Annotated in this window: 57 protein-coding genes and 1 tRNA gene; 23 read left to right on the top strand and 35 right to left on the bottom strand. The window is 66.7% G+C overall.

Annotated features, from left to right (window positions below; genetic code table 11):
- Nucleotides 1–55: 55 nt before the first annotated feature.
- The 10 genes from QMZ16_RS04305 to QMZ16_RS04260 all read right to left on the bottom strand — a co-directional run bounded on the left by QMZ16_RS04305 (nucleotide 56) and on the right by QMZ16_RS04260 (nucleotide 7290).
- A tRNA-Pro gene (locus QMZ16_RS04305) sits at nucleotides 56–133 on the bottom strand.
- Nucleotides 134–212: 79 nt separating this feature from the next.
- Nucleotides 213–680, bottom strand: coding sequence for a MerR family transcriptional regulator (locus tag QMZ16_RS04300; RefSeq protein WP_282602275.1), 468 nt, complete (start codon nucleotides 678–680; stop codon nucleotides 213–215).
- Between the two features lie 15 nt (nucleotides 681–695).
- On the bottom strand, nucleotides 696–998 hold the full coding sequence (gene ihfA, locus QMZ16_RS04295) for an integration host factor subunit alpha (protein WP_022707177.1): 303 nt from the start codon (nucleotides 996–998) through the stop codon (nucleotides 696–698).
- A 110-nt stretch (nucleotides 999–1108) separates the two neighbouring features.
- Nucleotides 1109–2194 carry a TRAP transporter substrate-binding protein DctP gene (dctP, locus tag QMZ16_RS04290; protein WP_282602274.1) on the bottom strand — a complete coding sequence of 362 codons (1086 nt, stop codon included), beginning with the start codon at nucleotides 2192–2194 and terminating at the stop codon, nucleotides 1109–1111.
- A 25-nt stretch (nucleotides 2195–2219) separates the two neighbouring features.
- Nucleotides 2220–3542 carry a TRAP transporter large permease subunit gene (locus QMZ16_RS04285; RefSeq protein ID WP_282602273.1) on the bottom strand — a complete coding sequence of 441 codons (1323 nt, stop codon included), beginning with the start codon at nucleotides 3540–3542 and terminating at the stop codon, nucleotides 2220–2222.
- The gene (locus tag QMZ16_RS04280) at nucleotides 3532–4053 is read right to left on the bottom strand and encodes a TRAP transporter small permease subunit (protein WP_282602272.1); all 522 of its coding nucleotides are present in this window, start codon (nucleotides 4051–4053) and stop codon (nucleotides 3532–3534) included. Before QMZ16_RS04280 ends, QMZ16_RS04285 begins: the two co-directional genes overlap by 11 nt.
- Nucleotides 4054–4184: 131 nt before the next feature.
- Nucleotides 4185–5156, bottom strand: coding sequence for a beta-ketoacyl-ACP synthase III (locus QMZ16_RS04275; RefSeq protein WP_282602400.1), 972 nt, complete (start codon nucleotides 5154–5156; stop codon nucleotides 4185–4187).
- Nucleotides 5156–6253, bottom strand: a complete 1098-nt coding sequence (gene plsX, locus QMZ16_RS04270) for a phosphate acyltransferase PlsX (protein ID WP_022707172.1) — start codon at nucleotides 6251–6253, stop codon at nucleotides 5156–5158. The genes QMZ16_RS04275 and plsX overlap by 1 nt, the downstream gene beginning before the upstream one ends.
- A 22-nt stretch (nucleotides 6254–6275) precedes the next feature.
- Nucleotides 6276–6482: a 50S ribosomal protein L32 gene (gene rpmF / locus QMZ16_RS04265; protein WP_022707171.1), complete on the bottom strand. Its 207-nt coding sequence runs from the start codon at nucleotides 6480–6482 to the stop codon at nucleotides 6276–6278.
- Nucleotides 6483–6753: 271 nt separating this feature from the next.
- Nucleotides 6754–7290: a DUF177 domain-containing protein gene (locus tag QMZ16_RS04260; protein ID WP_282602271.1), complete on the bottom strand. Its 537-nt coding sequence runs from the start codon at nucleotides 7288–7290 to the stop codon at nucleotides 6754–6756.
- 129 nt (nucleotides 7291–7419) lie between these two features.
- Between QMZ16_RS04260 and QMZ16_RS04255 the strand changes: the two genes are divergently transcribed.
- On the top strand, nucleotides 7420–7869 hold the full coding sequence (locus QMZ16_RS04255; protein WP_022707169.1) for an outer membrane protein assembly factor BamE: 450 nt from the start codon (nucleotides 7420–7422) through the stop codon (nucleotides 7867–7869).
- On the opposite strand, the gene QMZ16_RS04250 is transcribed toward QMZ16_RS04255, so the two are convergent.
- Nucleotides 7859–8884, bottom strand: a complete 1026-nt coding sequence (locus tag QMZ16_RS04250; RefSeq protein WP_282602270.1) for a serine hydrolase — start codon at nucleotides 8882–8884, stop codon at nucleotides 7859–7861. The genes QMZ16_RS04255 and QMZ16_RS04250 overlap by 11 nt on opposite strands.
- A 102-nt stretch (nucleotides 8885–8986) precedes the next feature.
- Here QMZ16_RS04250 and QMZ16_RS04245 point away from each other — a divergent pair, with 102 nt between their 5' ends.
- Nucleotides 8987–9727, top strand: coding sequence for an SseB family protein (locus tag QMZ16_RS04245; protein WP_022707167.1), 741 nt, complete (start codon nucleotides 8987–8989; stop codon nucleotides 9725–9727).
- Between the two features lie 40 nt (nucleotides 9728–9767).
- Nucleotides 9768–10460 (top strand): CDP-alcohol phosphatidyltransferase family protein, encoded by a 693-nt coding sequence (locus tag QMZ16_RS04240; protein WP_282602269.1) that lies wholly within the window; start codon nucleotides 9768–9770, stop codon nucleotides 10458–10460.
- Between the two features lie 16 nt (nucleotides 10461–10476).
- Here QMZ16_RS04240 and QMZ16_RS04235 read toward each other — a convergent pair whose 3' ends face one another.
- The 4 genes from QMZ16_RS04235 to QMZ16_RS04220 form a co-directional block, all read right to left on the bottom strand.
- Nucleotides 10477–10665 (bottom strand): hypothetical protein, encoded by a 189-nt coding sequence (locus tag QMZ16_RS04235; RefSeq protein WP_022707165.1) that lies wholly within the window; start codon nucleotides 10663–10665, stop codon nucleotides 10477–10479.
- Between the two features lie 116 nt (nucleotides 10666–10781).
- Nucleotides 10782–12056 carry an L-fucose:H+ symporter permease gene (gene fucP / locus QMZ16_RS04230; RefSeq protein WP_282602268.1) on the bottom strand — a complete coding sequence of 425 codons (1275 nt, stop codon included), beginning with the start codon at nucleotides 12054–12056 and terminating at the stop codon, nucleotides 10782–10784.
- Nucleotides 12057–12191: 135 nt separating this feature from the next.
- Nucleotides 12192–13736, bottom strand: a complete 1545-nt coding sequence (locus tag QMZ16_RS04225; RefSeq protein ID WP_282602267.1) for an alanine/glycine:cation symporter family protein — start codon at nucleotides 13734–13736, stop codon at nucleotides 12192–12194.
- A 37-nt stretch (nucleotides 13737–13773) separates the two neighbouring features.
- Entirely contained in the window at nucleotides 13774–14208 is a 435-nt protein-coding gene (locus tag QMZ16_RS04220) for a universal stress protein (RefSeq protein ID WP_022707162.1), read from the bottom strand.
- Between the two features lie 384 nt (nucleotides 14209–14592).
- On the opposite strand from QMZ16_RS04220, the gene QMZ16_RS04215 reads away from it, so the two are divergent.
- The 6 genes from QMZ16_RS04215 to rodA all read left to right on the top strand — a co-directional run bounded on the left by QMZ16_RS04215 (nucleotide 14593) and on the right by rodA (nucleotide 21977).
- Nucleotides 14593–16149, top strand: coding sequence for a 2-isopropylmalate synthase (locus QMZ16_RS04215; RefSeq protein WP_282602266.1), 1557 nt, complete (start codon nucleotides 14593–14595; stop codon nucleotides 16147–16149).
- Nucleotides 16150–16354: 205 nt separating this feature from the next.
- Nucleotides 16355–17389 carry a rod shape-determining protein gene (locus tag QMZ16_RS04210; protein ID WP_022707159.1) on the top strand — a complete coding sequence of 345 codons (1035 nt, stop codon included), beginning with the start codon at nucleotides 16355–16357 and terminating at the stop codon, nucleotides 17387–17389.
- Nucleotides 17390–17411: 22 nt separating this feature from the next.
- Nucleotides 17412–18353, top strand: coding sequence for a rod shape-determining protein MreC (gene mreC, locus QMZ16_RS04205; protein WP_282602265.1), 942 nt, complete (start codon nucleotides 17412–17414; stop codon nucleotides 18351–18353).
- The gene (locus QMZ16_RS04200) at nucleotides 18350–18871 is read left to right on the top strand and encodes a rod shape-determining protein MreD (protein ID WP_282602264.1); all 522 of its coding nucleotides are present in this window, start codon (nucleotides 18350–18352) and stop codon (nucleotides 18869–18871) included. The genes mreC and QMZ16_RS04200 overlap by 4 nt, the downstream gene beginning before the upstream one ends.
- A 15-nt stretch (nucleotides 18872–18886) precedes the next feature.
- Nucleotides 18887–20833, top strand: a complete 1947-nt coding sequence (gene mrdA, locus QMZ16_RS04195; RefSeq protein ID WP_282602263.1) for a penicillin-binding protein 2 — start codon at nucleotides 18887–18889, stop codon at nucleotides 20831–20833.
- A gap of 4 nt (nucleotides 20834–20837) precedes the next feature.
- Nucleotides 20838–21977 carry a rod shape-determining protein RodA gene (gene rodA, locus QMZ16_RS04190; RefSeq protein ID WP_022707155.1) on the top strand — a complete coding sequence of 380 codons (1140 nt, stop codon included), beginning with the start codon at nucleotides 20838–20840 and terminating at the stop codon, nucleotides 21975–21977.
- 21 nt (nucleotides 21978–21998) lie between these two features.
- Here the strand turns inward: rodA and QMZ16_RS04185 are convergent, their stop codons facing one another.
- The 5 genes from QMZ16_RS04185 to folK all read right to left on the bottom strand — a co-directional run bounded on the left by QMZ16_RS04185 (nucleotide 21999) and on the right by folK (nucleotide 27199).
- Complete coding sequence (locus QMZ16_RS04185; RefSeq protein WP_282602262.1) at nucleotides 21999–23192, bottom strand: Hint domain-containing protein; 1194 nt, start codon at nucleotides 23190–23192, stop codon at nucleotides 21999–22001.
- A gap of 131 nt (nucleotides 23193–23323) precedes the next feature.
- Complete coding sequence (locus QMZ16_RS04180) at nucleotides 23324–23968, bottom strand: DUF2062 domain-containing protein (protein WP_022707153.1); 645 nt, start codon at nucleotides 23966–23968, stop codon at nucleotides 23324–23326.
- A gap of 49 nt (nucleotides 23969–24017) precedes the next feature.
- On the bottom strand, nucleotides 24018–26132 hold the full coding sequence (locus QMZ16_RS04175; protein WP_282602261.1) for a bifunctional (p)ppGpp synthetase/guanosine-3',5'-bis(diphosphate) 3'-pyrophosphohydrolase: 2115 nt from the start codon (nucleotides 26130–26132) through the stop codon (nucleotides 24018–24020).
- Between the two features lie 39 nt (nucleotides 26133–26171).
- Entirely contained in the window at nucleotides 26172–26528 is a 357-nt protein-coding gene (gene rpoZ / locus QMZ16_RS04170; protein ID WP_022707151.1) for a DNA-directed RNA polymerase subunit omega, read from the bottom strand.
- Nucleotides 26529–26599: 71 nt separating this feature from the next.
- The gene (gene folK / locus QMZ16_RS04165; RefSeq protein WP_282602260.1) at nucleotides 26600–27199 is read right to left on the bottom strand and encodes a 2-amino-4-hydroxy-6-hydroxymethyldihydropteridine diphosphokinase; all 600 of its coding nucleotides are present in this window, start codon (nucleotides 27197–27199) and stop codon (nucleotides 26600–26602) included.
- A gap of 112 nt (nucleotides 27200–27311) precedes the next feature.
- On the opposite strand from folK, the gene QMZ16_RS04160 reads away from it, so the two are divergent.
- The 3 genes from QMZ16_RS04160 to QMZ16_RS04150 all read left to right on the top strand — a co-directional run bounded on the left by QMZ16_RS04160 (nucleotide 27312) and on the right by QMZ16_RS04150 (nucleotide 31558).
- Nucleotides 27312–27863 (top strand): NYN domain-containing protein, encoded by a 552-nt coding sequence (locus tag QMZ16_RS04160; RefSeq protein WP_022707149.1) that lies wholly within the window; start codon nucleotides 27312–27314, stop codon nucleotides 27861–27863.
- Entirely contained in the window at nucleotides 27863–29077 is a 1215-nt protein-coding gene (locus tag QMZ16_RS04155) for an MFS transporter (RefSeq protein ID WP_282602259.1), read from the top strand. Before QMZ16_RS04160 ends, QMZ16_RS04155 begins: the two co-directional genes overlap by 1 nt.
- Nucleotides 29078–29533: 456 nt before the next feature.
- Nucleotides 29534–31558 (top strand): catalase, encoded by a 2025-nt coding sequence (locus QMZ16_RS04150; RefSeq protein ID WP_282602258.1) that lies wholly within the window; start codon nucleotides 29534–29536, stop codon nucleotides 31556–31558.
- A 31-nt stretch (nucleotides 31559–31589) separates the two neighbouring features.
- Here the strand turns inward: QMZ16_RS04150 and rocF are convergent, their stop codons facing one another.
- Entirely contained in the window at nucleotides 31590–32513 is a 924-nt protein-coding gene (rocF, locus tag QMZ16_RS04145) for an arginase (protein ID WP_282602257.1), read from the bottom strand.
- A 165-nt stretch (nucleotides 32514–32678) separates the two neighbouring features.
- Nucleotides 32679–34397, bottom strand: a complete 1719-nt coding sequence (gene metG / locus QMZ16_RS04140; RefSeq protein WP_282602256.1) for a methionine--tRNA ligase — start codon at nucleotides 34395–34397, stop codon at nucleotides 32679–32681.
- Nucleotides 34398–34565: 168 nt separating this feature from the next.
- Here metG and QMZ16_RS04135 point away from each other — a divergent pair, with 168 nt between their 5' ends.
- On the top strand, nucleotides 34566–35201 hold the full coding sequence (locus QMZ16_RS04135) for a hypothetical protein (RefSeq protein ID WP_282602255.1): 636 nt from the start codon (nucleotides 34566–34568) through the stop codon (nucleotides 35199–35201).
- A gap of 79 nt (nucleotides 35202–35280) precedes the next feature.
- Here the strand turns inward: QMZ16_RS04135 and QMZ16_RS04130 are convergent, their stop codons facing one another.
- Nucleotides 35281–35865: a GcrA family cell cycle regulator gene (locus QMZ16_RS04130; RefSeq protein ID WP_282602254.1), complete on the bottom strand. Its 585-nt coding sequence runs from the start codon at nucleotides 35863–35865 to the stop codon at nucleotides 35281–35283.
- 117 nt (nucleotides 35866–35982) lie between these two features.
- Here QMZ16_RS04130 and QMZ16_RS04125 point away from each other — a divergent pair, with 117 nt between their 5' ends.
- The 3 genes from QMZ16_RS04125 to argF all read left to right on the top strand — a co-directional run bounded on the left by QMZ16_RS04125 (nucleotide 35983) and on the right by argF (nucleotide 39160).
- A complete protein-coding gene (locus tag QMZ16_RS04125) occupies nucleotides 35983–36801 on the top strand; it encodes an ABC transporter permease (protein ID WP_282602253.1) in 819 nt (272 codons plus the stop codon).
- A gap of 157 nt (nucleotides 36802–36958) precedes the next feature.
- Nucleotides 36959–38131 carry an aspartate aminotransferase family protein gene (locus QMZ16_RS04120; protein ID WP_282602252.1) on the top strand — a complete coding sequence of 391 codons (1173 nt, stop codon included), beginning with the start codon at nucleotides 36959–36961 and terminating at the stop codon, nucleotides 38129–38131.
- Between the two features lie 102 nt (nucleotides 38132–38233).
- The gene (gene argF, locus QMZ16_RS04115) at nucleotides 38234–39160 is read left to right on the top strand and encodes an ornithine carbamoyltransferase (RefSeq protein ID WP_282602251.1); all 927 of its coding nucleotides are present in this window, start codon (nucleotides 38234–38236) and stop codon (nucleotides 39158–39160) included.
- Nucleotides 39161–39248: 88 nt separating this feature from the next.
- On the opposite strand, the gene QMZ16_RS04110 is transcribed toward argF, so the two are convergent.
- Nucleotides 39249–40844, bottom strand: a complete 1596-nt coding sequence (locus QMZ16_RS04110; protein ID WP_282602250.1) for a phosphoenolpyruvate carboxykinase — start codon at nucleotides 40842–40844, stop codon at nucleotides 39249–39251.
- Between the two features lie 218 nt (nucleotides 40845–41062).
- On the opposite strand from QMZ16_RS04110, the gene QMZ16_RS04105 reads away from it, so the two are divergent.
- From QMZ16_RS04105 to QMZ16_RS04080, 6 genes are all read left to right on the top strand, one after another.
- Nucleotides 41063–41473: an HPr kinase/phosphatase C-terminal domain-containing protein gene (locus QMZ16_RS04105; RefSeq protein WP_282602249.1), complete on the top strand. Its 411-nt coding sequence runs from the start codon at nucleotides 41063–41065 to the stop codon at nucleotides 41471–41473.
- A gap of 22 nt (nucleotides 41474–41495) precedes the next feature.
- The gene (gene rapZ, locus QMZ16_RS04100) at nucleotides 41496–42446 is read left to right on the top strand and encodes an RNase adapter RapZ (RefSeq protein ID WP_282602248.1); all 951 of its coding nucleotides are present in this window, start codon (nucleotides 41496–41498) and stop codon (nucleotides 42444–42446) included.
- 25 nt (nucleotides 42447–42471) lie between these two features.
- On the top strand, nucleotides 42472–42897 hold the full coding sequence (locus QMZ16_RS04095; RefSeq protein ID WP_022707136.1) for a PTS fructose transporter subunit IIA: 426 nt from the start codon (nucleotides 42472–42474) through the stop codon (nucleotides 42895–42897).
- Nucleotides 42894–43172, top strand: a complete 279-nt coding sequence (locus tag QMZ16_RS04090) for an HPr family phosphocarrier protein (RefSeq protein ID WP_022707135.1) — start codon at nucleotides 42894–42896, stop codon at nucleotides 43170–43172. The genes QMZ16_RS04095 and QMZ16_RS04090 overlap by 4 nt, the downstream gene beginning before the upstream one ends.
- Nucleotides 43173–43182: 10 nt before the next feature.
- Nucleotides 43183–43797 (top strand): TetR/AcrR family transcriptional regulator, encoded by a 615-nt coding sequence (locus QMZ16_RS04085; RefSeq protein ID WP_282602247.1) that lies wholly within the window; start codon nucleotides 43183–43185, stop codon nucleotides 43795–43797.
- Nucleotides 43798–43879: 82 nt separating this feature from the next.
- Nucleotides 43880–44287: a DUF2852 domain-containing protein gene (locus QMZ16_RS04080; RefSeq protein WP_282602246.1), complete on the top strand. Its 408-nt coding sequence runs from the start codon at nucleotides 43880–43882 to the stop codon at nucleotides 44285–44287.
- 37 nt (nucleotides 44288–44324) lie between these two features.
- On the opposite strand, the gene QMZ16_RS04075 is transcribed toward QMZ16_RS04080, so the two are convergent.
- The 7 genes from QMZ16_RS04075 to QMZ16_RS04045 form a co-directional block, all read right to left on the bottom strand.
- Complete coding sequence (locus QMZ16_RS04075) at nucleotides 44325–45200, bottom strand: 3-hydroxybutyryl-CoA dehydrogenase (RefSeq protein WP_282602245.1); 876 nt, start codon at nucleotides 45198–45200, stop codon at nucleotides 44325–44327.
- A 108-nt stretch (nucleotides 45201–45308) separates the two neighbouring features.
- Complete coding sequence (locus QMZ16_RS04070; protein WP_282602244.1) at nucleotides 45309–46235, bottom strand: electron transfer flavoprotein subunit alpha/FixB family protein; 927 nt, start codon at nucleotides 46233–46235, stop codon at nucleotides 45309–45311.
- A complete protein-coding gene (locus QMZ16_RS04065) occupies nucleotides 46235–46993 on the bottom strand; it encodes an electron transfer flavoprotein subunit beta/FixA family protein (RefSeq protein ID WP_282602243.1) in 759 nt (252 codons plus the stop codon). Before QMZ16_RS04065 ends, QMZ16_RS04070 begins: the two co-directional genes overlap by 1 nt.
- 107 nt (nucleotides 46994–47100) lie before the next feature.
- Complete coding sequence (locus QMZ16_RS04060) at nucleotides 47101–47673, bottom strand: cob(I)yrinic acid a,c-diamide adenosyltransferase (RefSeq protein WP_282602242.1); 573 nt, start codon at nucleotides 47671–47673, stop codon at nucleotides 47101–47103.
- The gene (locus QMZ16_RS04055; protein ID WP_022707129.1) at nucleotides 47673–47873 is read right to left on the bottom strand and encodes a twin transmembrane helix small protein; all 201 of its coding nucleotides are present in this window, start codon (nucleotides 47871–47873) and stop codon (nucleotides 47673–47675) included. The genes QMZ16_RS04060 and QMZ16_RS04055 overlap by 1 nt, the downstream gene beginning before the upstream one ends.
- Nucleotides 47874–47897: 24 nt before the next feature.
- The gene (locus QMZ16_RS04050; RefSeq protein WP_282602399.1) at nucleotides 47898–48716 is read right to left on the bottom strand and encodes an SDR family NAD(P)-dependent oxidoreductase; all 819 of its coding nucleotides are present in this window, start codon (nucleotides 48714–48716) and stop codon (nucleotides 47898–47900) included.
- Nucleotides 48713–49267, bottom strand: a complete 555-nt coding sequence (locus QMZ16_RS04045; RefSeq protein WP_282602241.1) for an SH3 domain-containing protein — start codon at nucleotides 49265–49267, stop codon at nucleotides 48713–48715. The genes QMZ16_RS04050 and QMZ16_RS04045 overlap by 4 nt, the downstream gene beginning before the upstream one ends.
- A 138-nt stretch (nucleotides 49268–49405) precedes the next feature.
- Between QMZ16_RS04045 and parC the strand changes: the two genes are divergently transcribed.
- A complete protein-coding gene (parC, locus tag QMZ16_RS04040; protein ID WP_282602240.1) occupies nucleotides 49406–51646 on the top strand; it encodes a DNA topoisomerase IV subunit A in 2241 nt (746 codons plus the stop codon).
- Nucleotides 51647–51699: 53 nt separating this feature from the next.
- On the opposite strand, the gene QMZ16_RS04035 is transcribed toward parC, so the two are convergent.
- The 4 genes from QMZ16_RS04035 to QMZ16_RS04020 form a co-directional block, all read right to left on the bottom strand.
- Nucleotides 51700–52608, bottom strand: a complete 909-nt coding sequence (locus QMZ16_RS04035) for an SDR family oxidoreductase (RefSeq protein WP_282602239.1) — start codon at nucleotides 52606–52608, stop codon at nucleotides 51700–51702.
- Nucleotides 52609–52671: 63 nt separating this feature from the next.
- On the bottom strand, nucleotides 52672–53262 hold the full coding sequence (locus QMZ16_RS04030) for a cytochrome b/b6 domain-containing protein (RefSeq protein ID WP_282602238.1): 591 nt from the start codon (nucleotides 53260–53262) through the stop codon (nucleotides 52672–52674).
- Entirely contained in the window at nucleotides 53262–53708 is a 447-nt protein-coding gene (locus QMZ16_RS04025; RefSeq protein ID WP_282602237.1) for a cytochrome c, read from the bottom strand. The genes QMZ16_RS04030 and QMZ16_RS04025 overlap by 1 nt, the downstream gene beginning before the upstream one ends.
- Before the next feature lie 102 nt (nucleotides 53709–53810).
- Nucleotides 53811–54590, bottom strand: coding sequence for a tellurite resistance TerB family protein (locus tag QMZ16_RS04020; protein ID WP_282602236.1), 780 nt, complete (start codon nucleotides 54588–54590; stop codon nucleotides 53811–53813).
- Between the last annotated feature and the right edge of the window lie 308 nt (nucleotides 54591–54898).

Below are 54898 nucleotides of genomic sequence, written 5' to 3'. Positions count from 1 at the left end.
TTGCAGGCGGAAACGAAAAACGCCCATCCCCGCAAAGGGATGGGCGTTTTCGGAATGGTCGGGCCGGCGAGATTCGAACTCGCGGCCTTCCGCCCCCCAGACGGACGCGCTAACCAGGCTGCGCCACGGCCCGACGCGCTCCGTATAGTGCGATCCGGCGGGGATGCACAAGACCTGCAGAGCGGAAATCTTCATGAAAACGACGAACTTGTTCAGCCGAGACGCGTCAGCGCGTCATGGGCCTGTCCCAGCAGGGGAAAAACGCCGCGACGGCGCGCATCCGCAGGGGTGATGTCGCGCAGAAGGCGGGTCAGATGTCCGAGGCGGGCAAGCCATGCGGGGGTTGCGTCATGCGCGACGGGTTCAGGTGCGGGCGCTTCGGTCGCGGCGGGCGCGGGTTCGGCGATGCGACCCAGGCCCAGCTTGCGGACAGCCTCGCCACGGTCGGCGCCGATCTGCTTCTTCGCGCCGCGAATGGTCAGCCCGTCATCGCGCAGCAACACGCAGATGCCCGCGGCCAGCGCCACATCCGCAGGGCGATAATAGCGCCGCCCGTCGGGGCGCTTCATCGGTCTCAGCTGGGCGAATTGCGTTTCCCAATAGCGCAGGACATGGGGCGCAACGCCGATCAGGCTTGCGACCTCGCCGATCGAACGGAATGCCTCTGCGCCTTTCTGCATCGGGGCTTGCGGTTCCTATCGCTTGTTGCCGGCGGCAACGCGGTCCTTCATCAGATGCGAGGGCCGGAAGGACAGCACCCGCCGCGGCGTGATCGGCACCTCTTCCCCGGTCTTGGGGTTCCGGCCGATGCGTTCGTTCTTGTCGCGCACCGAGAAGGTGCCGAAGGACGAGATCTTGACCTGTTCGCCACGAACCAGTGCATCCGAGACATGGTTCAGCACGCTTTCGACAAGCTGTGCGGATTCGTGACGCGACAGGCCCACTTCGCGGAATACCGCTTCGGCAAGATCCATCCGGGTCAGCGTCTTGTCGCCCATGATCAGTCCTCTTGAATAGGGGGAAGGATGGTGCTGTTTGACCTGCCTGTCAACGAGAAGGGCGGGGAAATCGTTCCCCGCCCGATACTTGTCGCTCTATCCGAGGGCAATCAGTTTGCGCAAGCCTCGATCGCCGCAAGGTCCGGACCGTTCGGCGTGCGGCCCAGGTTGAACGGGGCCGAGGCGTCGCGCCAGCTGCCATAGTCCTGCAGGTAGGACAGCTGGCTGGCATAGACCTTGGCCGAGAGCGGGTTCTCGCAGGCGACCTCGGTGATGGTCTCGTTGGCCATCTGCTGCACCTGCTCCAGCGCGGCATCGTCGAGGCGCGTGATCTCGATCCCGGCCTCCTGGAACTGGGCATAGGCTTCGGTGGCGCGCTTCTCGGTGAAGGCCAGCGACCACAGGAGCGTGGCATCGGCCGCGATTTCCAGCCGCTCGCGCGTCTCGTCGTCCAGCGCGTCCCATGCGGCCTTGTTGATCATCACGCCGAAGATCGAGGACGACTGGTGCCAGCCCGGCGTCGACCAGTATTTCGTGACCTGCTGGAAACCGCCCGAGAAATCGACGTTCGGGGTCGAGAATTCCGACCCGTCGATCACGCCGCGCTCCAGCGACTGATAGATTTCGCCGCCGGCCATGCTGACCTGGTTGCCGCCCAGCTTCTCCAGCAGCTTGCCCTGTTCCAGGCCCGACAGGCGCAGGCGCAGGCCCTGCAGGTCGTCCAGCGTGCGGATCGGCTTGTCCACGGTGCGGAAGCCCGATTCGTTGTTCGTCACACCATAGGGCAGGTAGACCATGCCGAACTTGCCATAGACCTCGTTATAGAGATCCGCGCCGCCCCATTCCTGGATCCAGTTCACGTAATCGACCGCGTTGAACAGGCTGGCGGTCGTGGCCAGCGGCGAGAACGCGCTGTCGCGGCCCGCCCAGTAGCCCGGCCAGTCGGCGCCCGCCTGGATCGTGCCCGATTCGACCGCGCCGAAGACCTCGCCCGCGGGGACCAGGCTGCCGCCCTCGTAGAACTCGATCGTCAGCTTGTCGTCGTCGACCAGCTTGTTGGCCAGATCGACCCAGTGCTTGTCCAGCTCGATCAGTTCGAGGCTGGACGGCCAGGTCGTGGTCATCGTCCAGTTTTCCGACAGGGCGGGCGTGGCGGCTGCCAGCGCGATGCCCGCGGCGGTCATCAGGTGTTTCATCTCTCTCTCCTCCGTTGGTATGTCGTCAGCCGTAGATCGCGGCGGGAAGCCAGGTGACCAGGGCCGGGAACAGGATCATCAGCACGCACATCAGGATCACGAGGCCGATGAAGGGCAGGACGCCCATGATGATGTCGCCGGTGCGCACCTCGGGGGGCGCGATGGCCCGCATGTAGAACAGCGCATAGCCGAAGGGCGGCGACAGGAAGCTGGTCTGCAGCACGACGGCCATCAGGACGACGAACCACAGGGGATCGATCCCCATCTCGCCCACCAGCGGCAGGAAGATCGGGAAGGACAGCAGAACGATGCCCGTCCAGTCGAGGAACATGCCCAGGATGAACACGACCAGCAGCATCACCGCGACCAGGGTATAGGGATCCTCGGCCAGGCCGCGGATCAGGTCCTGGCTGGCGCGCAGGCCGCCCGTGATGTTGAAGACGCCCGTGAAGGCGGTCGCGCCGACCACGATGAACAGGATCATGGCGCTGGTGCGCCCGGTCTCCAGCAGGGCCGAGTAGAAGGTCGCCCATTGGAAGCGGCCGCGGAAGATCACGATCAGCAGCGCCAGGACCGCGCCGATTGCACTGGCCTCGGTCGCGGTGGCGACGCCGGCCAGAAGCGAGCCAAGGATGCCCAGGATCAGGATCAGCGGGGGAACGGCCTCGACCAGCAGCATGCGCCACATGGCGCCGCGGCTGATGCGTTCGTCATCGGCGACCTTGGGGGCCCAGTCGGGTTTGAACCAGGCGATGGCCGCGACATAGACCGCATACATCAGTCCCAGAAGCAGCCCCGGCACCATCGCGCCCGCGAAGAGCTGCCCCACCGACAGGCCCGGCGCATAGGATGCCATCAGGATCAGCATGATCGAGGGCGGGATCAGGATGCCAAGGCACCCCGACGCGCCGATCAGGCCCGTCGCCAGCCGCTTGTCGTATCCGTATTGCAGCATGGGGCGCAGCGCCATCATCCCCATCACGGTGATGGATGCGCCGATGATGCCCGTGGTCGCCGCCAGCAGGATCGAGATGAACACCACCGCAAGGCCGAGGCCGCCGGTGACGCGGCTCATCAGGTGGCGCAGTGCCTCGAACATGCGGTCGGTCACGCCGCTGTCGGACAGGAAGCGCGCCATCAGCACGAAGAGCGGAATGGCGATCAGGACGTAATTGTCCAGCACGTCCCCGAAGATGCGGTTGATGACGATGCCCAGCACCATCGGCTTGCCCGCGATGAACGCGCCCAGGACGGCGGTGCCGCCCAGCACGAAGGCCAGCGGGTGGCCCAGGAACAGGCCCAGCAGAAGCAGGCCGGACATGACCAGGGCGATGGTTTCACCGGACATCGAGCACCTCGGAATCGGGGATGTGGGTCGCGCGGTTCAGGATCAGCTTCAGCACCTCGGAGACGCCCTGGATCAGCAGGAGCACCGCGGCGACGAACATCGCCATCTTCAGCGGATAGACGGGCAGCTGGACCGCGCCATAGGTCAGTTCGCCCTGGTTCCACGAGGTCATCGCGAAATCCCAGCTGCGACGTGCGAAGATCCAGGCGAAGGGGAAGAAGAAGATCACGTAGCCCACGACCTCGGTCCAGCGGCGCAGGGTCGGCCCCATCCGCGAGGTCAGCAGGTCCACGCGCACATGCGACTGGTGCCGCAGCGCATAGCCGCCCAGCATGATGAAGTAGAAACCATAGAGCTGCTTGGTCACGTCGAACGCCCACCGGGTCGGCTGACCCAGCACATAGCGCATGAAGACGTCATAGATGATGATGACGGCGAAGAGCAGCGCAACGACGGACACGACGCGCCCGACAAGCTCGTTCACGCCGTCGATCAGACGGACAATCGGCAATGTAAGGACCCTCCCCAGAGTCTGTGGCGCGATGCTGCACCTGCATTGTCTGCAGTCTTGAGGAAGGGTTCCCTTGTGTCAACCGCCCGCTGGACGGAAAATCATTCCGGGATGTGGAACGGTGCCGCGCCTTACCAGCGCAGCACGACCGAGCCCCAGCTGAGGCCGCCGCCGATGGCCTCGGTCGCGATGACCTGGCCCTGCTGCAGGCGGCCTTCGCGATCCGCGATGGACATGGCCAGCGGGATCGAGGCGGCCGAGGTGTTGCCGTGATCGGCGACGGTCAGGACGACCTTCTCCATCGGCAGGCCCATCTTCTGGGCGGTCGCGGTGATGATGCGCAGGTTCGCCTGGTGCGGGATCATCCAGTCGACATCGGCATCGGTCAGGCCGGCCTTGGTCAGCGAGGTCGTCGTCGTCTTGGCCAGCTTGTCGACCGCGTGGCGGAAGACCAGGTTGCCCTGCATGCGCAGCTGACCCGCGGTGCCGGTGCTGGACACGCCGCCATCGACATACAGAAGTTCGCGATAGGACCCGTCGCTGTTCAGGTCCGAGGACAGGATGCCGCGATCGTCGCTGTCGCCGTGACCCTCCTGCGCCTCGAGGATCAGCGCGCCCGCGCCGTCGCCGAACAGCACGCAGGTCGAACGGTCCGTCCAGTCCATGATGCGGGAAAACGTCTCGGCGCCGACGACCAGCACGCGTTCGGCAAGGCCCGCGCGAATCATCGCGTCGGCATTGGCCAGCGCGAAGACGAAGCCCGCGCAGACGGCCTGCACGTCATAGGCGAAGCCGCGTTTGATCCCCAGCCCGGACTGCACCATCGTCGCCACGGCGGGGAAGGTGAAATCGGGGGTCGAGGTCGCAAGCACGATGCCGTCGATATCCTGTGCGGTCAGGCCCGCGCGTTCCAGCGCGGCCTTCGAGGCCCGGATCGCGAGGTCGCTGGTGGTCTGACCCTCGGCCGCGAAGTGGCGGCGTTCGATGCCGGACCGCGAGCGGATCCATTCATCGGTGGTGTCCAGCCGTTCCTCGAACCAGCTGTTCTCGACAACGCGTTCGGGAAGATAATGTCCGGTGCCACGGACGACTGAGCGTCGAATCACGAAGATGCTCCCGTTTCGCCGGTCCCGGTGGCCTGCGCCACACGTGCGGCGAGACGGTCCTGGAACCCGGATTTCGCCAGCGTGAATGCCAGCTTGATCGCGGCGGATACGCCCGTCGCATCGGCCGAGCCGTGCGATTTCACGACCGTGCCGTTCAGCCCCAGGAAGATGCCGCCGTTAACGCGCCGCGGGTCGATCCGCTTCTGCAGGCGCCTGAGCGAGGTCATCGCCAGAAGCGCCGCGAATTTCGACATGAGCGATTTCGCGAAGGCGTCCTTCAGGAACTCTCCCACCAGCTTGGCGGTGCCTTCGCCCGTCTTCAAGGCGATATTGCCCGTGAAGCCGTCCGTCACGATGACATCCACGCGAGACGAGGGCAGGTCGCCCCCCTCGACAAAGCCGACATATTCGTAATGGGCATCGGCTGCGGCGTCGCGGATCATCTCGTCCGCCTGCTTCAGCTCGGTCCGGCCCTTGTGTTCCTCGGTGCCCACGTTCAGCAGGCCGATGCGGGGCATTTCCAGCCCCAGCCCGTTGCGGGCATAGGACGTGCCCATCAGCGCGTATTGAAGAAGGTCGTGGGCATCCGCACGGATGTCGGCGCCGACATCCAGCATGATGTTGAAGCCCTGCGGATTGCGCGAGGGCCAGAGGCACGCGATCGCGGGCCTGTTCACGCCCGGCAGCTTGCGCAGGCGCAGCATCGACATCGCCATCAGCGCGCCGGTATTGCCGCAGCTGACCGCGACCATCGCCTCGCCCTCGCGGACGGATTCGAGGGTGGACCACATCGAGGTGTCCCGACCCTTGCGCACGACCTGCGAAGGCTTGTCGTCCATCGTCACGACGCCATCCGCGTGGCGGATATCGCAGCGGCCCGCAAGCGATTTGCGCCGCCCGATCAGGCGGCGCAGCTCGGCCTCGTCGCCATGGACGATGAAGCTGATCTCGGGGTTCTTCTCGGCACTGGCCGCCATGCCCGCGACGACTGCGGCGGGACCGCGGTCGCCACCCATCGCATCGATCGATATCACCACGCTGCCCGGCTGTTCCGGGCTGCGCGACATATTGGATGACGCGTTGTCGACGGTCATGAGGATGCGCCGCTAACCCGGATCAGGCTGCGTCGTCGTCCAGGTCGATCTCGTTCGCCTGCGCAACGACCTCGCGGTCGGCATAGTGGCCGCAGGACGGGCAGACGTGATGCGGACGCTTCAGTTCGCCGCAGTTCGAGCATTCGTTCGGGTTGCCCGCAACCAGCGAATCATGCGCACGACGCATGCCACGCTTGGACCGGGTTACGCGATTCTGAGGGACAGCCATGTCACCACCTCGGTTGTCAGGGTGCAGCGCCGCAACGCCTTCGCACCGGTAGATTTGAATTCGTAAATGAACCGCGCAGATACGCCATGACGGCCCCGCCCGCAAGCCCTCGTGGCCGGGCAGGCGTCGCATTTGCGCAAGGTTTGTCGTCGAATCCCCTCATTCCAGCTTCCGTGGAGGGATGCAAGCCGCCATTTGGCGTCCTTCTGTTGCATCCGCGACACGGGGCAGCGGCCGGGGGATTCGCGCGACGGGCCGCGAATCCCCCCGCTCAGGACTCCTGGTCCTTGCCCCCCAGCAGCTTGTCGAGATCGGCGAAGGGGCGGCGGGTATCGACCGGGGCCGTGTCCTCGTCGGATGCGGGGGCGTCCAGTTCGGCATCGGGCGCGCGCGGATATTCGGGCAGCGCAAGGCTCAGCGCCTCGGTCATGATGGCGGTCAGGTCGATGAACTGCCCGAGCGGCTCCAGATCCTCGTCGGGCATCTCGATCTCCTCGCCCTCGGGAATGTGAAGATCGGGCGAGAAGCGCAGCGAGACAGGGCTTTCGACATCGCTGCGCACGGGCTTCAGCGTGACGACGCAGGGCTGGGTGACGCGGGCCTTCAGGGTGCCGGTCAGCTTCCAGCCCTCGCGGCCCTCGGCGCGGACATTGCCCTGGAAATCCAGACGGGACAGCTGTTCCAAGCCCAGTTCGCCGGCGATGGCCTGGCGCGCATCGGCATCGGGACGCAGGTGGAAGGGGTTCGCGGCATTGGGGTTCAGATGCGCCACGCGCAGGCGCTGCGGATGCGATGCGGGATCGGTCATGGGGCCTCGGGGGTTGGCTCGGGGACGGGTGCGATGCGCGATCACGTCCGGATTGACATTCTTGAGCGCGGGTGCCGAGTTTGCTAGGCAAGGCAAGCCGCGTCAACCGCCCCAAGGAGAGACCACATCATGCACGCCATCAGAAGCCTGATGACATTGGCATTTCTGGCGCTTCTGGGCGTCGCGGCCTGTTCGCCGACCTATCGCAACCACGGCTATGTCCCGCCCGAGATCGACCTGGCGCAGGTCCAGGTGGGCCAGACCACCCGCGAGGATCTACCCGCGCTGATCGGCCGTCCCTCGGCCCAGGGGCTTCTGACGGGGTCGGGCTGGTACTATGTCGGGTCGCGCTGGCGCCGCATCGGCCCCGCCGCTCCGCAGGAAATCGAGCGTCAGGTCGTCGCCGTGTCCTTCGCGGAATCGGGCGTCGTCAGCAATGTCGAGCGTTTCGGCCTGGAACGCGGGCGCATCGTGTCGCTGTCGCGCCGCGTGACGGATGGCAGCGTGACCGAGATCTCGCTGATCGGTCAGCTTCTGGGCAACCTGGGCAACTTCCAGGCCGCCGACTTCATCGAGTGATGCCGTCGGCCGAGGCGACCAGCTCGCGCGCCAGCGCGTGCAGGTCGTCGCGGTACCCGGTCCGTGCCGAAGGGCTGTCGGGGTCCGAGGTGATGGCGATGGCCATCGCGGCCCTGTCGCCCATCCGCGGCAGGACATAGATCATCTGCCCGCCATATCCCCAGCCGAACCGCACGGGCCGCCCGGCCATCGAGCCGATGAACCAGCCATAGCCGTATCCCTGGCCGCTGAAGACCGACCGGGTCCGCCTGCGCCAGCTGTCCTCGATCCAGGTTTCGGGAATCACCTGCCTGCCGCCCGCCATGCCGTGACGGGCATAGGCCGCGCCGAAGGCCAGCAGCGACCGCGTGCTCATCGCCATCTGGTTCCCGCCCAGATAGATGCCCTGCGGATCGCGGTCCCATCCGGTGATCCGGAAGCCGGGGATCTGTCCCAGCCAGTCGCGCGCGGTTTCCAGCAGCGGGCGTTCCGTGATGCGCGTCAGGATCGCCGCGACAAGATGGGTCGAGGCGGTGGAATACTGCATCCGCTGGCCGGGATCCTGCACGAAAGGCGCGGCCAGCGCGGCGCGGACCCAGTTGTCGCTGGCGACCCACCGCCCGTAATTCGGCCCCGATTGCCGTTCCAGCCCCGCCTGCATCGACAGAAGCTGGCCCAGGGTGATTTCCTGCAGGCGCGGATCGGGGTCGGCGGGCAGGTCGCGGCGCAACAGTGGCGCGATGCGCTGGTCCGGCCCCTCCAGCAGGCCCTTGCCGATGGCGATGCCCGCCAGCGCCGAGATGACCGATTTCGAGGCCGACTTGATGTTCGTCGGATCGTCCGGGGTGAACGCGCCATAGCCCTGGGCCGCGACCTCCTTGCCGCCAGTGCCGTCATCGCACCAGACGGCGACGGCCCGCAGGCGGTCCAGCCTGCGCGCATCGACAAGGATGTCGCCCAGCCCGGCATGCGCGATGCGCGGGGTGGCAAGGCATGACGCCGCAGCGGCGCCGAGGATCAGGCTGCGTCGATTCATGGCGCGGATATTGCGACCATTCCGCACCGGGTTGCAATCGCGGCTTGCCCTGCAAGGGCCGCAGGGACTAGGGCAGGGCGATAAAAGGAAGGTGAGGGGCCCATGACCGCGCTCGATGATCTTGCAACCGTGTCGTTTCACGATGCGCCCTCGGCGCTGCGCGCCAGGATGCTGTCGCGGCTGGCCGATACCGAGCTGTTCGTGGCCCTGACCCGCGACCCCGAGGGCGACGAGATCGAGCTGCGGACCTTTCCGCTGGACGAGACCCCCGTGGCGCTGGCCTGCGACGCCGAGGATCGGCTGGCGGGCTTCATGGGCGGCCCGGTCGCCTATGCCGCGCTGCCGGGGCGGGTGCTGGCGGACCTTCTGCGCCGGCAGGGCACGGGGCTGCTGGTCAATCCGGGCCACCCGTCCGAGATGCTGCTGGATGCGGGTCTGCTGGACTGGCTGGCCGGGGCGCTGTCCTCCGCGCCGACCGCGGACGAGGCGCGGCTGCGCCTGACCGCGCCCGCGCCCGTCACCGTCAAGGCGCTGGTCCAGCCGCTGTCCGAACGGCTGGCCGACATGCGCGGCCTGATCGCGGGCGCCGCGCTGGTCGGCGTCGGAGGAGAGGCCGACGGACCGGCCTCGCATCTGCTGCTGATCGCGGGCGCCCCCGACGACCGCCAGCCCGCCATCGCCAAGGCCCTGTCCGAGACGCTGGCCTTCCTGCCCGAACAGCCGGGCGGGGTCGATATCAGCTTCTCGGATGCGGATGTTCCCGTCTCGGCGCTGCGCTTCGATCTGAGCCTGCCCGAACAGCCCGAGCCGCCGAAGCCGAAAGGCCCGCCGATCCTGCGCTGATCCGGTTGCGCAGCCAGCCGCAAGCTGCGACAACATCGCGATGCAGATCCGTCACAAAGCACTTGCCGTCCATCTTCTGACCGCCACCGGGGCGGTCCTGTCCATGCTGGCGATGCTGGCGGCCGCGAACGGCGAATGGGCGCTGATGTTCCTGTGGCTGGTCTTCGCCTTCGTCGTGGACGGGATCGACGGTCCGCTTGCGCGCCGCTATGACGTCAAGCGCAACTTCGCCGCCTATGACGGCGTGCTGATGGACCTGATCATCGACTATCTGACCTATGTGTTCATCCCGGCCTTCGCGCTGTTCCAGTCGGGCCTGCTGTCGGGCTGGACGGGCTGGCTGGCAATGATCGCCATCGTCTATGGCAGCGTCGTTTATTTCGCCGACAGCCGGATGAAGACGCTGGACAACAGCTTCGCGGGCTTTCCGGGCTGCTGGAACATGGTGGTGCTGGTGCTGTTCGCCGTCAGGCCGCACTGGGTCGTCATCCTGGCGATCGTCATCGCGCTGACGGTCGCGATGTTCACCAACATCAAGTTCATCCACCCCGTTCGGACCGAGCGCTGGCGCGCCATTTCCCTGCCGATGGCGGTCCTGTGGGTCGTCTTCGCGGCGCGCGCGGCCTGGGTGGATTTCCACCCCTCCAGCTGGGCGATCTGGGGCCTGGTGATCACCTCGGCCTGGCTGCTGGTGGCGGGCGCCGCGCAGCAGCTGATCCCCGCCCGTCGCTGAGGGCCCCGCGAAGGGCTCAGGCGGGCAGGCCGGCCACGCGGCGCAGCATCCGCAGCCAGCCCATCGGGCGACGGCCCCGCGCATGGCGCGCGTTCAACGCGGCGATCTGGTGGGGCAGCATGAACAGCCCCTCGGTCGGGCGGGCGGTGCCCTTCATCATGCGGCGGCCTTCTTCCGTGCCATAGATCCCGAAATGTCCAAGCATGTTGCGATCCTTCTGTCGTTCACATGCCCTATGTTTGCGCAAACACGGAATTGGACAAGCCCGGTTCGCCGCAATGCCGCATTGCGGCAGGCACATGGCGAACCGGAGGATCGGCGTCAGCCCCGCGCGGGGTGACGCAGGTCGAACAGGCCGAAGCCCGCCACCACGAGGAAGCACAGCCCCGGCACGACATAGCTGACGGCCGCGCCATAGGCATCCAGCGTCGCGCCCTGGATCAGCGGCATCAGCGCCCCGCCCAGGATTGCCATGACAAGCCCCGCCGCGCCGAACTTCGTGTCGTCGCCCAGCCCGTGCAGCGCGATGCCGTAGATGGTCGGGAACATCAGCGACAGGCATGCCGACAGCATGACGACCGCCCAGACCCCGATCAGGCCGGGATCGGAGGCGGCGAAGAAGCACAGCGCGGTTCCCGCCAGCGCCATCACCGTCAGCAGCAGCGCGGGGCGGATCACCCCCATGATGCCCACCATCACGAATCGCGAGATGAGGAACACGATCAGGCTGGCCTGAAGGTACCAGCCGGCCTGTGCCTCGGTCCCGCCGACGGTGCCGATCACGTACTGGATCGTGAAGGTCCAGGCACAGGTCTGCGCCGCGACGTTGAAGAACTGCGCCAGCACCCCGAAGACGTAATGGCGGTTGCCCATCAGCCGCTTCAGCGTGCCGCCGACCTGGACGTCGGCCGCGCTGGAGGCGACGGCCTCGCGTTCGGCGGGCATGCGCATCATGGCCATCAGCACCCAGATGGCCAGCAGCACGAAGGCGAAGCCGACATAGGGGGTCATGACGGCCGACAGCTCGGCCTGCTGGATCGTGCGCAGGGCCTCGGGGGCCATCTGCGCGCGTTCCGCATCGGTGGCGGGGTTCAGCTGCGGCAGGATCAGCGTGGCCGCAAGGAACACGCCGATATTCGTGCCGACGGGGTTGAATGCCTGCGCCAGGTTCAGGCGGCGCGTGGCGTTGCCCTCGGGGCCCATCGCGATGACGAAGGGATTGGCCGAGGTCTCAAGGATCGACAGGCCACCCGCCAGCAGGAACAGCGCCGCCAGGAAGAAGCCGAAGGTCATCGCCTGCGCCGCCGGATAGAACAGGAACGCCCCCGCGATCGCGCAGCCCAGGCCCGTCAGCACGCCGGTCTTGTACGAGAAGCGGCGGTTGATGAAGGCGGCGGGCAGTGCCAGCAGGAAATACGCCCCGTAATAGGCGAACTGCACGAAGGACGCCTGAAGCGTGGACATCGAGAAGATTCGCGAGAAGACCTGCACCAGCGGGTCGGTCATGTTCGCGGCGATGCCCCATGCGGCAAAGCAGGTCATCAGCAGAATGAAGGGCATACGCATGCCCGGATGCACGAAACGCGGCTGGCTCATGGCCCTGGTCCTCCTTGGCGGTCCCCGACGGGTGGCGCCTCTTGGCACAGTTGGGCGCTAACGGCCATCCGCGATGCATGAAAAAAGGCGGGCATCCGCTTGGATGCCCGCCCGTTCAGCTTCGTGACGCAAGCGTCAGTCGAACTTGCGGATCGCCCCGCTGCGCAGACGCGAGAGATAGCTGTTCATCTCGGACTTCACGATCGGCATCAGCGCATAGAGCGCGATGATGTTGACCACGGCCATCGCGAAAATCGCGGCGTCCGAGAAGTCGATGACCGGACCCAGGTTCGCAGCCGCGCCGATGACGACGAAGAAGCAGAAGATGACCTTGAAGATCAGCTCCTTGGTCTGGCCCTCGCCGAAGAGGAAGGTCCATGCCTTGAGGCCGTAATAGCTCCAGGAGATCATGGTCGAGAAGGCGAACAGGACCACCGCCACGGCCAGGATGTAGCGGAACCAGCCGAAGGTCTGGCTGAAGGCCGCCGACGTCAGCGCAACGCCGCTGTTGCCCGATTCGGTGGCGATCGCGGTGCCGGCCTCGTTCAGGACGAACATGCCGGTTTCGGGGTCGGTGATCAGCTGGCCGGTGATGATGATGACCAGCGCCGTCATGGTGCAGATGACCACGGTGTCGATGAAGGGCTCCAGAAGCGAGACGATGCCCTCGGTCACGGGTTCCTTCGTGCGCACCGCGCTGTGGGCGATGGCGGCCGAGCCGACGCCCGCCTCGTTCGAGAAGGCCGCGCGGCGGAAGCCCTGGATCAGCGCGCCGATCGCACCGCCGACCGCACCGTCCCAGGTGAAGGCGCCGCGGAAGATCTGGCCGAATGCCGTGCCGATCATGTCATAGTTCATGGCGATGATGATCAGCGCCGTGCCGACATAGATGACGGCCATGAAGGGCACGACCTTCTCGGTCACGCTGGCGATGGATTTCAGACCGCCCACGATGACCAGGAATACGATGACCGCCATGACGACGCCCGTGATCCAGCCCGGATAGTCGCCGACCACGTTGATCAGCTGCGCATGCGCCTGGTTCGACTGGAACATGTTCCCTCCGCCGAAGCTGCCCAGGATGCAGAAGATCGCAAACAGGATCGCAAGGATTTTGCCGCCCGGCAGGCCGCGTTCGGCAAAGCCCTTGGTCATGTAGTACATCGGACCGCCCGAGACGTGGCCGTCCGCGAACTCGTTGCGGTATTTGACGCCCAGGGTGCATTCGGTGAACTTGGTCGCCATCCCCAGAAGACCCGCGAGGATCATCCAGAAGGTCGCGCCCGGACCGCCGATGCCGATCGCCACGGCGACGCCCGCGATGTTGCCCAGGCCCACGGTGCCCGACAGGGCGGTGGTCAGCGCCTGGAAGTGGCTGACCTCGCCCGCGTCGTTCGGGTCGCTGTAGCTGCCGCGCACCAGCGCAAGGGCATGGCCGAAGGCGCGGACCTGGATCAGGCCGAAATAGATGGTGAAGATGGTCGCCGCGATCACCAGCCAGCACACGATCCAGGGCACGTTGGTGCCGGGGAAGCTGCTGAAGATCAGGTTCACGAACCACCCGGTCGAGCTGGCGAAGATCTGGTTCACCGTCTCGTCGATGCCCTGCGCGGCTGCGGGCATCGCGCCGGATGCGCCCAGAAGGCCCGCCATGGCCAGGGTCTTGGTGAATGGTGTCATTGTTGTTTTCATCCCTGTTATTCCTTCACCACGCCGCTCAGGGCACGATGGTCACCGGCACGGGCGAAACCTGTGCCAGCGTTGCCGCGACCGAACCGAACAGCCGTGCGGCGATGCCCGATTCGCCCATGCGACCGATGAAGATCAGCGCCGCGCCCTCGTCATTGGCGATTCGGCACAGCGTCTCGGCGATGTGGCCATAGCGCATGGCCGTCGCGACGGGGACGCCCGCGGCCTGCACGCGCTTCAGCTCGGGGGCGAGGATCGCGGTCTCGGCGCGCTGCAGTTCCTCCTTGCGGCGGCGGTGGCGTTCCTCCAGCTCGGTCGGCGAGAGGAAGCTGTAGGGCGACCATTCCAGCACATGGGCGATGACGATGCTGTCGCCCTGTGCCTGCGCCCGCGTTATTGCGAAGTCCAGCGCACGCCGCGACGCGTCGCTGCCGTCAAAACCGACGACGATCTTGCGTGACATTGTTCCCTCATCTGTTGGTTATCGTTCTTGTTGGTGCGTTCAGGATAACGTGAGGGCAGGGATTGTATCCAGACAAAATGTGACGTTTCGATGATAACAATCGCCGCCCCGCGAAACCTCGCCACTGCCGGATCGGGGGATTTTTCGGCTTTTCAAACCGGGACATGGGCGGCATAGTCGCGCCCATGACACGGATGCGCCACATCGCCTCTGCCAGGAACGCCGCACGCGGCGTCCGTCCGGCCGTGAACCTCCGCGGTCTGCTGCTTCTTACGCTGCGCTGAGCGGGCTGCCCGGGCCACCGCTCAGCAAGGTCAGTGCCCGGGGTGACCCGAACAGACCAGACCTGACCCCGAAGGACGGGGCCGTAAGAAAGACGCCGATATGACCGACCAGAACCGCGTGATGATCTTCGACACGACGCTTCGCGATGGCGAACAGTCGCCGGGTGCGACCATGTCCCATGCCGAGAAGCTGGAAATCGCCCAGATGCTGAACGAGATGGGCGTGGACGTGATCGAGGCGGGCTTCCCCATCGCCTCCGAGGGCGATTTCGCCGCCGTCTCCGAGATCGCCAAGGTCAGCGACCACAGCATCATCTGCGGCCTGTCCCGCGCGCAGCTGCCCGATATCGACCGCTGCTGGGAGGCCGTGAAGCACGCCCGCCGCCCGCGCATCCACACCTTCATCGGCACCTCGCCGCTGCATCGCGCGATCCCGAACCTGGACATGGACCAGATGGCCGAGCGGATCGAGCAGACCGTGACCCATGCCCGCAACCTGTGCGACGACGTGCAGTGGTCGGCCATGGACGCCACCCGTACCGAACATGATTACCTGTGCCGCGTGGTGGAAATCGCGATCAAGGCCGGTGCCAGCACGATCAACATCCCCGATACCGTCGGCTATACCGCCCCGCGCGAAAGCGCCGACCTGATCCGCATGTTGCTGGAGCGTGTGCCGGGCGCGGACGGGATCATCTTCGCGACCCATTGCCACAACGACCTGGGCATGGCGACGGCCAACAGCCTTGCCGCGGTCGAGGCCGGCGCCCGCCAGATCGAATGCACGATCAACGGCCTGGGCGAACGCGCGGGCAACACCGCCCTGGAAGAGGTCGTGATGGCCATGCGGGTCCGCAACGACATCATGCCCTTCCAGACGGGCATCGACACGACCAAGATCATGGGCATCTCGCGCCGCGTGGCGGCCGTGTCGGGTTTCCCGGTGCAGTTCAACAAGGCCATCGTCGGCAAGAACGCCTTCCTGCACGAATCGGGCATCCACCAGGACGGCGTGCTGAAGAACGTCGAGACCTTCGAGATCATGCGCCCCGCCGATATCGGTCTGAACGAGACAAACATCGCCATGGGCAAGCATTCGGGCCGCGCCGCGCTGCGCGCCAAGCTGAAGGATCTGGGCTACGAGGTCGGTGACAACCAGCTCAAGGACATCTTCGTGCGGTTCAAGGCGCTGGCCGACCGCAAGAAGGAGGTCTATGACGAGGATATCGTGGCCCTGGTCCAGGATGCCGCAGCCAATACCGGCGACGACCACCTGCAGGTCAAGCATCTGCGCGTCGTCTGCGGCAGCGACGGCCAGACCGCCGACCTGACCATGATCGTCGACGGCGAGGAAAAGACCGTCCACGCCACGGGCGACGGGCCGGTCGATGCCTGCTTCAACGCCGTGCGCCAGATCTTCCCGCATGACGCGCAGCTGAAGCTGTACCAGGTCCATGCCGTGACCGAGGGCACCGATGCGCAGGCCACCGTCAGCGTCCGCATGGAGGAGGACGGCCGCATCGTGAACGGCCAGGCCGCCGATACCGACACGATCCTTGCCAGCACCAAGGCCTATGTCGGGGCGCTGAACCACCTGATCATGCGCCGTGCCCAGTCGGGCCGCGACGGCAAGCAGATCAGCATGTACTCGCACTGATGCGGTGCCGGGGGCGGGCCAGGTGCCCGCCCCCGACGCGCGATATCCCGCCATTCTGCCCCTCAGGGGTCATCGGGGCTTTTCCGGTGCCGCCGACCGCTCTATACGGGGCCACGCCCATTTCAGGGCGATGCAGGGCCAAGGCCCTCAGCCGAACATCAGAATCAGGGGCAGGCCGGGCCAACCGGCGCGAAAGGATACGGGCATGGCATTCGGTGGTCTGTTTTCGACCGACATTGCGATCGACCTCGGGACGGCGAACACGCTGATCTACGTCAAGGGCAAGGGCATCATCCTGAACGAGCCTTCGGTCGTGGCCTACCACGTCAAGGACGGCAAGCGTCAGGTCCTTGCGGTGGGCGAGGACGCCAAGCTGATGCTGGGCCGCACGCCCGGCAGCATCGAGGCCATCCGCCCCATGCGCGAAGGCGTCATCGCCGATTTCGACAGCGCCGAGCAGATGATCAAGCACTTCATCAAGAAGGTGTTCAAGCGCACGACCTTCTCGAAGCCGAAGATCATCGTCTGCGTGCCCCATGGCGCGACCCCGGTCGAGAAGCGCGCGATCCGCCAGTCGGTCCTGTCCGCAGGCGCCCGCAAGGCCGGCCTGATCGCCGAACCCATCGCGGCGGCCATCGGTGCGGGCATGCCCATCACCGAACCCACCGGCAGCATGGTCGTCGATATCGGTGGCGGCACCACCGAGGTCGCGGTCCTGTCGCTGGGCGATGTCGTCTATGCCCGTTCGGTCCGCATCGGCGGCGACCGCATGGACGAGGCGATCGTGAACTATCTCCGCCGCAACCAGAACATGCTGATCGGCGATTCCACCGCTGAACGCATCAAGACCAGCATCGGCACCGCCCGCATGCCCGATGACGGGCGCGGCGCCACGCTGATGGTGCGCGGTCGCGACCTGCTGAACGGCATCCCGAAGGAAATCGAGATCAGCCAGGCCATGGTCGCCGAGGCCCTGACTGAGCCGGTCCAGGCCATCTGCGAGGCCGTGATGGTCGCGCTGGAGGCCACGCCCCCGGATCTGGCCGCCGATATCGTGGATCGCGGCGTGATGCTGACCGGCGGCGGCGCGATGCTGGGCGAACTGGACTTGGCCCTGCGCGAGCAGACCGGCCTGTCGATCAGCCTTGCCGATCAGCCCATGAGCTGTGTCGCGCTGGGCACGGGCAAGGCGCTGGAGTTCGAGAAGCAGCTGCGCCACGTCATCGACTACGACAGCTGATACCGGAACCGGGGGACCCGCCATGTCGCGGACCAAGGGGCCTGATTTCGCAACGCCCGTTCGCCGCATCCTGATCGCGGTGATGGTGCTGTTGCTGGCCGCGCTGTTCCTTTTCTGGCGCATCGACAGCCCGCGTGCGGAACGCATGCGGGTCGCGATGATCGACGCCATCGTGCCGCGCATGGAATGGGCGCTGGTGCCCGTCACCCGCGTCAGCGAGATGGTGGCCGGCTTCCAGAGCTATGCGCGCCTGCACCAGCAGAACCAGGAACTGCGCCGCGAATTGCAGCGCATGTCCGCATGGAAGGAAGCCGCCGTCCAGCTCGAGCAGGAAAACTCGAAGCTGCTGGCGCTGAACAATGTCCGCATCGACCCCGCCCTGACCAGCGTGACGGGCATGGTGATGGTCGACAGCGGGTCGGCCTTCCGCCAGTCGGTGCTGCTGAATGTCGGATCGCGCGATGGCGTGATCGAGGGCTGGGCCGTGATGGACGGGCTTGGCCTTGCCGGGCGGATCGCGGGGGTCGGACGCTCGACCAGCCGGGTGGTGCTGCTGACGGACCCGTCATCTAGGCTGCCGGTCGTCGTGCAGCCGACGGGCGAACGCGCGCTGCTGACGGGTGACAATACCGCGCTGCCGCTGCTGGAATTCATCGAAAGCTCGGACAATGTGCGGCCGGGCGACCGGGTCGTGACATCGGGGGATGGCGGGGTCTTTCCCGCCGGTCTGCTGGTCGGACAGGTCGCGCAGGGCAGCGACGGGCGGATGCGCCTGCTGATGGCTGCCGATTACGGGCGGCTGGAATTCCTGCGCGTGCTGCGCTCGCACCCCGCCGAGGCCGTGGCCGACAGCGCCGCCGTGGTTCGTGGCGGGCAGGCCGGTCCCATCGGTCCGCAGCTGCCCGACAGCCCCGTCGAGGCCGCGCGCGGCACCGACCCGCTGGATACCGGAACCCTGCAATGATCGCGCTGCCGCCCCGCAGCATCGTCACGGGCATGGTGCTGTTCTGTGCGGCCTATGCGGCGCTGCTGTTCCTGCGGCTGCTGCCCCTTGCGCCGGGCATGATGGGCTGGCCCGGTCCCGACATGGGGCTGGCGCTGGTCCTGGCCTGGGTGCTGCGCCGCCCCGACCAGCTGCCCGCCATCCTGATCGTTCTGGTCGTCCTGCTCGAGGATGTGCTGCTGATGCGGCCGCCGGGCCTGTGGGCGATCTTCGTCCTTCTGGGCGCCGAGGCCGCACGTCAGCGCGAGCAGCGTTGGCGCGACAACGGTTTCATGGTTGAATGGCTGCGCGTGGCCGTGCTTGTCGGGCTGATGATGCTGGCCTATCGCGTGGTCCTGATCCTGTTCCTGCTTCCGGTCGCGAATCTGGGGCAGGTGATCCTGCAATACCTGGCGACGGTCCTGGCCTATCCGGTCGCGGTCTTCGCCGCGCGCTGGCTTCTGGGCCTGCGTCGCATCCGTCATGGCGAAGGCGCCTGAGCTTCGGGGGCACCGATGAAGAAATCGCAACGCGAAATCATGGACAGCAGCCGCCAGATCACCCGGCGCGGGCTGATGCTGGCGGGGGTGCAGGTCGCCACGGTGACCACGCTTGCCCTGAAGATGCGGTCGATGCAGCTGGACCACGCCGAGGAATACCGGATGCTGGCCGATGGCAACTCGATCAAGATGCGGCTTCTGCCGCCCGCGCGCGGCCTGATCCTGGACCGCAACGGGCTGGTCATCGCGAACAACGAACAGAACTATCGCGTCACGCTGACCCGCGAGGAGGCCGGCGGCGATGTCGAACCCGTGCTGCGCCGGCTTGCGCAGCTGATCCCCATGAGCGACGCGCGCATGGAGGAACTGCGCGACGAGTTCTCGAAGCGCAGCGCGGTGACGCCCATCGTGCTGGCCGACCGCCTGTCCTGGGAACAGTTCAGCGCGATCGCGGTCAACGCGCCCTCGCTTCCCGGCGTGATGCCCGAAAGCGCGCTGTCGCGGGCCTATGTGCGGGGCGGCGATTTCGCGCATGTCGTGGGCTATGTCGGGCCGGTCAGCGATTACGACCTGTCGCGGATCGAGGATCCCGATCCCGTCCTGCGCCTGCCCGATTTCCAGCTGGGCAAGATCGGCGTCGAGGGCCGGATGGAAGAGGTCCTGCGCGGCAAGGCGGGCGCCCGCCGGGTCGAGGTGAACAGCACCGGCCGCGAGATGCGCCAGCTGTCCCGCCAGGAGGGCGAGCAGGGCGCGACGGTCCAGCTGACCGTCGATGCCGCGCTTCAGAACTATGCCGCGCAGCGCATGGGCGAGGAAAGCGCGGCCGCCGTCGTCATGGATTGCGCCACGGGCGAGCTGGTCTCGATCTGTTCGTCGCCCAGCTTCGATCCGAACAAGTTCGTGCGCGGGATCTCCAGCAAGGATTACCGCGCGCTGATGGATCACGACCATCGCCCGCTGGCCGACAAGACGGTGCAGGGCGTCTATCCGCCGGGATCGACCTTCAAGATGGTCACGCTTCTGGCGGGGCTGGAGGCCGGCGTCATCGACGGCGGGTCGCGATATTACTGCCCCGGCTATACCGAGCTGGGCAGCCGCCGCTTCCACTGCTGGCGGCGTGGCGGGCACGGGTCCGTCGATGCCATCACCAGCCTCGAACAAAGCTGCGACGTCTATTACTATGAACTGGCGCAGCGGGTGGGGATCGACCGGATCGCCGCGATGGCGCGCAAGCTGGGGCTGGGCCAGCGCCATGACCTGCCCATGTCCGCCGTGTCCGAGGGGATCGCCCCCGACCGCGCCTGGAAGAAGGCGCGCTATGACCAGGCATGGCAGATCGGCGACAGCCTGAACGCCTCGATCGGGCAGGGTTACGTCCTGGCCTCGCCGCTGCAACTGGCGGTGATGACGGCGCGGATCGCGACGGGGCGGGCGGTCTCGCCCTCGTTGATCCGCTCGGTCGACGGGGTGCGGCAGGACATCGCCGAGGCCCCGGCGCTGGACATCTCGGACAGTTCGCTGCGCATCGCCCGGATGGGGATGGAGGCCGTGATGAATTCCAGCCGCGGCACCGCCCGTTCCTCGCGCATCATCCGCGAGGATTGGCACATGGCCGGCAAGACCGGCACCAGCCAGGTCCGCAACATCACCGCGGCCGAACGTGCGCGGGGCGTCGTGTCGAACGACCAGTTGCCCTGGAACCGCCGCGACCACGCGCTGTTCGTCTGCTATGCCCCCTACGAGGCGCCGCGATACGCGGTCTCGGTCGTGGTGGAACATGGCGGGGGCGGCTCGACCGTGGCCGCGCCCATCGCGCGCGACATCCTGCTGTTCGCGCTGAACGGGGGGCTGCCGCCCTTGGACGCCGTGCCCTCGGACCAGCGCGCCGCCATGCAGGCCCGCCACGAGGCGATGAGCCTCTATACCCCCGAGGCCCCGCGGCCTGGACGCAGCAGGGCCTGAGCCGATGTCCTATCTCGATTACAAGGTCGCGCAGGTCCCGACCGGATTCCGCAAGGTACTGTACATCAACTGGCCGCTGGTCCTGCTGATCACGGCCGTCTGCTGCATCGGGTTCCTGATGCTGTATTCGGTCGCCGGTGGCAGGCTGGACACTTGGGCCGAGCCGCAGATGTACCGCTTTGCCGTCGGCATGGTGATCATGCTGACGCTGGCCTTCGTGCCGATGTGGTTCTGGCGGGGGATCTCGGTCGCGGCCTATGTCGCCTGCTTCCTGATGCTGATCGCGGTGGACCTGTTCGGGGTGATCGGGATGGGCGCGCAGCGCTGGATCGATATCGGCCCCATCCGCATCCAGCCGTCCGAGCTGATGAAGATCGCCCTCGTGCTGCTTCTGGCGGCCTATTACGACTGGCTGGACCTGTCCAAGGTGTCGCGGCCCTTCTGGGTGCTGCTGCCGGTGATGATGATCCTTGCGCCCACGGCGCTGGTGCTGATGCAGCCGGACCTGGGGACCTCGATCATGCTGATCACGGGGGGCGGGATCGTGATGTTCGCGGCCGGCGTGTCGCTGTGGTATTTCGGCGCGGTGATCGGGGCGGCGGTCGGGCTGGTCTACGCGGTGATGGTCAGCCGCGGGACCGACTGGCAATTGCTGAAGGATTACCAGTTCCGCCGCATCGACACCTTCCTCGATCCGGGCGCGGACCCGCTTGGCGCGGGCTACAACATCATCCAGAGCCAGATCGCCCTGGGGTCGGGGGGCTGGTCCGGTCGCGGCTTCATGCAGGGGACCCAGTCGCGGCTGAACTTCCTGCCCGAGAAGCATACCGACTTCATCTTCACCGTCCTGGCCGAAGAGTTCGGCTTCATCGGCGCCTCGTCGCTGCTGATCCTCTACATGCTGATCCTGGGCTTCTGCCTGTATTCGGCGCTGTCGAACCGCGACCGTTTCGCAAGCCTGATCACCATCGGGATCAGTGCGACCTTCTTCCTGTATTTCTCGATCAACATGGCGACGGTCATGGGGCTGCTGCCCGCCAAGGGCTCGCCCCTGCCGCTGGTCAGCTATGGCGGCACGTCGCTGATGATCCTGATGCTGGGCTTCGGGCTGGTGCAATCCGCCCATGTCCACAGGCCGAGGTGACCCCGGCCCGCCAGGCAGGGTTCAGGCGGTGCGGGCCAAGTCGTCCGCCCGCGACATGAACGTCTGGTCCAGCGCGGCATCCGCAAGATCGCGCGCCTCGGAGACGCGCAGGACGCGGTAGGGGGCAGCCCCTGCGTCATGCCGCGCGACGGCGCCGATGAAGCCCGGGCCCGACTTGCGGGCGATCTGGCCGTGCAGGAAGGATTCGGTCCAGGCACCGTCCGACCGGATCACCACATGTCCGTCAAACAGCAGGTGCACGTAGCGGACCGAACGGCAGCCCGTCATCCTGCGCACAAAGGGGCGGTCCTCCAGCCCCTTCGCGGGGGCAAGCGCGATGCTGCCATCCTGTTGCGTGACGGCGATGCGGTGCTGCGGGGACAGGATCAGGCTGCGTTCGGGAATCCCCGCCCCAAGCGAGCCCGGCTTGAACTCGACCGGTTTCTGCTTCGGGTCCGCGCCCGCCGCAAAGTCCAGGTTCCGCCAGAGGATCGCGCGGATCGGCTGCAATCCGTGATCCAGCGTTTCCACCAGGTCACCGACCTTCAGGCTCTCGACGCTGCGGTCGCCCTGCGCCGTCGCGATCATCGCGCCGGGCGTGAAGCAGGGCACGAACACGCCCAGATACAGATATGTATCCGTCGCGGCATCGTACTGATAGGAAGACCCCGCGTTCTGGTCGGCCTGGACCGGGCTTGCCTCGACCGTGCCGACCAGGTTCGTGCCGGGGAACCCCGTCAGGGTGGCGGCGTCGAAGGGGGCCGTCGACATGTTGAAGACGATGTAATCCCCGCTCGAGGGGTCCAGAAGGACGATGGCCTCGCTCTGGGTGCCCGAATTGCCTTCGGTCAGAAGGTTGGTGCTGACGCCCCCCGCACCCGATTCGACGCCGCCCTGGGATGCCTCCTGCGCCCAGGAGGGTGCGGTTCCGGTGATCTCGTTGACGATATACAGCGTTTCGCCCGGCTGGATGACGGTGCCTGCTGGGAAGGTATGGTAGAGCCCATCGACCGGACTGTCCGGCGCGCCCCCGCCCGCGCTGTCCGACCAGACCTGCCAGCCCGATATGTCGATCGCGGTGCTCGTGGTGTTCGTGAAGGAGATGAATTCGTCCTCTTGGGTCGCTGTTCCGTCGCCGTCGGTATCGAAGACCGCCCCGCCGGAATTGTCGCCATAGATCTGGCCGAAGATCACGCCGTTCAGTGCCACAGGCATCGTCACACTCCCATTGCTCACCTTATCTCAAGGTTAAGCGAGGTCCGAACTGGCGCAAGCAAAGATTTCCGAGCCGTTTCAAGGGTCTTATCCGAAGGTATAGTCGACATTCGCGCGGTCTGCGGCGGTGATCAGCGATCACCCTCGGCGCGGCGCTTGGCGGCGGATTCGGCGAAGCGGGCGATGCGTGCGGCCATGCGTTTCTCGCGCCGCTTCTGATAGGCGATGAAGATCGGCACGGTCAGGTAATGCGTGGCGACGGACACGCCCAGGCCCAGGATCGATCCACCCACGACATAGGGCCAGAAGATCTGCGCGAAGAAGTCCGCCAGCCGGTGCCAATGGGCGATCTCGGGGCCGAAGGCGGCGCCGATATTGTGCCACAGCTCGGTCGAGGCATGCGAGAATTCGCGGAAGATGAAATGCGGCGACATGCGGCCCGGCAGGCCCAGGATCTCTCGGCCGAAGCCCACGGATACCAGCGCGATGAAGGGCAGGGTGACCGGATTGCCGATGAAGGTCGCCAGCAGCGCCGCAAGAATGTTGCCGCGGATCACCCAGGCGACGGCCGCGGCCGACAGGAAGTGGAAGCCGAAGAGCGGCGTGAAGGACACGAAGACCCCCGCCGCGACCCCGCGCCCGATCCGGTGGGGTCGGTCCGGCAGGCGGCGCAGGCGGTGCATGACATAGGTCCCGGCGCGACGCCAGCCGCCGCGGGGATAGATCATCTCGCTGGCGATCTGGCCATAGCTGCGCGGCTTGCGACGTTTGAACACGGATGCCCCATCCGACGGTGGTACAGGTCGCGACGATAGGCCCGGCGCGTCAGGGTTTCAACGAGGGATCCCGGATGCGGAAGACCTGCGCGACGTCGCTTTCGGCCTCGAGCGCGGTCAGCAGGTTGTGCAGGTGTTCGCGGTCGCGCAGCTCGACCACGACCTCGAGGCGGTAGAAGTCGGGCTTGCGCTCGATGAATTCGAGGTTCGAGATGTTGGCCCCCTGCGCGCCGACCAACGTGCAGATGCGGCCCAGAACGCCCGCGTCGTGTCGGATCGTCAGCGACAGCACGGTCGAATAGGCAGCCGCGTGACGCCCCTCGCGCCATTGCAGGTCCACCCACCGGTCCAGGCTGTCCTCGTATTCGGCAAGCACGGGGCAGTCGATCGCGTGGATGACCACGCCCGCCCCGCGATAGGTGATGCCCACGATCCGTTCGCCGGGCAGCGGATTGCAGCAGGGCGCGCGCTTGAAATTCGCATCCGCCTCGAGACCCGCGATGGGGCGGCGGCTGTCGATCTCGTCCTGGCTGTCGGCAAGTTCGGGATAGAGGACGCCCAGAACCTCCTTGGCGGAATTCTCGGCGCTGCCGATGCGCGCCAGAAGATCCTCGGCCGAGGGGATGCCCATCTGGCGGGCGGCGGTGCGGATCGCCTTGTCGGTGACCTTGCGGCCCACATGCTCGAAGCTGACGCGGACCAGTTCGCGGCCCAGCCGCATGAAGCGGTCGCGATCCTCTTCGCGCAGGCTGCGGCGGATGGCGGCCTTGGCGCGGCCGGTGACCACGATGTCCAGCCAGGTGGCCTGCGGGCGCTGGCCCGAGGCGGCGATGATCTCGACCGCCTGACCGTTCTTGAGGCGCGTCCACAGCGGGACGCGGATGCCGTCGATCTTGGCGCCCACGCAGGAATTGCCCAGCCGCGTATGGACCGCATAGGCGAAATCCAGCGGCGTGGCGCCCTTGGGCAGCTGCAGCACGTCGCCCTTGGGGGTGAAGCAGAAGACCTGGTCCTGGTACATCTCCAGCTTGACGTGTTCCAGGAACTCGTTGTGATCCTCGGCGCCGAAGCGGTCGGTCAGGCTGGCGACCCAATGCGCGGGATCGACCGCGAAGGGGTTCTCGGTCCGCACGCCGTCGCGATAGGCCCAGTGCGCGGCGACGCCGGCCTCGTTGACCTCGTGCATCTGGCGGGTGCGGATCTGGACCTCGACCCGCTTGCCGTCGCGGCCCGACACGGTGGTGTGGATCGACCGGTAGCCGTTCGATTTCGGCTGGCTGATGTAATCCTTGAACCGGCCCGGGACCGCGCGCCAGCGATGGTGGATCACGCCCAGGGCGCGATAGCAGTCCATCTCGTTGCGGGTGATGATGCGGAAGCCGTAGATGTCGGACAGCCGCGAGAAGGCCAGCTGCTTCTCCTGCATCTTGCGCCAGACGCTGAAGGGCTTCTTGGCGCGGCCGAAGACGTCGGCCTCGATCCCCTCGCGTTCCAGTTCGGCGCGGATGTCGGTGGTGATCTGGCCGATCACATCGCCGGAATCGCGCTGCATCGCGACGAAGCGCCGGATGATCGAGCTGCGGGCCTCGGGGTTGATGACCTTGAAGGCCAGGTCCTCGAGTTCCTCGCGCATCCACTGCATGCCCATGCGACCGGCCAGCGGCGCATAGATGTCCATCGTCTCGCGGGCCTTCTTGACCTGCTTCTCGGGGCGCATGGAACGGATGGTGCGCATGTTGTGCAGGCGGTCGGCCAGCTTGACCAAAATCACGCGCAGATCGCGCGACATGGCCATGAACAGCTTGCGGAAATTCTCGGCCTGCTTGGACTGCGCGCTGGAGAGTTCGAGATTGGTCAGCTTCGTCACGCCGTCCACTAGCTCGGCGATCTCGGGGCTGAACATCGCCGTGACCTCTTCCTTGGTCGAACGGGTGTCCTCGATCGTGTCGTGCAGAAGGGCGGTGATGATGGTCGCATCGTCCAGCCGCATCTCGGTCAGGATGGCGGCGACGGCGATGGGATGCGTGAAATAGGGTTCGCCGGAATGGCGGAACTGCCCCTCGTGCATGCGCATGCCGTATTCGTAGGCGTCGCGCAGCAGGTCTGCATTGCAGCGGGGGTTGTAGTTGCGAACGAGCGCAAGAAGGTCTTCGACGTCGATCATGATGTCCTGCCGAAGACCCCTTCTTCAATCATCGACGGCTCAGCCGCGCTGGTTGGCTTCCAGCATCATGCGCAGCATCCGCTCTTCCGATTCCTCGTCGGCGGGCTTGGGCTTGTCCACCTCGGCACCCAGAAGCAGCGCCATCGCGTCCTCTTCGGGCTCGTCGACCTCGATCTGGGTCTGGGTGGATTCGATCATCCGCTCGCGCAGATCGTCGACCGGCTGGGTTTCCTCGGCGATCTCGCGCAGCGAGACGACGGGGTTCTTGTCGTTGTCGCGGTCGACCGTGGGCTGGCTTCCGGCAGCGATCTCGCGTGCGCGGTGGGAGGCCAGCATCACCAGATCAAACCGGTTGGGAACCTTGTCGACGCAGTCTTCGACCGTAACGCGGGCCATGAATCACCTGTAGGGTTGCGAATCGGATATCCGGGGCGAAACCGGACCTTTGGTCGGGAATGGCCGAAATGTCAAGCCGGACCGGCCATTTCCGACGGGTCCATCGGGGTCATCCCGTCCAGCGCCGAAGGCGGCAGCGCGTCCAGCATGGCCTGCACCGTCAGCCCGGTCAGCGGGTGCCGCCAGTCGGGCGCGATCTCGGCCAGGGGGGCCAGGACGAAGCCGCGATCCTGCATGCGCGGATGGGGCAGCAGCAGCCGGTCGGGCGCGACCCGCGTCTGGCTGTCGAAGGGCAGGTCGATCCAGTGCCGCAGCGTCGTCCTGTCCGGAACGATCCGGTCGTCCAGCGCGATCAGGTCCAGGTCCAGCACCCGCGACGACCAGCGCCCCGTGCTGCGGTCGCGCCCGAAATCGGCCTCGATCCGGTGGAACGCCGCAAGCACGTCCTCGGGGGGAAGGGGGGTGGTGAAAGTCGCGGCAGCATTCACGTAATCGGGCCCGGACCCGAGCGGAATCGCGGGGCTGCGCCAGAAACGGCTGGATGCGGATATTGAAATGCCCGGTTCACTGTGCAGAATGTCCAGCGTCCGGCGCAGGCCGGCCCAGAGTTCCTGTCCGGACAGGGGCAGGTTGGCGCCGAGCGCGACAATACCAAAAGACAGGTTAACCACGCATTCTCCTTTGTCCTAGAAGCATTTCGTATGCCCAAAAAGACTTTGTCAGGACCCTCACCCTGATGTCGTCCGGGATGGAGAGGGCAAGTTTCAACGAAGGCAACACCCGATGTTCTACAAGGATGACAGATTGGCGATCTTCATAGATGGCGCCAATCTCTATGCGGCGGCGAAAGCCCTCGGTTTCGATATCGACTACAAGCTGCTGCGGCAGGAATTCGACCGACGCGGCAAGCTGACCCGCGCCTACTACTATACCGCGCTGCTGGAAGGCGAGGAGTATTCGCCCATCCGCCCGCTGGTGGACTGGCTGCATTACAACGGCTTTTGCGTCGTGACGAAGCCCGCGCGCGAATATACCGACGCGATGGGGCGGCGGAAGGTGAAGGGCAACATGGATATCGAGCTGACGGTCGATGCCATGCAGCTTGCGCCGCGCCTGGATCACGTGGTGCTGTTCTCGGGCGATGGCGATTTCCGGCCCCTGATCGAGGCGCTGCAGCGGCAGGGTGTCCGCGTGTCCGTCGTCTCGACCATCCGCAGCCAGCCCCCGATGATCGCCGACGACCTGCGCCGCCAGGCCGACAACTTCATCGAGCTTGATGCCCTGCGCGACATCATCGGCCGCCCGCCGCGCGACGGCCAGTCCGGCAACGACTGATGGCTGCCACCCCCGCGCAAGGGCGCTGGTCCGCATTGGCGCTGATCTGCGCGGGGGTCATCGGGGCGATGGCCTGCTGGTTTTCGACCACGGCCATCGGCCCGGAACTGGCCCGCGTCTGGGCGCTGTCCCCGGCCGAGGCCGCCTGGCTGACCAACGCCGTCCAGCTGGGCTTCGTGCTGGGCGCGCTGCTGTCATCCGCGCTGAACCTGCCCGACATCATCCCCATGACGCGGCTGATCACCGGATCGGCCATCCTTGCGGCGCTGGCCAATGGCGCGGTGCTGCTGCAGCCCGATTTCGCGGGGCTGATGCTGGCGCGGCTGGCGACGGGCGTCGCGCTTGCGGGCGTCTATCCGCCCGCGCTGAAGCTGATGGCGACGTGGTTCGTCGCGGGGCGCGGTCTTGCGATGGGGCTTCTGGTGGGCGCGCTGACGCTTGGATCGGCGCTGCCGCACCTGCTGCGCGCGATCGGCGGCGGGCCCGACTGGCGGATGGTGGTGGCGGGGGCCAGCCTCGGGGCGCTGATCTCGGCCGCGATCTTCGGCCTTGCCGTCCGCGAGGGGCCGCACGGCTTCGCGCGCACCCGCTTCGACCCGCGCCAGACGCTGGCCGTGCTGCGCGACAGGCCACTGCGCTTGGCCAATCTGGGCTATTTCGGCCATATGTGGGAGCTTTATGCCATGTGGGCCTGGCTTCTGGCATGGCTGGGGGCCGCGGCGGATGCAGGGCCGCTGCCGGCCAACATCTCGGGGGTGACCTTCGCGGTGATCGCATCGGGGGTCGTGGGCTGCGCGCTTGGCGGGTGGCTGTCGGACCGGATCGGGCGGTGCCTGACCACGGCGGGCATGATGGCCGTATCCGGCGGCTGTGCGGCGCTGATCGGGCTGGCCTGGGGCGGACCCGCATGGTTGTTGCTGCTGATCGCCATCGTCTGGGGCGTCACCATCATCGGCGACAGCGCGCAATTCTCGGCGGCGGCGTCCGAACTGGCGGATGCGCGGCTGGTGGGCACGGCGCTGACGCTGCAACTGGCCTTCGGCTTTGCCCTGACGGTCGTCGCGATCTGGCTGGTGCCGGTCGTGGCGGGTCTGATCGGGGGATGGCGCTGGACCTTCCTGATCCTGCTGCCCGGCCCGGCCATCGGCGCCTGGGCGATGCTGCGCCTGCGGGCCCTGCCGCAGGCCGAGCGGCTGGCCGGGGGGCGCCGCTGAAGGGGGATGTTGGTGCGGACGGCGGGGCTCGAACCCGCATTTCCGTTCGGAAGGCAGATTTTCGTACCACTTCGGCTTTCGCCGCCGGGGGCATGGCCCGCCGTTCGTGGTCTGGACTATCCCTTCGCCATGGTCCCGCAGGGACTGTAGGCGCCGCCCGTCTAGTCTCTACACCTTCCCCCGCTGGCGGGGGCTTGGCTCGGGATCGGCACGGGGCCTTGCGCAATCGCGCGTGACCGACCCCAAGCGTTCCCCGAATTTGAGCGGTTCTGCACCACGCGTTTCCGCGCGGGCACTCCTATCGTCAAAGTCTGCTGCGTCTACCGATTTCGCCACGTCCGCATCCGCGTCATGCATAGGCGAGCGTCGCCGCCCGGGCAAGACACGACATTTATCAACGGAACCCGTGCCGCCCGCCCCGGTTGTCGCCCCATGCGCCAGCAAGAGGAGGACGGCATGTCCGAGACCAGCCAGAATACCGGGAACGGCGGCGAGACGCACCAGCAGGGCGGCGAGCGGCTGACCACCAACCAGGGCGTGGCGATCAGCGATAACCAGAACAGCCTGAAGGCGGGGGATCGCGGACCGACGCTGCTGGAGGATTTCATCCTTCGCGAAAAGATTTTCCATTTCGACCATGAGCGCATCCCGGAACGGATCGTCCATGCCCGCGGGTCGGGGGCGCATGGCTATTTCGAATGCACCGATCCCATCCCCGAGCTGACCACCGCGAAGTTCCTGTCGAAGAAGGGCCGCACACCGGTCTTCACGCGCTTCTCCACCGTCGCGGGCGGGGCGGGCAGCATGGACACGCCGCGCGACGTGCGCGGCTTTGCCGTCAAGTTCTATACCGAAGAGGGGAATTTCGACCTCGTCGGCAACAACATCCCCGTCTTCTTCATCCAGGACGCGATCAAGTTTCCCGACCTGATCCATGCCGTGAAGATGGAGGCCGATCGCGGTTACCCGCAGGCCGCCAGCGCGCATGACACCTTCTGGGATTTCGTGTCGCTGATGCCCGAATCGCTGCACATGATCATGTGGGCCATGTCGGACCGGACCCTTCCGCGCAGCCTGCGCATGATCGAGGGGTTCGGTGTGCACACCTTCCGGCTGGTCAATGCCGAGGGCAAGTCCACCTTCGTCAAATGGCACTGGAAGCCCAAGCTGGGCCTGCAGAGCCAGGTCTGGAACGAGGCCGTCAAGACCGCCGGCGCCAACAGCGACTATCACCGCCAGGACCTGTTCGAGGCCATCCAGGCGGGCGATTTCCCGGAATGGGAGCTGGGCATCCAGACCTTCGACGCCGAATGGGCCGAAAAGCAGCCCTATGACGTGCTGGACGCGACCAAGCTGATCCCCGAGGAGGAGATCCCCGTCCGCATCGTCGGGCGCATGGTGCTGGACCGCAATCCGGACAACTTCTTCGCCGAGACGGAACAGGTGGCCTTCTGCCCGTCCCATGTGGTGCCCGGGATCGACTTCACCGACGATCCGCTGCTGCAGGGGCGTCTGTTCAGCTATCTCGACACGCAGAAGTCGCGTCTGGGCACGGCGAATTTCCACCAGCTGCCGATCAACGCGCCGAAATGCCCGTTCCACAACTTCCAGCGCGACGGCCAGATGCAGATGCATGTCCCCAAGGGGCGCGCGAATTATGAACCGAACAGCCTGTCCGAGGCAGGCGAGGACGGCGGCCCGCGCGAGACCGAGGCGGGCTTCAAGACCTATCGCAGCATGTCCGATTTGGACAACACGCCCGATCAGAAGCTGCGCCGCCGGGCCGAACTGTTCGGCGACCATTACAGTCAGGCGACGATGTTCTATCGCAGCCAGACCGAGGCCGAGCAGCGCCACATCGCCGACGCCATCGTGTTCGAGCTGTCGAAGGTCGGCATCGGCCATGTCATCACGCGCATCCTGGCGCATCTGCGGGTGATCGACGAAAGTCTGGCATCTGCCGTGGCCGAGGGGCTGGCCGAGGACCTGCCCGATCCGGCGACCCCCTTCCGTCAGCCGGTGGAGATGCCCACCTCGGACGCGCTGTCGATCGCGAAGAAGCATCCGAACACGCTGAAGGGTCGCAAGGTCGGCATCCTGATCGGTGAGAACGGGGACCAGTCCAAGGCCGACGCGATCCGCAAGGCGGTCGAGGCCGATGGCGGCATGGCCGTCCTGATCGCCAAGAAGCGCGGCATGGCCGAAGCACAACTGGCGGGCACCCCTTCGGTTCTCGTCGATGCCATCGCGCTGGCCCTGACCGAAGAGGACGCGACGAAGCTGGCGAAATACAAGTCCGCCATCGACTTCGTGTCCGACGCCTTCGCGCATCTGAAGGCCATCGCGGCGGATGATTGCTGTCAGGCGCTGCTGGATGCGGCAGGCGTGATGCGCGACGACGGCGTAACCTCGACCGACCCGGATGCTTTCGTGAAGGCCGCGCGGCAGCGCTTTCCGGATCGCGAAGCCAAGCTGTGGTAAGAAGAAAGGGGGCCGCGATGGCCCCCTTTGCTTATCCGTAGCTGCGGGTCGGGCGGTCGAAGACCTTGCGCCCCATCAGGCTGCCGACCAGATCGACCATCAGCTTGGCCGTGCGGCCGCGTTCGTCCAGGAACGGGTTCAGCTCGACCAGATCCAACGAGGTGACCAGCGCGGATTCGTGCAGCAGCTCCATCACCAGATGCGCCTCGCGGAAGGTGGCGCCGCCGGGAACGGTGGTGCCGACGGCGGGGGCGATGGTCGGGTCCAGGAAATCGACATCCAGGCTGACATGCAGCAGACCGTCCGCCGCCCGCACCCGGTCCAGGAATTCGCGCAGGGGCGCGACGATGCCCTGTTCGTCCAGCACGCGCATGTCGTTCACGGTGATGTCGGTTTCCTGCATCGCGGCATGTTCCGCCGGATCGACGCTGCGGATGCCGAACATGCAGATATTCTCGCCCGGGATGGGGTTCGGGAAGGGCGGGAAGGGGGCAAAGCCGTCGCGGCCATTGGCATAGGCCATCGGCGTGCCGTGCAGGTTGCCCGAGGTGGTCGTGCCGACGGTGTGGAAATCGCTGTGCGCGTCCAGCCAGATCACGAATTGCGGGCGGCCCGCATTCGCCGCATGGGCCGCGACGCCCGCCACCGTGCCAAGCGCCAGCGAGTGATCGCCGCCCATGATGATCGGCATGCCGTGGGGCAGCGCGTCCTGCGTGGCGGCGGACAGGGCGCGGGTCCATGCGATGGTCTCGGGCAGGTGATGGACTGCGGCGTTGTCGCAGGTCTCGTTGCCGAGGGGGGCGGGGGTCACGTCGCCGCGATCCTCGACCGTGTGGCCCAGGGCGCTCAGCGTGCCGGCCAGCCCCGCGGTGCGATAGGCGGCAGGCCCCATCAGGCAGCCGGGGCGGCGCTGCCCCTCGTCCACGGGGGCTCCGATCAGGATGCAGTGGGTCATCGCGGTCTCCGGTCCAGGGTCTGTCAAAGACCTAGCGGTTGACGCGGGCTGCGTCCACACCATGCGACGATTGCCTGGGGGCGGCGGCCAGAGGGATATGAGAGAGAGGGCCGCGTGCCTGGGTAGGATCGCGATACAGCGACCCCGCCCGGCGCGCAAGCGGTCTCAGGCGCGGACGCCCTTGAAGCGTTCGGCCCATTCCTCGCGGCTCTCGTCGCTGATCTTGGCGAAGAGGACCTCGGGGACGGTGAAGGCGTGGCCGGCGGGCAGGGCGGTCAGTGCCGCGCCCGCATCCTGCGGCCAGTCGCGCAGGTCGGTCTGCATGGCCGACAGCATGGAATCGGCGGCGAAGGGGATGAAGGGCTGCGACAGGACCGCGTACATGCGGATCAGGTTCAGGCCCAGGCGCACCTGCATCGCGGCCTTTTCCGGGTCGGTCTTGAAGGTCGACCACGGCGCTGCCGCCTGCAGGTATTCGTTGCCCAGCACCCAGATCGCGCGCAGCTCGGACGCCGACTTGCGCACATCCGTGCGGGCCATCGCAGCGTCATAGGCGGCGATGCGGGTGTTCAGATCCGCGATCAGCTGCTGTTCGACCTCGCCCCATTCGCCGCCCTCGGGGATCACCTCGCCGAACTTGGAGCGGCAGAACTTGGTGATGCGGCTGACGAAGTTGCCCAGCACATCGGCCAGGTCCTTGTTCACCGATTGCTGGAAGTTCTCCCAGGTGAACTCGCTGTCGCCGGATTCGGGGGCGTGGGACAAGAGCCACCAGCGCCAATAGTCGGCGGGCAGGATTTCCAGCGCGTGGTCCATGAAGACGCCGCGCCCCTGGCTGGTCGAGAACTGCCCGCCATCATAGGTCAGGTAGTTGAAGGACTTGATGTAATCGACCATCTTCCACGGCTCGCCGGAGCCGATCATCGTGGCCGGGAAGGACAGCGTGTGGAAGGGAACGTTGTCCTTGCCCATGAACTGGGTATAGGTCACGTCGTCTGCGCCCTCGTCGGTGCGCCACCAGCTGCGCCAGTCGGCATCGCCGCGCCCGTTCGCATCGGCCCATTCGGCGGTCGCCGCGATATATTCGATGGGTGCGTCGAACCAGACATAGAAGACCTTGCCCTCCATCCCCGGCCAATCCTCGGTTCCGCGCTTGACGGGCACGCCCCAGGACAGGTCGCGCGTGATGCCGCGATCCTGCAGGCCGTCGCCGTCGTTCAGCCATTTCTTCGCGATCGAGGTGGTCAGGATCGGCCAGTCGGTCTTGCTGTCGATCCAGGCGGCGATTTCCCCCTTCAGCGCGGATTGGCGCAGATAGAGGTGCTTGGTCTCGCGCACCTCGAGATCCGTGCTGCCGGAAATGGCGCTGCGCGGGTCGATCAGGTCGGTCGGGTCCAGCTGCTTGGTGCAGTTCTCGCACTGGTCGCCGCGGGCCTTGTCATAGCCGCAATTGGGGCAGGTCCCCTCGATATAGCGGTCGGGCAGGAAGCGGCCATCGGCATTGGAATAGACCTGCTTCTCGCTGACTTCGCGGATGAAGCCGTTCTCGGCCAGCTTGCCCGCCAGGTGCTGGGTCAGGACATGGTTGCGCGGGCTGGAGGAGCGCCCGTAATGGTCGAAGGACAGCCCGAAGCCACGCGCCAGCTCGGCCTGTTCGCCATGCATCCGCGCGCAGTAATCGGCCACGGGTTCGCCCGTCTTGGCAGCGGCCAGTTCGGCGGGCGTGCCATGTTCGTCGGTCGCGCAGATGAACATCACCTCGTGCCCCCGCGCCCGCAGGTAGCGGGCATAGAGGTCGGCCGGCAGCTGCGAACCGACAAGGTTCCCCAGATGCTTGATGCCGTTGATATAGGGCAGGGCAGATGTGATCAGATGGCGGGCCATGTCGGGTGCGTCCTTTTGGGTCGGCGTATCTCTAGCGGTTGCGCGTGATGAAGGAAAGTGCGCGGGCATCCTTGCGTTTCCTGCAAATACGGGGCATTCGGCACGGCTTCATGTGACAGCCAGGTGACACTCATGCCCCGATCCAGCCGTGGCGGGATGCCCCGTCCGTTGACCATATTCGCCATCAGTTGCGCAACCACCGTCCTGGTCCTTCTGGGCGGGCTGGTCGTGACCGCCGACACCTATGCGCTGTTCGCCGAAGGCGGCCCGATCGAGGGGATGTCGGCGATCTTCCTGCTGACGGCGGCCCTGTGGGTCAGCACCGACATCATCCGCCAGCGGCGCTGGCAATCCTGGCACCTTGCGGTCCTGCTGTGGGGCGCAGGCATGAGAGAGCTGGACATGGACAAGGCCTATACCCAGTCGGGGGTCCTGTCGCTGCGGCTGTATTCGGGCGATGCGCCGATCGTGCAGAAGCTGCTGGGCGGTGCGGTTCTGGCGCTGCTGATCTGGGCGGGGCTGCGGATGCTGGCGCGGAACCTGCCGGGATTTCTGCGCCGCCTGCGCCGGTTCCGTGCGCAGGAATGGCTGCTGGTGCTGGGGGTCGGGCTGATCCTGTTCGCCAAGACCATCGACGGGCTGGGCCGCAAGCTGGCGCCCTGGGGCATCGACATCTCGCAGGCCACCAGCGATTTCGCGGGCCGCAGCGAAGAGGCGATGGAGCTGGTCGCCACGATCCTGATCCTGCAGGTGGTCGCGCTGTTCCATGCGCGGCGCCGCAGCGGCCCCCGGTCGTCGGGCTAGGGTCGCCACCAAGGAACCTACGCGAAACGAAAAAGGCCGCCCCGGACGGGCGGCCTTGTCATTGCGGCGGACCTGCGGCTCAGCGGCGGCGGTCGCGACGCGAGCTCATGGGCTGGAAGGCCACGCTGACATGCGTCTCGCAATAGGGTTTTCCGGCAGCCGAGGGCAGGCCGCAGAACCAGAACTTGTCGGTGGCCGGATCGCCGATCGGCCATTTGCAGGTCCGCTCGGTCAGCTCCATCAGCGTCAGCTTGCGCGCGCGCTTCTCGACCTCGCGGGCCGAGGCCAGCGTCTCGGGGCTGATCTCGTTGGCCGAGGGCTGCGGGGGCAGCGGCTGGCCCGCCGTCATCACCGGACGACGCGGCACCGGCGTGAAGGCCGCGGGCTGGGGCGCGGGCTCGGGTTCGGAGGCGGGTTCCGGCTCGGGCTGCGGGGCGGGTTTCGCGGCCGCCTGCTTCTTCTCGGGCTGGGGGGCGGGTTCGGGCGCGGGGGCCGCCGCCGCGGGGGCCTCGTCCTCGTTCCGGTTCGACAGGCCGAGGCGGTGGACCTTGCCGATCACCGCGTTGCGCGTCACGCCGCCCAGCTCTTTTGCGATGGCACTGGCCGACTGGCCCTCGGCCCACATGCGCTTGAGCGTCTCGACTCTTTCATCCGTCCAGGACATGTCAGCCTTTCCGGGCGGGTCGGGGCCCGCCGCCCATCTTGAAACCTGCGATTGGTCCCGTCAGAAACGGGATGCCGAGATTTAGCCGCCGATGCGCAGAAATTCAAGGACCGCAGAATGACCCCCAGGATGAATCCCGACAGCCCCGCGATGGGCGTCCGCCGCTTCGGCCGCATCAACTGGCTGGGGATGCGAACCCTTGCCGCCCGGGAGGTGCGCCGCTTCATGGCCGTCTGGCAGCAGACGATCTTCGCGCCGCTGATGACGGCGGGCCTGTTCGTGCTGGTCTTCGCGCTGGCACTGGGGCAGGGGCGGGGGCAGGTGATGGGCCTGCCCTACCTGGTGTTCCTGGGGCCGGGCATCCTGATGATGACGGTGATCCAGAACTCCTTCGCGAACACGTCCAGCTCGATCACCTCGGCCAAGGTGCAGGGCAACATCGTGGACACGCTGATGCCGCCCCTGTCCGCGGGAGAGCTGCTGGCCGGGTACCTGGCGGGGTCGGTCGTGCGCGCCGCGCTGGTGGCCACGGTGATCGGCACGGGCATGGTGATCGTGACGGGGCAGGGCATCGCGCATCCCGCGCTGGCGGGGCTGTTCGTGCTGCTGGCCGCGCTGCTTCTGGGGAGCCTGGGCATCCTTGCGGGCATCATGGCGCAGAAATTCGACCAGATGGCCGCGATCACGAACTTCATCATCACGCCGCTGTCCTTCCTGTCGGGGACGTTCTACTCGGTCCAGTCCCTGCCCGAGCCGTTCCGCACGCTGTCGCACTGGAACCCGATCTTCTACCTGATCGACGGGGCGCGCTTCGGGGTGACGGGGATCAGCGACGCGCCCGTCATGCGCGGTGCCGCGATCTGCATCCTGGCGGTCGCCTGCGTGCTGGCGCTGGCGTGGCACTGGCTGCGCATCGGTTACCGAATGAAGCCGTAAGGGGCATTTGAGGCTTGCGCGCGGGGCCGTCTGCGCGCATCTTCCCCGCCATGAGCATGCGACGCGCCCGTATCATCCGACGCTGATGCGACCTTACGGTCGGCATCCCCTTTCGCCTGTTCTGTCCACATTCCCGATATCTCGAAGGTTCAGTCCCATGATCCCGCATGTCCTGCCGACCTATAACCGTGCCCCCCTGTCGTTCGAACGGGGCGAGGGCGCCTGGGCCATCGCGTCGGACGGCCGCCGATACCTGGACCTGGGCGCGGGTATCGCGGTCAACGTGCTGGGCCATGCGAACCCCGACCTTGTCGCCGCGCTGACCGAACAGGCGGGCCGGATCTGGCATGTGTCGAACCTGTACCAGATCCCGCAGCAGGAACGGCTGGCGGGGATGCTCGTCGATGCCACCTTTGCCGATACGGTGTTCTTCACCAATTCCGGCACCGAGGCCGCCGAGCTTGCGATCAAGATGGTCCGCAAGTTCTGGGACCACGCGGGCGATCCCGACCGGATCGAGATCATCACCTTCGAGGGCGCCTTCCACGGGCGTTCCACCGGTGCCATCGCCGCATCCGGGGCCGAGAAGATGGTCAAGGGCTTCGGGCCCCTGATGCCCGGCTTCCGGACGCTGCCCTGGGGCGATATCGACGCGCTGGAGGCCGCGGTGACGGACCGCACCGCCGCCGTGATGCTGGAGCCCCTGCAGGGCGAGGGCGGCATCCGCCCGATCGCGGACGAGGATCTGCGCCGCATCCGCGAGATCTGCGACCGGACCGGCGCGCTGCTGGTCCTGGACGAGGTTCAGTGCGGCGTGGGTCGGACGGGCCGGCTGTTCGCGCATGAATATGCGGGCGTCACCCCCGACGTGATGATGGTCGCCAAGGGCATCGGCGGGGGCTTCCCCCTGGGCGCGGTGCTGGCGACCGAGGCCGCTGCGGCGGGGATGGTCGCGGGCACGCATGGTTCGACCTATGGCGGGAACCCGCTGGCCTGCGCCGTCGGCTGCCGCGTCATGGAGATCGTGGCCGATCCCGATTTCCTGGCCGAGGTGAACCGCAAGGGTGCGCTGTTCCGCCAGAAGCTGGAGGGGCTGGTCGCCTCGTATCCCGACATCTTCGAGGGGGTGCGCGGGCAGGGCCTGATGCTGGGCCTGAAATGCAAGGCCGCGCCTGCCGACCTGGTCCGTGCGGGCTATGACGAGGGGATCCTGACGGTTCCGGCTGCCGACAGCACGCTGCGCCTGCTGCCGCCGCTGAACATCGGCGACGAGGACATCGCCGAGGCCGTCCAGCGGCTGGATCGTGCCGCGGCCCGCCTGGCAGGCTGAACCGGCCCGCGAAGGGGCTGCGGCCCCATTTTTCCCGCCAGCGCCCTTGACCCCGCGGGGTCGGCGGGGCTTGCTGGCGGAAACCCGTTGAAAGACAGACCCATGACGCATTTCCTCGATATCCATAAGACCGAAGCCGATCAGCTGCGGGGCATCATCGACAATGCCCGCGCCATGAAGATCGCCCGCAACGACCGACCCAAGGGCATGCCCGACGACGATCAGCCGCTGGCCGGCCGCATGGTCGCGCTGATCTTCGAGAAGCCCTCGACCCGGACGCGCGTCAGCTTCGACGTGGGCGTGCGCCAGATGGGCGGGCAGACGATGGTGCTGTCGGGGTCCGAGATGCAGCTGGGCCATGGCGAGACGATCGCGGACACGGCCCGCGTGCTGTCGCGCTATGTCGATCTGATCATGATCCGCACCTTCGAGGAGGCGACCCTGCTGGAGATGGCGGAACACGCGACGGTGCCGGTCATCAACGGGCTGACGAACCGCACCCATCCCTGCCAGATCATGGCCGACATCATGACCTTCGAGGAGCATCGCGGCCCCATCGCGGGGCGCAAGGTGGTCTGGTCGGGCGACGGCAACAACGTCTTCGCCAGCTTTGCCCATGCGGCGGGGCAGTTCGGGTTCGACCTGACCTTCACCGGTCCGAAGACCCTGGACCCGGAACCCGAGTGGATCGAATATGCGGCCGCGATGGGCCGCCCGATCACGATCGAGCGCGACCCCTACAAGGCGGTCGAGGGTGCGGACCTGGTGGTCACCGACACCTGGGTCAGCATGCATGATCCCCAGTCCGCCAAGGAGCGCCGGCACAACCAGCTGCGCGGGTACCAGGTGAATTCGGACCTGATGTCGCGCGCCAAGCCGGATTCGCTGTTCATGCACTGCCTGCCCGCGCATCGCGACGACGAGGCCACGAGCGAGGTGATGGACGGGCCGCATTCCGTGATCTTCGACGAGGCCGAGAACCGTCTGCATGCGCAGAAGGCCATCATGCGGCATTGCCTGGGCCTGTGATCCAGATGGCGGCGGACCTGCGGTCCGCCGAAGACATGCGAAAGGGCCGCGTCGATGACGCGGCCCTTTCCGTTTCGCGGCGTTGCGATCAGCCGATGGCGGCTGCGCGCACGTCCTCGTCGATGCCGTCGAGATACTGGGCGAAGTTGTCGCTGAACATCTGGACCAGCCTGGTCGCCTGGCGGTCATAGGCCGCGCCGTCGTCCCAAGTGCGGCGCGGGTCCAGCAGCACGTCCGACACGCCCTCGACACTGACCGGAACGTCGAAGCCGAAATTCGGGTCGCGACGGAACTGCGCATCGTTCAGGCTGCCGTCCAGCGCCGCCGACAGCAGCGCGCGGGTGGCGCGGATCGGCATGCGAGAGCCGGTTCCGAAGGCGCCGCCGGTCCAGCCGGTATTGACCAGCCAGCAATTCGCGCCGTCCTGCGCGATCTTGTCCGCCAGCAGCTTGCCGTAGACCTCGGGGCGGCGGGGCATGAAGGGCGCGCCGAAGCAGGTCGAGAAGGTCGGGATCGGCTCGGTCACGCCGACCTCGGTGCCGGGGGTCTTGGCGGTGAAGCCCGACAGGAAGTGGTACATGGCCTGCGCGGGCGTCAGCCGCGCGATCGGCGGCAGGACGCCGTATGCGTCGCAGGTCAGCATGATCACGTTCTTCGGGCTGCCGCCGAGGCTGGTCGTCGATGCGTTCGAGATCGCGTCCAGCGGGTAGGCACAGCGCATGTTGTCGGTGATCGAGTTGTCCTCGAAATCCAGCTCCAGCGTGTCCTCGTCGAAGACCATGTTCTCGATCACGGTGCCGAAGCGCGAGGTGGTGGCGAAGATCTCGGGTTCGGCCTGCGCGGACAGGTTGATCGTCTTGGCGTAGCAGCCGCCCTCGAAGTTGAAGATGCCGTTGTCGGACCAGCCATGTTCGTCATCGCCGATCAGCACCCGCGAGGGGTCAGCCGAAAGCGTCGTCTTGCCGGTGCCCGACAGGCCGAAGAAGATCGCGCTGTCGTCGGGGTTGCCCGGCGCGTGGTTGGCGCTGCAATGCATCGGCATGATGCCCTTTTCGGGCAGCAGGTAGTTCAGCAGCGTGAAGACCGACTTCTTGTTCTCGCCGGCATAGGCGGTGCCGCCGATAAGGATCAGCTTCGCATCGAGGTTCAGCGCGATGACCGTCTCGCTGCGGCAGCCGTGGCGTTCGGGGTCGGCGGTGAAGTCGGGGCAGTTGATGATCGTGAATTCGGGGGTGAACTCTGCCAGTTCCTCGGCCGCGGGGCGGCGCAGCAGGTGGCGGATGAACAGCCCGTGCCAGGCCAGTCCGGTCACGACGCGCACGTCGAGGCGGTGTTCCGGATCGGCCCCGCCGAACAGGTCCTGCACGAAGTAGTCGCGGCCCTTCATGTGCGCCAGCATGTCGGCATGCAGGCGGTCGAAGGCGTCGGGGGCCATGGGGGCGTTGTTCTCCCACCAGATCGTGTCCTCGACCGAAGGGGTGCGGACAACGAACTTGTCCTTGGGCGAGCGGCCCGTATGCGCGCCGGTCGTCACGAGGAAGGTGCCGCCCTGGCCGATGCGGCCTTCGCCGCGGGTCACGGCTTCGTTCATCAGCGCGGGTTCGAGCAGGTTGTAATAGACCCGGCCCAGCCCCTCGATGCCTTGATCTTCAAGACGGCAGTTGGGGTTAACGCGTGTGCTCATGTTCCTCTGGCTCCGGTATGAGGGTTCGGGTCTGTGGCAGGGGGTGATCCCCTTCAATCGGCTATAGCAGCGGTTGAATCGGGCGAAACCGGGCAGCGCTAACCGTTAGCGGCAACAGTAAATGTTATCGCCAACAAGGCAGATTCGTCCCCGATCTGGCGGTCCAACCTGCGGATCGTGCAATCTGTGGGCAGCGAAATCGGGCAGGGGTGATTCGGGTGCAGCTTCACGCGACGACGGTGGCCATCGAGGGTCGGGGGCTGGTGATCCTCGGGCCGTCCGGCGCGGGCAAGAGCACCCTGGCGCTGGAGCTGATGGCCACGGGGGCGGTGCTGGTCGCGGATGACCGGACCGACATTGCGCGGCAGGGGGATGCGCTGATCGCCAGCGTCCCGCAGGCCCTGGCCGGGCGGATCGAGGCCCGCGGCATCGGCATCCTTGGCGCACGCGAATACGGCCCCGTCCCGGTGGCATGGGTCTGCGACCTTGGGGCCGCTGCGTCGGCACGACTGCCACAACCGGGTTCGGTCGAATGGCTGGGGGTGACGGTTTCGCTTGTATCGGGGCCGTGGCGGCCACATCTTCACGCTGCATTGCGGCAGTTGATGTTGGGGGGCAGGGTTCACTGATGCCTCCGCCAAGGGGGTTCCCGTGACCGAGCAGCAGGGCGATACCGACATTCAGAGGCTGGTGCTGGTCACCGGCCCGTCCGGGGCGGGCAGGTCCACCGCGATCAACGTCCTCGAGGATCTGGGCTTCGAGGCCATCGACAACCTGCCGCTGTCGCTGATCCCGCGTCTTCTGGACGGCCCCGCGCGGCCCGAGCCTCTGGCCCTGGGGCTGGACGTGCGCAATCGCGATTTCTCGGCCTCGAACGTGATCGAGCTGATCGACCGGCTGACCCGCCGACCCGATTTCGCGATCGAGGTGCTCTATCTCGACTCGGCGCCCGAGGTGCTGGTGCGCCGTTACAACGAGACCCGCAGGCGCCACCCCCTCAGCCCGGACAGCTCGCCCAATGCGGGTGTCGAGGCCGAGATCGATCTGCTGGGGCCGATCCGCAGCCGCGCGGATGTGCTGGTCGATACCTCGGAACTGTCACCGCACGACCTCAAGGCCGAGCTGACGCGCTGGTTCGGGGGCGCAAGCGCCGCGCGGCTCAGCGTGTCGCTGCATTCCTTCAGCTACAAGCGGGGCGTCCCGCGCGGGCTGGACCTGATGTTCGACTGTCGCTTTCTGGCCAACCCCCACTGGGAGCCCGAGCTGCGCCCGATGGATGGCCGCCAGCAGGCCGTCCAGGATCACGTCGCCGCCGATCCGCGATTCGCCGAGTTCTTCGCCCGCACTCGCGAATTGGTGGAATTCCTGCTGCCCGCGCACATGGAAGAGGGGAAATCCCATCTTTCCGTGGGTTTCGGATGCACCGGGGGGAAACATCGTTCGGTCACAATGGTGGAAAAGATGGCGCTTGCGCTTGCGGATGGTGGCTGGCCGGTGTCAATAAGACACAGAGAGCTTGAGCGTCGTATGGCGACGCTGCACGGCGGATCGGATGCCCAGCCCAACGGCGCGGCAGATCCGGACAAGGTGCAGGCGCAGTGACGATGCATGAACCTGGTGAGGCGCGTTGATCGGAATTGTCATCGTGGCACATGGCGGATTGGCCCGGGAATATCTTTCCGCGGTCGAACATGTCGTGGGGCCTCAGAAAGGCATCGCTGCCGTCGCGATCGAGGATGATCACGACCGCGCGGCCAAGACGGCCGAGATCAAGGCCGCGGCCGATGCGGTGGATCTGGGCGACGGGGTGGTGCTGGTCACCGACCTGTTCGGCGGATCGCCGTCGAACCTGTCGCTGCCGGCCTGCGCGGTCCAGGACCGCACCATCCTCTATGGTGCGAACCTGCCGATGCTGGTGAAGCTGGCCAAGTCGCGCCACCTGCGCGTGGGCGATGCGGTGGCCTTCGCCAAGGAAGCCGGGCGCAAGTACATCAACAGCTACAACGTCCCCCCCGAGGCGGCGATCGGAAGCGCGAGGCGTCACCTGGGATGAGCGGAACCGTCACCAAGGACCTGGAGATCATCAACGTGAAGGGCCTGCATGCGCGGGCCAGCGCGAAATTCGTGGACGTGGTCGAAAGCTTCGATGCGCAGGCCACCGTCGAGAAGGACGGCATGTCGGTATCGGGCGACAGCATCATGGGCCTGCTGATGCTGACCGCGCCGCGCGGCAGCCAGATCCGCGTGACCACCACCGGCGCGCAGGCGCAGGAACTGTCGGACGCCTTGTCGCGCCTGGTCGCGGATTATTTCGGCGAAGGCATGTAAGGGCCGCGCCTTGGCCGACCGCAAGACCTATCACCACGGCAATCTGCGACAGGCGCTGGTCGATGCGACCGCCGCGCTGGTCGAGGCGCAGGGCCCGCAGGCCTTCACCCTGACCGAGGCTGCGCGTCGCGCGGGCGTCTCGGCTGCCGCCCCCTATCGCCATTTCAAGAACCGCGAGGACCTGCTGGAAGAGGTCGCCCGCCAGGGGTTCGAGGAATTCGCCCTGCGGCTGGAACGCGCCTTCGACGGCGGTGCCCCGCAGCCCCTGACCGCCTTCCTGCGCATGGGGCAGGCCTATCTCGATTTCGCCTCGGACCGGCCCGGCTTCTACATGGCCATGTTCGAAAGCGGGATCTCGATCGCGGGCAATGCCGAACTGGCATCCGCATCCGAACGCGCGCAGGGCGTTCTGGTCGCGGCGGCCGACGCCTTGGCGCAGCGCCTGCCCGAGGGCAACCGCCCGCCCGCCCGCATGGTCGCCAACCACATCTGGGCCATGAGCCACGGCGTGGTCGAGCTGTTCTCTCGCGGGAAACCCGGAAGCCGCAGCCCGGTGGCGCCCTCCGAGATGCTGGAAAGCGGGGCGATCATCTATCTCCGCGGGCTTGGCCTGATCCCTTCGTGAAAAATCGGCAGCCGGGATCTTGATCCCCGGCTTCGGCCTCCCATCTATGTAAATGTGATTAACATTAACATCGGAGGACGACATGGAAACCGCCACCTTGGCACATCACGCAGCCCCGAGGTCGCAATCGCGGCTGGCCGAGGCCCTGGCCCGCGGGCGGGACTGGCTGGATGCAAGGGGACGCCTTGCATGGATCGCGGCGATGGTCCTTGGCTTCATCGCCTTCTGGCCCGCGGGCCTTGCCCTTCTGACCTACATGATCTGGAGCAATCGCATGTTCGGATGCAGCAAACACTCGACCCGCAGCCCCCGCCACGTCGCATCGCCGACCGGCAACAGCGCCTTCGACGCCTATCGCGAACAGACGCTGAAGCGCCTCGAGGACGAGCATGCCGAATTCATGGGCTTCCTCGAAAGGCTGCGCGAGGCCAAGGACAAGGCCGAGTTCGATCAGTTCATGGAAAGCCGCCGTCCCAAGCAGGACGCGTAAGCGACGGGGGCGGGGCCGCATCGGCCCCGCGCCGCCATCAGCGGGTGGGGACCGGCGTCTCGCCCCGGTAATCGTAGAAGCCGCGACCGGTCTTGCGGCCCAGCCAACCGGCCTCGACATATTTGGTCAGCAGCGGGCAGGGGCGGTATTTCGTGTCCGCCAGCCCGTCATGCAGGACGTTCATGATCGCAAGACAGGTATCCAGGCCGATGAAGTCGGCCAGTTCCAGCGGACCCATCGGGTGGTTCGTGCCCAGCTTCATCGCCTTGTCGATGCTGTCCACCGAACCGACCCCCTCGTAGAGCGTATAGACCGCCTCGTTGATCATCGGCATCAGGATGCGGTTGACGATGAAGGCGGGGAAATCCTCGGCGCTGGCAGCGGTCTTGCCAAGCGATTCAACGACGGCCAGCAGCGACTTGTAGGTCGGCTCGTCGGTGGCGATGCCGCGGATCAGCTCGACCAGCTGCATGATCGGCACGGGGTTCATGAAGTGGAAGCCCATGAACTTCTCGGGGCGGTCGGTGCGGCTGGCCAGGCGCGTGATCGAGATCGACGAGGTGTTCGAGGTCAGGATCGTCTCGGGCTTCAGATGCGGGACCAGATCCTCGAAGATGGCCTGCTTGACGCTCTCGCGTTCGGTGGCGGCCTCGATCACCAGGTCCGTCTGGCCCAGATCGGCCAGCTTCATCGTCGTGCGGATCCGCGACATCGCCGCCGCACGTGCCTCGGCCGAGATCTTTTCCCTCGAGACCTGGCGTTCAAGGTTCTTGTCGATCTGCGACAGGGCCGAGTTCAGGGCCTCCTGGCTGATGTCGTTCAGCAGGACCTCGTAACCCGACAGGGCGAAGACATGGGCGATCCCGTTGCCCATCTGGCCTGCGCCGATCACGCCTACGGTCTGGATGTTCATTCGTGCCACCTTTCGCCTTGCGCCCGCGACGATAGGGCGGGCTTCATGTTGCCGCAACGCAAAACCGCCCCCGGTCGGGGGCGGTTTCACCGTTCGTCCGAAAAGCGGTCAGAGCTTGTCGGTCAGTTCCGGAACGACTGCGAACAGATCGCCCACCAGGCCGTAATCGGCCACCTGGAAGATCGGCGCTTCCTCGTCCTTGTTGATCGCGACGATGACCTTGCTGTCCTTCATCCCCGCAAGGTGCTGGATCGCACCCGAGATGCCGACGGCGACATACAGCTCGGGGGCGACGACCTTGCCAGTCTGACCCACCTGCCAGTCGTTCGGGGCATAGCCCGAATCGACCGCCGCGCGCGATGCGCCGACGGCGGCGCCCAGCTTGTCGGCCAGCTTCTCGATGATCTCGAACTGCTCCTTCGAGCCGACGCCGCGACCGCCCGAGACGACGCGCCCGGCCGAGGTCAGCTCGGGGCGGTCGCTTTCGGCGACCTCGTCGGCGACCCAGGACGACAGGGCCGGATCGTCGGCCAGTGCCGCATCCTCGACCGATGCGCCCGCGCCTTCGCCGGCGGCGTCGAAGCTGGCGGTGCGGATGGTCAGCACCTTCTTGGGATCGGCGGATTTCACCGTCTGGATCGCGTTGCCGGCATAGACCGGACGCTCGAACGTGTCGGCGTCGATCACGGCGGACACGTCCGAGATGACCATGACATCCAGCAGCGCCGCGACGCGGGGCATGATGTTCTTGGCATCGGTCGTGGCGGGGGCCGCGATATGGTCGTAATCGCCCGCAAGCGCCACCAGCAGCGCGGCGGCCGGTTCGGCCAGGCGGTGACCATAGCGCGCATCCTCGGCGACCAGCACCTTGGCGACGCCGTCGATCTTGGCAGCCTCGGCGCCCGCATCGCGCGCGCTTGCGCCTGCACACAGCACGGTCACGTCGCCAAGCGACTTGACGGCGGCGACGGCCTTGCCGGTCGCGTCGCGGTTCAGTTCACCATTGGTGACTTCGGCCAGCAGCAGAACAGCCATCACACCACCCCCGCTTCTTTCAGTTTCGACACCAGCTCGTCGACCGAGCCGACCTTGATCCCCGCCTTGCGGCCCTCGGGTTCGCGCGTGTTCACGACCGCCAGGCGCGGCGTGACATCGACGCCCAGATCGGCGGCGGTCTTTTCGTCCAGCGGCTTCTTCTTGGCCTTCATGATGTTGGGCAGCGACGCATAGCGCGGCTCGTTCAGGCGCAGGTCGGCGGTGACGATCGCGGGCAGCTTGACCTCGATGGTCTGCAGGCCGCCATCGACCTCGCGCGTGACCTTCGCGGCCTCGTCCTCGATCTCCAGCTTGCTGGCGAAGGTCGCCTGACCCCAGCCCAGCAGCGCGGCCAGCATCTGGCCGGTGGCGTTCATGTCGTTGTCGATGGCCTGCTTGCCGGCGATGACCAGCCCGGGCTGCTCATCGTCGATGACGGCCTTCAGGATCTTGGCGACGGCCAGCGGCTCGATATCCTGGTGCACATCGTCTGCAGCCACGACCAGCACGGCGCGGTCGGCGCCCATGGCCAGTGCGGTCCGCAGGGTTTCCTGGGCCTGCTTCACCCCGATGCTGACGGCCACGATCTCGGTCGCGACGCCCTTTTCCTTCAGACGGATCGCTTCCTCCACCGCGATCTCGTCGAAGGGGTTCATCGACATCTTGACGTTGGCAAGATCCACTCCGGACCCGTCGGCCTTGACCCGAGCCTTCACGTTGTAGTCGATCACGCGCTTGACTGGCACGAGAACCTTCATCGGCCTCTCTCCCTTTGTTTCGGCGTCTTGTGGCACAAGTGTTAGACGTCACTTTCCCCCGATGACAGGGCAAAAACGTCACAGGACGCAGCGTTTGCGGTATCGGTTCAGCGGCTTGCGCCGGGAACCCACAGGATGTCCGCGGCCCCGTCGTCATTGGCGATGCGCCCCGCGACGAACAGCCAGTCCGACAGCCGGTTGAGGTAGCGCAGCGCCTCGGGGTTGGCATCGCCGCCCGCCGCAAGCTCGGTCGCGCGGCGTTCGGCGCGACGCGCGACGGTGCGACACAGGTGCAGATGAGACGCCAGCGCCGACCCGCCGGGCAGGATGAAGCTGCGCAGCGGTTGCAGGCGGGCGTTCATCGCGTCGATCTCGGATTCGAGGCGTTCGGTCTGGGTGGCGACGATGCGCAGCACGGGATATCCGGCCTGGTCGTCGGCATCCATGTTCGGGCGCGACAGGTCCGCGCCAAGGTCGAACAGGTCGTTCTGGATCACCGCGATCATCGCCGCCAGATCGCCCGTCGCATGCAGGCGAGCCAGCCCGAGCGTGGCGTTCAGTTCGTCGACGGTGCCATAGGCCTCGACCCGCGGATCGGATTTCGGAACGCGGCTGCCATCGGACAGCGCGGTGTCGCCCTTGTCGCCGGTGCGGGTATAGATGCGGTTCAGCACGACCATCAGCGCGACCCCAGCCAGACAAGGACCAGCAGCGCCGCGATGACACCCGCCTGCGCATAGATGCGCCAGCGCATCATCCGGTTGGCGTTGCGCCGGTTCCAGTCGCCGCCCCGGGCGAAGCCGCCGATGCCGGTCATCAGGATCGCGAAGACGATGCCGATACCCACGAGCGATATGATGATCAGGTTCCTGTCGTCCATGTCCCTGCCTTTCGGTCCGAGAGCCTAAGCGCGCCGCGCGAACCAGTCCAGTGCGCGCGTCGGCAGAACGCGTCGCGCCACCCCCGAGATGCGCGTGGGCGTCGTGACATATTGGCGCGGGGCGGGGCGATCGGCCGTCAGCGCGGTCAGGATGCGCTTCGACACCTCGCGCGGGGGCAGTTCGAACCGGTCGGGCCCCGAGGGTTCGTAGAGCCGCTTGAGCAGGCTGTCGCGATACTGGTCGGCGCGGGCGCTGGACTGCCAGTCCACCCAACGTTCGAAATGCGGGATCGCGTTCTCGCGGATGCGGCTGGTGATGGGGCCGGGCTCGATCAGGACGACATGGATGCCCGTGCCCTCCATCTCCAGGCGCAGGACGTCGGTCAGACCTTCCAGCGCGAACTTGGTCGCGACATAGGGACCGCGCCAGGGGATGCCGACCAGCCCGAGGACCGAACTGATATTGACGATCCGCCCCGCCCTGCGTTCGCGGAAATGCGGGATCAGGCGGCGGGTCAGGTCATGGCTGCCAAAGAGGTTGGTCTCGAATATCGCGCGCAGGGCGCCGCGCGGCATGTCCTCGACCGCGCCGGGCAGGGCGAAGGCCGCGTTGTTGACCAGCCCGTCCAGCGAACCGCCCGCCAGCACCTGATCGACACAGGCGGCAACGCTGTCTTCGTCGTCCAGATCCAACCGCAGGCATTCGATGCCCTCGGCGCGGCGGGCCGCGATATCGGCGTCCTTGCGGCAGGTCGCGACGACATCGATGCCCTGCTCGGTCAGGAAACGCGCCGCATCCAGCCCGATCCCGGACGAGGCTCCGGTCAGCAGGACCCGCATCAGGGGGCGTCCGGCGACAGGAACTGGTTTGCCATGAAGCCGCGATCCCCGGCCGCGGTGCGGATCTCGACCCAAGTGCCGCCGGTCGGGCCCATCGCCTCGACCTGGGTGCCCTCGGTCAGGGCGGCCACGACCGGGTTCCCGGTGCCGGGGCCCGACCGCATGTTGACGCGCGATCCGGTGACATAGAGGCGCTGCCCGTCGCCAAGCGGCTGGGCGGGGGCGGCCTCGGGGGTGCGGCCCGCATATTCGGGCGAGGGTTGCAGCGCGGGGCCGGGGAACTCTTCGACCTGCTCGGGGGTCTGGCTCTCGGCCTCGACGATGGCGGCGCTGCTGTTGGCCTCGGGCGATGTGGGGGTCAGCGCCTCGGCGCCCTCGGATGCATCGCGCGCGACTGTGGCGGTCAGATCCTCGGCGCCGGCATCCTGCGCGGCGCTGCGTTCCTGGGCATCCTGCGCCCGTCGATCGGCGCGCAGATCGCCGTCGCCATATCCCGACAGGACGGCCCAGATGGCCAGCAGGGTGGCAAGCACCAGCATACCCAGCTTCAGCATTCCCGACAGCCTCCCTCGTGGTGCGCGATCACGGTCGCTCGATTCTTATCCGATCCCGCCGCCCAACACCACGGCAGCGCGGCGGTTCCGCCGTTTTTCGATCTGGACCGGCGGCACGGCGCGTCCTATCCAGAAGGCATGTCTGACGATCTGCTTCCCGATCCCGCGCAAGGCGCGCTGTCCGAACCCCTCAGCCGAGCGATCGGCGAAAGGTATCTGACCTATGCGCTGTCCACGATCATGCATCGCGCGCTGCCGGATGCCCGCGACGGGCTGAAGCCGGTGCATCGCCGCATCCTCTATGCGATGCGGGAATTGCGGCTGTCGCCCACGGGCGCGTTCCGCAAGTCGGCCAAGATCACCGGCGACGTGATGGGCAATTATCACCCCCATGGCGATGCCGCGATCTATGACGCGATGGCCCGCCTGGCCCAGGATTTCGCCATGCGCTATCCGCTGGTGGACGGGCAGGGGAACTTCGGCAATATCGACGGCGACAACCCCGCCGCCGCGCGTTACACCGAGGCCCGCCTTGCCGGCACCTCCGAGGCGCTGATGGACGGTCTGACCGAGGATTCGGTCGATTTCCGCCCCAATTACGACGGCACCCTGACCGAGCCCGCGGTGCTGCCCGCGGCCTTCCCGAACCTGCTGGCGAACGGCGCGTCGGGCATCGCGGTGGGCATGGCCACGAATATCCCGCCCCACAACCTGCACGAGGTGATCGACGCCTGCCTGCATCTGATCAAGTCGCCCGACGCGCGTGACGACACGCTGGCGACGCTGCTCAAGGGGCCGGACTTCCCCACCGGCGGCGTCGTCGTCGAAAGCGCCGAGAGCATGGCCGAGACCTATCGCACGGGGCGCGGCGCCTTCCGCCTGCGCGCGCGCTGGTCGGTCGAGGATCTGGGCCGGGGGCAGTGGCAGATCGTCGTCACCGAGATCCCCTACCAGGTGCAGAAATCCAAGCTGATCGAGCGGCTGGCCGAACTGATCCAGACCCGCAAGATCCCGATCCTCGCCGATGTGCGCGACGAATCGGCCGAGGATATCCGCATCCTGCTGGAGCCCAAGACCCGCAGCGTCGATCCCGAACAGCTGATGGCCGCGCTGTTCAAGACGAGCGACCTGGAAATCCGCTTCAACCTGAACATGAACGTGCTGATCGACGGCCGCGTGCCCAAGGTCTGCAGCCTCAAGGAGGTGCTGCGCGCGTTCCTCGACCACCGCCGCGAGGTGCTGCTGCGCCGCGCGAACTTCCGGCTGGACAAGATCGCCGCGCGGCTCGAGGTGCTGGAAGGCTACCTGGTCGCCTATCTCAACATCGACCGCGTGATCGAGATCATCCGCCACGAGGACGAACCCAAGGCCGTGATGATGGCCGAGTTCGGCCTGTCCGAGGTCCAGGTCGAGGCGATCCTGAACATGCGCCTGCGCGCCCTGCGCAAGCTGGAAGAGATCGAGCTGCGCGCCGAACGCGACGCCCTGCTGAAGGAACGCGACGGCCTGCAGGCCATGCTGGCCGACGAGGATGCGCAATGGGCGCAGATCGCCACCCAGCTGAAGGAAGTGCGCAACCTCTTCGGGAAATCCACCCCCGAGGGCCAGCGCCGGACCGAGATCGCGGAGGCCGCCGAGACCCCCGTCATCGACATCGAGGCCATGATCGAGCGCGAGCCGCTGACCGTGATCCTGTCGAAGATGGGCTGGATCCGCGCGATGAAGGGCCACCAGCCGCTGGATGCCGAGGTCAAGTTCAAGGATGGCGACGGCCCGGGCTTCGCGCTGCATGCCGAAACCACCGACAAGCTGATGATCTTCGCCTCGAACGGGCGGTTCTACACGCTGCCTGCCAGCAACCTGCCGGGCGGGCGCGGCATGGGCGAACCGCTGCGCCTGATGGTCGATCTGCCGAACGAGGCCGAGGTCATCGCGATCTTCCCCTGGCGCGAGGGGGTGAAGTACCTCGTGGCCTCGAAGGCTGCGGACGGGTTCATCGTCAATTCGTCGGACATCCTGGCGCAGACGAAATCGGGCAAGCAGGTGCTGAACGGCGACGCGCTGCTCTGCCGTCCCGTGGCGGGCGATCACGTCGCCGTCGTCGCGGGCACGCGCCGTATGCTGGTCTTCCCGCTGACGGAGCTGCCCGAGATGGCGCGCGGCAAGGGCGTGCGGCTGATGAAGCTGAAGCCCGGCGGCCTGTTCAAGGACGAGGTGCTGACCGACGCGATCACCCTGAACCTTGCCGACGGGCTGTCATGGCCGATGGGCGGGGGCAAGACGCGGACCGAGAGCGACCTGTCGGAATGGGTCGGCAAGCGGGCGGGCGTGGGCCGCATGGCGCCACGCGGCTTCCCGCGCGACAACAAGTTCGCATGAGGTAAAAGGGCGGGGTCATCCCCGCCCTTCGTCGTTTCCGCAGGTGGCGTCCCTTACAGCCCGCCGCCGCCGACCGATCCGAAATATTCGCCGGTGATATAGCTCGCCTCGTCCGATGCCAGAAGCACGTAGATCGGCGCGATCTCGACCGGCTGCCCCGGACGGCCAAGCGGCTGGTTGGCGCCATGCTGCGCCGCCTTGTCCGTCGGCTGCCCGCCGCTGATCTGAAGCGCGGTCCAGTAGGGGCCGGGGCAGACCGCGTTCACGCGGATGCCGCGCGGGGCCAGCTGCTTGGCCAGCGACTGCGCGAAGGCCACGTTCGCGGCCTTGGACTGGGCATAGTCGAACAGATGCGCCGCGGGCGAGAATGCCTGCGTGGACGAGGTGATGATGATCGAGCCGCCTTCGCCCATATGCGGCACCGCTGCGCGGGTGATCCAGAAGGGCGCGTAGATGTTCGTCTTCATCGTCGCGTCGAAATCCTCGGTCGTCAGCTCTTCGAGGGTCTCGCAATATTGCTGGCGACCGGCATTGTTGACCAGGACATCCAGCCCGCCCAGTTCCTCGACCGCGCGCGATACGAGGGTCTTGCAGAAATCCTCGCTACGGATGTCGCCCGGAATGGCCACGGCCTTGCGGCCCTCGGCCTCGATCACGGCGATGATGGCGTCGGCATCCTCCTGTTCCTCGGGAAGATAGTTGATGGCGACATCCGCGCCCTCGCGGGCAAAGGCGATGGCCGCCGCCGCACCGATGCCGCTGTCGCCACCGGTGACCAGGCAGCGCTTGCCCGCCATGCGCCCGGACCCGCGATAGCTTTGTTCGCCATGATCGGGCAGGGGGTCCATGCGGGTCGCAAGGCCCGGCATCTGCTGCTTCTGCGCGGGGAAATCGGGTTCGGGAAGGCGGGGGTCCTGCAACGCTCCGGCGCGGAACGGGGGGCGGAAGGGCTTGCCTGACATGGCTCTCTCCGATGTTGCGGTGATGTCAGGTGCCAACGATGGGCGATGCCGGGGGTTCCGGCATCATTTGTCTGTCCGGCGCACCCATTTCCAGCCGGTGATCATCGGACGGACCAGATCCTCGTGCTTCCACAGGCGATAGAAGGCGATGATGGCCACGTGCAGCAGCACAAGGACCAGCACCAGCGTCGCCCCGAGATCGTGCCAACCCACCGCCGCATGAGAGATGTCGGACCCCGCAAGATCGGCCAGTGGACCGATGTTCACGAAATCCTCGGGGTCGATCACGAGGCCGCTGCCCACTTGCCACAGCAGCACGCCCAGCATGGCGACGACCGACAGGGCGCCCATGGGGTTGTGCCCCGGCCACAGGCTGGGACGCGGTTCGTGCAGGTGCCGAAGATAGGAGATGACCGCCCGCGGCCCGCGCAGGAAGTTGCGGAACCGCGCATGTTTGGGCCCGACGAAGCCCCAGACCACGCGGAAGCCCAGCAGCGCCAGGATGGCATAGCCCAGCCAGAAATGGATCGTCATGACGCCGGGGCCGAACTTGCCCAGCAACCAGTTGGCGATGACCAGCGTGGCCAGCAGCCAGTGGAATGCCCGAAGGGCCGGGTCCCAGACGCGGACCCGGCGTGCCTGTTCGGCGGCCATCAGTCCGCGCGATAGCTTTGGTGACAGTCGCGGCAGGTGCCTCCCACCGCCTGAAGCGCCGGCCCGAGGTTCTCCTGACCGCCCGCGACGGCCTGGTCCATGCCTTCGGTCGCGCTGGCAAGCGCCGCGTATTTCTGCGCGAAATCGTCCTTGTCGCCCCATATCGCGGGCAGGGCGTCGGTGCCGTCGATATCGTCGGCGGAACTGCCATCCACGAACAGCTTGGGCAGATCGTAACCCGTCAGCGCCATCAGGTTCTGCGCCGCTGCGACGGCGGCGGCCTCGTCGTATTTGGTATTGCCGCGCGCCATGTCCGACAGGGTGCCCATCTCGGTCGAGATCATGGTGAAGAAGCCCTGTCGCGCCTTGACGGCATCGTCGGCGGACTGGGCGGCCACCGGCAGGGCGGCAAGGCAGAAGGCGGCAGTCAGGAAGGCTCTGGTCATGGCGTGCTCCTTGGAACCTGTCGGTTTGTCGGCTTGCCATGTCAGCTTTGCAGGAAGGGCGGTGCGGCGCAACAGCGCAGCCCCGCCCTCACGCTTTCGCGATCAGCCTGCGCTGTAAAGCGGCATGACGCCCGCCTCGCGGTGGATGTCGTTCACCGTGCCGCGGTCCAGACCCATCGCGACGGCAAGGTCGTTCAGGTAACGGGCCTCGGCCTCGTTGTCGAAATCGATGGCCAGAAGCGACATCAGATAGACCTGCGCCTCGAGGCCCTGCGGCACGTCGTGGGCAAGGTCCTGTGCATCGACGGGGCGCGACATCTGCTCGCGGATGAAGTTGCGTTCGTCATCGTCCAGATCGTCGCCCAGATGGCCCAGCAGGCGCTGCTTCTCGGCATCGTCGACATGGCCGTCGGATTTCGCGGCCTGGATCATCGCGCGCAGCATCAGTGCCGCGACGGCGTTCTGTTCCGGCGTCGGCGCCACCTCGGGCTCGGCGTCATGAGAGATCGCGTCGTCGAACAGCGACCCGAAGGTCGCGTCGTTCTTCGGCTGCGAATCCTTCTGCGCCAGCTGGCCCGCAGTCGCCGATCCGCCGACCAGGCCGCCCAGAACGGCGCCCAGCCCGCCCGCGGCCGCACCGCCGCGACCGCCCAGGTTGTCCAGCAGCCCGCCCAGGCTGCCCTGACCGCCGCTGCGGTTGCCCAGCATCTGCGTCAGGCTGCCGCCGCCCGATCCGCCCGACAGAAGGCCGCCCAGAAGACCGCCGCCCTGAGTGCCGCCATGCGTGCCGCCACCCTGCTGGCGGTTCTTCATCACCGCGCCGATTCCCTTGGCAAGCATCACGCCCGCGGCGACGCGGGCCAGGCTTTTCATCATGCTCATGCGAATTCCCCTGTCTTCCGTGAAAGGGCCCCGCGCGCGATCCGCGCAAGGCGTTGGTTCGGCAACGAAAGGCGCGGGCCACGGGTTCCAGCGTGCCCTGCCTGCAATGCCTGCCGAAACTAGCACGTCTGCGTGACGCTGTGCCCTTGATTTTTCCCCTGCCGCCTTATACATCGCGGCGCACGTCAAATCCGGGGCCCTTCAGCCATGCCCCGCGGTATCCAGGAGGCCCACATGGCAAAGGCAAAGTTTGAACGGACGAAACCGCACGTCAACATCGGGACCATCGGTCACGTTGACCACGGCAA

It is taken from the genome of Paracoccus sp. PARArs4, from assembly GCF_947311865.1.
In the GTDB taxonomy this organism is placed as follows: domain Bacteria; phylum Pseudomonadota; class Alphaproteobacteria; order Rhodobacterales; family Rhodobacteraceae; genus Paracoccus; species Paracoccus zeaxanthinifaciens.
The sequence above is the reverse complement of the archived record's forward strand: the minus strand, read 5'-3'. Positions and strand labels throughout refer to the sequence as shown.

Excerpts from the sequence above, each read along its gene's own strand:
- argF (WP_282602251.1), top strand. The coding sequence starts at position 38,234 with ATGACGCATTTCCTCGATATCCATAAGACCGAAGCCGATCAGCTGCGG.
- rodA (WP_022707155.1), top strand. The coding sequence starts at position 20,838 with ATGTCCTATCTCGATTACAAGGTCGCGCAGGTCCCGACCGGATTCCGC.
- parC (WP_282602240.1), top strand. The coding sequence starts at position 49,406 with ATGTCTGACGATCTGCTTCCCGATCCCGCGCAAGGCGCGCTGTCCGAA.
- QMZ16_RS04075 (WP_282602245.1), bottom strand. The coding sequence starts at position 45,200 with ATGAACATCCAGACCGTAGGCGTGATCGGCGCAGGCCAGATGGGCAAC.
- QMZ16_RS04285 (WP_282602273.1), bottom strand. The coding sequence starts at position 3,542 with ATGTCCGGTGAAACCATCGCCCTGGTCATGTCCGGCCTGCTTCTGCTG.
- QMZ16_RS04090 (WP_022707135.1), top strand. The coding sequence starts at position 42,894 with ATGAGCGGAACCGTCACCAAGGACCTGGAGATCATCAACGTGAAGGGC.
- QMZ16_RS04235 (WP_022707165.1), bottom strand. The coding sequence starts at position 10,665 with ATGCTTGGACATTTCGGGATCTATGGCACGGAAGAAGGCCGCCGCATG.
- ihfA (WP_022707177.1), bottom strand. The coding sequence starts at position 998 with ATGGGCGACAAGACGCTGACCCGGATGGATCTTGCCGAAGCGGTATTC.
- QMZ16_RS04175 (WP_282602261.1), bottom strand. The coding sequence starts at position 26,132 with ATGATCGACGTCGAAGACCTTCTTGCGCTCGTTCGCAACTACAACCCC.
- QMZ16_RS04030 (WP_282602238.1), bottom strand. The coding sequence starts at position 53,262 with ATGGCCGCCGAACAGGCACGCCGGGTCCGCGTCTGGGACCCGGCCCTT.
- QMZ16_RS04080 (WP_282602246.1), top strand. The coding sequence starts at position 43,880 with ATGGAAACCGCCACCTTGGCACATCACGCAGCCCCGAGGTCGCAATCG.
- QMZ16_RS04065 (WP_282602243.1), bottom strand. The coding sequence starts at position 46,993 with ATGAAGGTTCTCGTGCCAGTCAAGCGCGTGATCGACTACAACGTGAAG.
- QMZ16_RS04060 (WP_282602242.1), bottom strand. The coding sequence starts at position 47,673 with ATGGTCGTGCTGAACCGCATCTATACCCGCACCGGCGACAAGGGCGAC.
- QMZ16_RS04155 (WP_282602259.1), top strand. The coding sequence starts at position 27,863 with ATGGCTGCCACCCCCGCGCAAGGGCGCTGGTCCGCATTGGCGCTGATC.
- rpoZ (WP_022707151.1), bottom strand. The coding sequence starts at position 26,528 with ATGGCCCGCGTTACGGTCGAAGACTGCGTCGACAAGGTTCCCAACCGG.
- QMZ16_RS04035 (WP_282602239.1), bottom strand. The coding sequence starts at position 52,608 with ATGTCAGGCAAGCCCTTCCGCCCCCCGTTCCGCGCCGGAGCGTTGCAG.
- QMZ16_RS04220 (WP_022707162.1), bottom strand. The coding sequence starts at position 14,208 with ATGTCACGCAAGATCGTCGTCGGTTTTGACGGCAGCGACGCGTCGCGG.
- QMZ16_RS04025 (WP_282602237.1), bottom strand. The coding sequence starts at position 53,708 with ATGACCAGAGCCTTCCTGACTGCCGCCTTCTGCCTTGCCGCCCTGCCG.
- QMZ16_RS04255 (WP_022707169.1), top strand. The coding sequence starts at position 7,420 with ATGCACGCCATCAGAAGCCTGATGACATTGGCATTTCTGGCGCTTCTG.
- plsX (WP_022707172.1), bottom strand. The coding sequence starts at position 6,253 with ATGACCGTCGACAACGCGTCATCCAATATGTCGCGCAGCCCGGAACAG.
- mreC (WP_282602265.1), top strand. The coding sequence starts at position 17,412 with ATGTCGCGGACCAAGGGGCCTGATTTCGCAACGCCCGTTCGCCGCATC.
- metG (WP_282602256.1), bottom strand. The coding sequence starts at position 34,397 with ATGGCCCGCCATCTGATCACATCTGCCCTGCCCTATATCAACGGCATC.
- rpmF (WP_022707171.1), bottom strand. The coding sequence starts at position 6,482 with ATGGCTGTCCCTCAGAATCGCGTAACCCGGTCCAAGCGTGGCATGCGT.
- dctP (WP_282602274.1), bottom strand. The coding sequence starts at position 2,194 with ATGAAACACCTGATGACCGCCGCGGGCATCGCGCTGGCAGCCGCCACG.
- fucP (WP_282602268.1), bottom strand. The coding sequence starts at position 12,056 with ATGAGCCAGCCGCGTTTCGTGCATCCGGGCATGCGTATGCCCTTCATT.
- QMZ16_RS04240 (WP_282602269.1), top strand. The coding sequence starts at position 9,768 with ATGCAGATCCGTCACAAAGCACTTGCCGTCCATCTTCTGACCGCCACC.
- QMZ16_RS04130 (WP_282602254.1), bottom strand. The coding sequence starts at position 35,865 with ATGTCCTGGACGGATGAAAGAGTCGAGACGCTCAAGCGCATGTGGGCC.
- QMZ16_RS04225 (WP_282602267.1), bottom strand. The coding sequence starts at position 13,736 with ATGACACCATTCACCAAGACCCTGGCCATGGCGGGCCTTCTGGGCGCA.
- mrdA (WP_282602263.1), top strand. The coding sequence starts at position 18,887 with ATGAAGAAATCGCAACGCGAAATCATGGACAGCAGCCGCCAGATCACC.
- QMZ16_RS04250 (WP_282602270.1), bottom strand. The coding sequence starts at position 8,884 with ATGAATCGACGCAGCCTGATCCTCGGCGCCGCTGCGGCGTCATGCCTT.
- QMZ16_RS04020 (WP_282602236.1), bottom strand. The coding sequence starts at position 54,590 with ATGAGCATGATGAAAAGCCTGGCCCGCGTCGCCGCGGGCGTGATGCTT.
- QMZ16_RS04160 (WP_022707149.1), top strand. The coding sequence starts at position 27,312 with ATGTTCTACAAGGATGACAGATTGGCGATCTTCATAGATGGCGCCAAT.
- QMZ16_RS04200 (WP_282602264.1), top strand. The coding sequence starts at position 18,350 with ATGATCGCGCTGCCGCCCCGCAGCATCGTCACGGGCATGGTGCTGTTC.
- QMZ16_RS04300 (WP_282602275.1), bottom strand. The coding sequence starts at position 680 with ATGCAGAAAGGCGCAGAGGCATTCCGTTCGATCGGCGAGGTCGCAAGC.
- QMZ16_RS04055 (WP_022707129.1), bottom strand. The coding sequence starts at position 47,873 with ATGGACGACAGGAACCTGATCATCATATCGCTCGTGGGTATCGGCATC.
- QMZ16_RS04245 (WP_022707167.1), top strand. The coding sequence starts at position 8,987 with ATGACCGCGCTCGATGATCTTGCAACCGTGTCGTTTCACGATGCGCCC.
- rocF (WP_282602257.1), bottom strand. The coding sequence starts at position 32,513 with ATGACCCACTGCATCCTGATCGGAGCCCCCGTGGACGAGGGGCAGCGC.
- QMZ16_RS04185 (WP_282602262.1), bottom strand. The coding sequence starts at position 23,192 with ATGCCTGTGGCACTGAACGGCGTGATCTTCGGCCAGATCTATGGCGAC.
- QMZ16_RS04045 (WP_282602241.1), bottom strand. The coding sequence starts at position 49,267 with ATGCTGAAGCTGGGTATGCTGGTGCTTGCCACCCTGCTGGCCATCTGG.
- QMZ16_RS04210 (WP_022707159.1), top strand. The coding sequence starts at position 16,355 with ATGGCATTCGGTGGTCTGTTTTCGACCGACATTGCGATCGACCTCGGG.
- QMZ16_RS04125 (WP_282602253.1), top strand. The coding sequence starts at position 35,983 with ATGACCCCCAGGATGAATCCCGACAGCCCCGCGATGGGCGTCCGCCGC.
- QMZ16_RS04215 (WP_282602266.1), top strand. The coding sequence starts at position 14,593 with ATGACCGACCAGAACCGCGTGATGATCTTCGACACGACGCTTCGCGAT.
- QMZ16_RS04260 (WP_282602271.1), bottom strand. The coding sequence starts at position 7,290 with ATGACCGATCCCGCATCGCATCCGCAGCGCCTGCGCGTGGCGCATCTG.
- QMZ16_RS04150 (WP_282602258.1), top strand. The coding sequence starts at position 29,534 with ATGTCCGAGACCAGCCAGAATACCGGGAACGGCGGCGAGACGCACCAG.
- QMZ16_RS04120 (WP_282602252.1), top strand. The coding sequence starts at position 36,959 with ATGATCCCGCATGTCCTGCCGACCTATAACCGTGCCCCCCTGTCGTTC.
- QMZ16_RS04070 (WP_282602244.1), bottom strand. The coding sequence starts at position 46,235 with ATGGCTGTTCTGCTGCTGGCCGAAGTCACCAATGGTGAACTGAACCGC.
- QMZ16_RS04110 (WP_282602250.1), bottom strand. The coding sequence starts at position 40,844 with ATGAGCACACGCGTTAACCCCAACTGCCGTCTTGAAGATCAAGGCATC.